The 57,155-nt window shown below is 72.1% G+C and carries 52 protein-coding genes and 1 pseudogene (1 of these 53 running past the window's edge); 25 read left to right on the top strand and 28 right to left on the bottom strand.

Going from position 1 to position 57,155, the window contains the following annotated elements; genetic code table 11:
* Positions 1 to 655 carry the 5' portion of an aldo/keto reductase gene (locus ACFY2Q_RS22840; protein WP_387133389.1) on the bottom strand. 242 nt of this gene lie to the left of the window's left edge, so only the first 655 of its 897 coding nucleotides appear in the window; it begins with the start codon at positions 653 to 655; its stop codon lies beyond the left edge, outside the window.
* A 73-nt stretch (positions 656 to 728) separates the two neighbouring features.
* On the bottom strand, positions 729 to 1,982 hold the full coding sequence (locus ACFY2Q_RS22845) for an MFS transporter (protein ID WP_387133390.1): 1,254 nt from the start codon (positions 1,980 to 1,982) through the stop codon (positions 729 to 731).
* 159 nt (positions 1,983 to 2,141) lie between these two features.
* On the opposite strand from ACFY2Q_RS22845, the gene ACFY2Q_RS22850 reads away from it, so the two are divergent.
* Positions 2,142 to 3,131, top strand: a complete 990-nt coding sequence (locus ACFY2Q_RS22850; protein WP_387133392.1) for a LacI family DNA-binding transcriptional regulator — start codon at positions 2,142 to 2,144, stop codon at positions 3,129 to 3,131.
* 29 nt (positions 3,132 to 3,160) lie between these two features.
* On the opposite strand, the gene ACFY2Q_RS22855 is transcribed toward ACFY2Q_RS22850, so the two are convergent.
* The gene (locus ACFY2Q_RS22855; RefSeq protein ID WP_387133477.1) at positions 3,161 to 3,577 is read right to left on the bottom strand and encodes an NUDIX domain-containing protein; all 417 of its coding nucleotides are present in this window, start codon (positions 3,575 to 3,577) and stop codon (positions 3,161 to 3,163) included.
* 201 nt (positions 3,578 to 3,778) lie between these two features.
* On the opposite strand from ACFY2Q_RS22855, the gene ACFY2Q_RS22860 reads away from it, so the two are divergent.
* The 15 genes from ACFY2Q_RS22860 to ACFY2Q_RS22930 all read left to right on the top strand — a co-directional run bounded on the left by ACFY2Q_RS22860 (position 3,779) and on the right by ACFY2Q_RS22930 (position 18,547).
* Positions 3,779 to 4,579 (top strand): LppM family (lipo)protein, encoded by an 801-nt coding sequence (locus ACFY2Q_RS22860; protein ID WP_387133393.1) that lies wholly within the window; start codon positions 3,779 to 3,781, stop codon positions 4,577 to 4,579.
* A gap of 152 nt (positions 4,580 to 4,731) precedes the next feature.
* Positions 4,732 to 5,076: a hypothetical protein gene (locus ACFY2Q_RS22865; protein ID WP_387133395.1), complete on the top strand. Its 345-nt coding sequence runs from the start codon at positions 4,732 to 4,734 to the stop codon at positions 5,074 to 5,076.
* 12 nt (positions 5,077 to 5,088) lie between these two features.
* Positions 5,089 to 5,697 (top strand): glycine zipper family protein, encoded by a 609-nt coding sequence (locus ACFY2Q_RS22870; RefSeq protein ID WP_387133396.1) that lies wholly within the window; start codon positions 5,089 to 5,091, stop codon positions 5,695 to 5,697.
* Positions 5,694 to 6,392 carry a carboxypeptidase-like regulatory domain-containing protein gene (locus ACFY2Q_RS22875; protein WP_387133398.1) on the top strand — a complete coding sequence of 233 codons (699 nt, stop codon included), beginning with the start codon at positions 5,694 to 5,696 and terminating at the stop codon, positions 6,390 to 6,392. Before ACFY2Q_RS22870 ends, ACFY2Q_RS22875 begins: the two co-directional genes overlap by 4 nt.
* Positions 6,393 to 6,415: 23 nt before the next feature.
* Positions 6,416 to 7,705 carry a phage tail sheath subtilisin-like domain-containing protein gene (locus ACFY2Q_RS22880; protein WP_053659852.1) on the top strand — a complete coding sequence of 430 codons (1,290 nt, stop codon included), beginning with the start codon at positions 6,416 to 6,418 and terminating at the stop codon, positions 7,703 to 7,705.
* 3 nt (positions 7,706 to 7,708) lie between these two features.
* Positions 7,709 to 8,191, top strand: a complete 483-nt coding sequence (locus tag ACFY2Q_RS22885) for a phage tail protein (RefSeq protein ID WP_167943963.1) — start codon at positions 7,709 to 7,711, stop codon at positions 8,189 to 8,191.
* A 1,770-nt stretch (positions 8,192 to 9,961) separates the two neighbouring features.
* On the top strand, positions 9,962 to 10,855 hold the full coding sequence (locus ACFY2Q_RS22890) for a hypothetical protein (protein ID WP_387133399.1): 894 nt from the start codon (positions 9,962 to 9,964) through the stop codon (positions 10,853 to 10,855).
* On the top strand, positions 10,852 to 12,447 hold the full coding sequence (locus tag ACFY2Q_RS22895; protein ID WP_387133401.1) for a phage baseplate assembly protein V: 1,596 nt from the start codon (positions 10,852 to 10,854) through the stop codon (positions 12,445 to 12,447). The genes ACFY2Q_RS22890 and ACFY2Q_RS22895 overlap by 4 nt, the downstream gene beginning before the upstream one ends.
* Positions 12,447 to 12,785 (top strand): hypothetical protein, encoded by a 339-nt coding sequence (locus tag ACFY2Q_RS22900; RefSeq protein ID WP_387133402.1) that lies wholly within the window; start codon positions 12,447 to 12,449, stop codon positions 12,783 to 12,785. The genes ACFY2Q_RS22895 and ACFY2Q_RS22900 overlap by 1 nt, the downstream gene beginning before the upstream one ends.
* On the top strand, positions 12,782 to 13,210 hold the full coding sequence (locus ACFY2Q_RS22905) for a GPW/gp25 family protein (protein ID WP_387133404.1): 429 nt from the start codon (positions 12,782 to 12,784) through the stop codon (positions 13,208 to 13,210). Before ACFY2Q_RS22900 ends, ACFY2Q_RS22905 begins: the two co-directional genes overlap by 4 nt.
* Positions 13,207 to 15,846, top strand: a complete 2,640-nt coding sequence (locus ACFY2Q_RS22910) for a putative baseplate assembly protein (RefSeq protein WP_387133405.1) — start codon at positions 13,207 to 13,209, stop codon at positions 15,844 to 15,846. The genes ACFY2Q_RS22905 and ACFY2Q_RS22910 overlap by 4 nt, the downstream gene beginning before the upstream one ends.
* Positions 15,827 to 16,342 carry a phage tail protein gene (locus ACFY2Q_RS22915; protein ID WP_387133407.1) on the top strand — a complete coding sequence of 172 codons (516 nt, stop codon included), beginning with the start codon at positions 15,827 to 15,829 and terminating at the stop codon, positions 16,340 to 16,342. Before ACFY2Q_RS22910 ends, ACFY2Q_RS22915 begins: the two co-directional genes overlap by 20 nt.
* Positions 16,339 to 17,268 carry a hypothetical protein gene (locus ACFY2Q_RS22920; protein ID WP_387133409.1) on the top strand — a complete coding sequence of 310 codons (930 nt, stop codon included), beginning with the start codon at positions 16,339 to 16,341 and terminating at the stop codon, positions 17,266 to 17,268. Before ACFY2Q_RS22915 ends, ACFY2Q_RS22920 begins: the two co-directional genes overlap by 4 nt.
* Complete coding sequence (locus ACFY2Q_RS22925; protein WP_387133410.1) at positions 17,265 to 17,726, top strand: hypothetical protein; 462 nt, start codon at positions 17,265 to 17,267, stop codon at positions 17,724 to 17,726. Before ACFY2Q_RS22920 ends, ACFY2Q_RS22925 begins: the two co-directional genes overlap by 4 nt.
* Positions 17,727 to 17,770: 44 nt before the next feature.
* Positions 17,771 to 18,547, top strand: a complete 777-nt coding sequence (locus ACFY2Q_RS22930) for a hypothetical protein (RefSeq protein ID WP_387133412.1) — start codon at positions 17,771 to 17,773, stop codon at positions 18,545 to 18,547.
* A 50-nt stretch (positions 18,548 to 18,597) separates the two neighbouring features.
* Here the strand turns inward: ACFY2Q_RS22930 and ACFY2Q_RS22935 are convergent, their stop codons facing one another.
* The 6 genes and pseudogenes from ACFY2Q_RS22935 to ACFY2Q_RS22960 form a co-directional block, all read right to left on the bottom strand.
* Entirely contained in the window at positions 18,598 to 19,473 is an 876-nt protein-coding gene (locus tag ACFY2Q_RS22935) for a PmoA family protein (RefSeq protein ID WP_387133413.1), read from the bottom strand.
* On the bottom strand, positions 19,470 to 20,093 hold the full coding sequence (locus tag ACFY2Q_RS22940) for a hypothetical protein (RefSeq protein ID WP_387133415.1): 624 nt from the start codon (positions 20,091 to 20,093) through the stop codon (positions 19,470 to 19,472). The genes ACFY2Q_RS22935 and ACFY2Q_RS22940 overlap by 4 nt, the downstream gene beginning before the upstream one ends.
* Entirely contained in the window at positions 20,077 to 20,961 is an 885-nt protein-coding gene (locus ACFY2Q_RS22945) for a carbohydrate ABC transporter permease (RefSeq protein ID WP_387133416.1), read from the bottom strand. Before ACFY2Q_RS22945 ends, ACFY2Q_RS22940 begins: the two co-directional genes overlap by 17 nt.
* A complete protein-coding gene (locus tag ACFY2Q_RS22950) occupies positions 20,961 to 21,944 on the bottom strand; it encodes a carbohydrate ABC transporter permease (RefSeq protein WP_387133418.1) in 984 nt (327 codons plus the stop codon). The genes ACFY2Q_RS22945 and ACFY2Q_RS22950 overlap by 1 nt, the downstream gene beginning before the upstream one ends.
* 31 nt (positions 21,945 to 21,975) lie before the next feature.
* Positions 21,976 to 23,321 (bottom strand): annotated as a pseudogene (locus tag ACFY2Q_RS22955) (ABC transporter substrate-binding protein).
* Between the two features lie 19 nt (positions 23,322 to 23,340).
* Positions 23,341 to 24,471 (bottom strand): LacI family DNA-binding transcriptional regulator, encoded by a 1,131-nt coding sequence (locus ACFY2Q_RS22960; protein ID WP_387133420.1) that lies wholly within the window; start codon positions 24,469 to 24,471, stop codon positions 23,341 to 23,343.
* 238 nt (positions 24,472 to 24,709) lie between these two features.
* On the opposite strand from ACFY2Q_RS22960, the gene ACFY2Q_RS22965 reads away from it, so the two are divergent.
* The 8 genes from ACFY2Q_RS22965 to ACFY2Q_RS23000 all read left to right on the top strand — a co-directional run bounded on the left by ACFY2Q_RS22965 (position 24,710) and on the right by ACFY2Q_RS23000 (position 35,375).
* Positions 24,710 to 26,038: a Gfo/Idh/MocA family protein gene (locus tag ACFY2Q_RS22965; protein ID WP_387133422.1), complete on the top strand. Its 1,329-nt coding sequence runs from the start codon at positions 24,710 to 24,712 to the stop codon at positions 26,036 to 26,038.
* 24 nt (positions 26,039 to 26,062) lie between these two features.
* Positions 26,063 to 27,496: a glucuronate isomerase gene (uxaC, locus tag ACFY2Q_RS22970; protein WP_387133424.1), complete on the top strand. Its 1,434-nt coding sequence runs from the start codon at positions 26,063 to 26,065 to the stop codon at positions 27,494 to 27,496.
* 55 nt (positions 27,497 to 27,551) lie between these two features.
* Complete coding sequence (locus tag ACFY2Q_RS22975) at positions 27,552 to 28,856, top strand: enolase C-terminal domain-like protein (RefSeq protein ID WP_387133426.1); 1,305 nt, start codon at positions 27,552 to 27,554, stop codon at positions 28,854 to 28,856.
* Positions 28,847 to 30,340: a mannitol dehydrogenase family protein gene (locus tag ACFY2Q_RS22980; protein ID WP_387133428.1), complete on the top strand. Its 1,494-nt coding sequence runs from the start codon at positions 28,847 to 28,849 to the stop codon at positions 30,338 to 30,340. The genes ACFY2Q_RS22975 and ACFY2Q_RS22980 overlap by 10 nt, the downstream gene beginning before the upstream one ends.
* Positions 30,337 to 31,515 (top strand): Gfo/Idh/MocA family protein, encoded by a 1,179-nt coding sequence (locus tag ACFY2Q_RS22985; protein ID WP_387133430.1) that lies wholly within the window; start codon positions 30,337 to 30,339, stop codon positions 31,513 to 31,515. The genes ACFY2Q_RS22980 and ACFY2Q_RS22985 overlap by 4 nt, the downstream gene beginning before the upstream one ends.
* Positions 31,516 to 31,598: 83 nt before the next feature.
* Entirely contained in the window at positions 31,599 to 32,957 is a 1,359-nt protein-coding gene (locus ACFY2Q_RS22990) for a polysaccharide lyase family 1 protein (RefSeq protein ID WP_387133432.1), read from the top strand.
* Positions 32,958 to 33,012: 55 nt separating this feature from the next.
* The gene (locus tag ACFY2Q_RS22995; protein WP_387133434.1) at positions 33,013 to 33,741 is read left to right on the top strand and encodes an HD domain-containing protein; all 729 of its coding nucleotides are present in this window, start codon (positions 33,013 to 33,015) and stop codon (positions 33,739 to 33,741) included.
* A 146-nt stretch (positions 33,742 to 33,887) separates the two neighbouring features.
* A complete protein-coding gene (locus ACFY2Q_RS23000; RefSeq protein WP_387133435.1) occupies positions 33,888 to 35,375 on the top strand; it encodes an FAD-binding oxidoreductase in 1,488 nt (495 codons plus the stop codon).
* A gap of 168 nt (positions 35,376 to 35,543) precedes the next feature.
* Here ACFY2Q_RS23000 and ACFY2Q_RS23005 read toward each other — a convergent pair whose 3' ends face one another.
* The 17 genes from ACFY2Q_RS23005 to ACFY2Q_RS23085 all read right to left on the bottom strand — a co-directional run bounded on the left by ACFY2Q_RS23005 (position 35,544) and on the right by ACFY2Q_RS23085 (position 54,282).
* A complete protein-coding gene (locus tag ACFY2Q_RS23005; RefSeq protein WP_387133437.1) occupies positions 35,544 to 36,317 on the bottom strand; it encodes a BTAD domain-containing putative transcriptional regulator in 774 nt (257 codons plus the stop codon).
* A gap of 137 nt (positions 36,318 to 36,454) precedes the next feature.
* Complete coding sequence (locus ACFY2Q_RS23010) at positions 36,455 to 37,582, bottom strand: hypothetical protein (protein WP_387133439.1); 1,128 nt, start codon at positions 37,580 to 37,582, stop codon at positions 36,455 to 36,457.
* A 13-nt stretch (positions 37,583 to 37,595) separates the two neighbouring features.
* Positions 37,596 to 39,941 carry a hypothetical protein gene (locus ACFY2Q_RS23015; protein WP_387133440.1) on the bottom strand — a complete coding sequence of 782 codons (2,346 nt, stop codon included), beginning with the start codon at positions 39,939 to 39,941 and terminating at the stop codon, positions 37,596 to 37,598.
* Positions 39,942 to 39,952: 11 nt separating this feature from the next.
* Positions 39,953 to 41,389, bottom strand: coding sequence for a baseplate J/gp47 family protein (locus tag ACFY2Q_RS23020; RefSeq protein WP_387133441.1), 1,437 nt, complete (start codon positions 41,387 to 41,389; stop codon positions 39,953 to 39,955).
* Positions 41,382 to 41,885: a hypothetical protein gene (locus ACFY2Q_RS23025; protein ID WP_053659795.1), complete on the bottom strand. Its 504-nt coding sequence runs from the start codon at positions 41,883 to 41,885 to the stop codon at positions 41,382 to 41,384. The genes ACFY2Q_RS23020 and ACFY2Q_RS23025 overlap by 8 nt, the downstream gene beginning before the upstream one ends.
* A 1-nt stretch (position 41,886) precedes the next feature.
* On the bottom strand, positions 41,887 to 42,210 hold the full coding sequence (locus ACFY2Q_RS23030; RefSeq protein ID WP_387133443.1) for a hypothetical protein: 324 nt from the start codon (positions 42,208 to 42,210) through the stop codon (positions 41,887 to 41,889).
* A gap of 10 nt (positions 42,211 to 42,220) precedes the next feature.
* Complete coding sequence (locus ACFY2Q_RS23035; protein WP_387133444.1) at positions 42,221 to 44,245, bottom strand: hypothetical protein; 2,025 nt, start codon at positions 44,243 to 44,245, stop codon at positions 42,221 to 42,223.
* Positions 44,242 to 44,880, bottom strand: a complete 639-nt coding sequence (locus ACFY2Q_RS23040) for a hypothetical protein (protein ID WP_387133445.1) — start codon at positions 44,878 to 44,880, stop codon at positions 44,242 to 44,244. The genes ACFY2Q_RS23035 and ACFY2Q_RS23040 overlap by 4 nt, the downstream gene beginning before the upstream one ends.
* Complete coding sequence (locus tag ACFY2Q_RS23045; protein WP_053659787.1) at positions 44,880 to 45,380, bottom strand: hypothetical protein; 501 nt, start codon at positions 45,378 to 45,380, stop codon at positions 44,880 to 44,882. The genes ACFY2Q_RS23040 and ACFY2Q_RS23045 overlap by 1 nt, the downstream gene beginning before the upstream one ends.
* Positions 45,381 to 45,382: 2 nt before the next feature.
* Entirely contained in the window at positions 45,383 to 46,852 is a 1,470-nt protein-coding gene (locus tag ACFY2Q_RS23050; protein ID WP_387133447.1) for a hypothetical protein, read from the bottom strand.
* A complete protein-coding gene (locus ACFY2Q_RS23055) occupies positions 46,849 to 50,094 on the bottom strand; it encodes a hypothetical protein (protein WP_387133448.1) in 3,246 nt (1,081 codons plus the stop codon). Before ACFY2Q_RS23055 ends, ACFY2Q_RS23050 begins: the two co-directional genes overlap by 4 nt.
* Positions 50,095 to 50,096: 2 nt before the next feature.
* Positions 50,097 to 50,351: a hypothetical protein gene (locus ACFY2Q_RS23060; protein ID WP_387133450.1), complete on the bottom strand. Its 255-nt coding sequence runs from the start codon at positions 50,349 to 50,351 to the stop codon at positions 50,097 to 50,099.
* 56 nt (positions 50,352 to 50,407) lie between these two features.
* Positions 50,408 to 50,836: a hypothetical protein gene (locus ACFY2Q_RS23065; RefSeq protein WP_334549664.1), complete on the bottom strand. Its 429-nt coding sequence runs from the start codon at positions 50,834 to 50,836 to the stop codon at positions 50,408 to 50,410.
* A gap of 16 nt (positions 50,837 to 50,852) precedes the next feature.
* Positions 50,853 to 52,022 (bottom strand): hypothetical protein, encoded by a 1,170-nt coding sequence (locus ACFY2Q_RS23070; RefSeq protein WP_387133452.1) that lies wholly within the window; start codon positions 52,020 to 52,022, stop codon positions 50,853 to 50,855.
* A gap of 46 nt (positions 52,023 to 52,068) precedes the next feature.
* Complete coding sequence (locus ACFY2Q_RS23075) at positions 52,069 to 53,088, bottom strand: hypothetical protein (protein ID WP_387133453.1); 1,020 nt, start codon at positions 53,086 to 53,088, stop codon at positions 52,069 to 52,071.
* 311 nt (positions 53,089 to 53,399) lie between these two features.
* The gene (locus ACFY2Q_RS23080; protein ID WP_387133455.1) at positions 53,400 to 53,765 is read right to left on the bottom strand and encodes a barstar family protein; all 366 of its coding nucleotides are present in this window, start codon (positions 53,763 to 53,765) and stop codon (positions 53,400 to 53,402) included.
* 67 nt (positions 53,766 to 53,832) lie between these two features.
* Positions 53,833 to 54,282, bottom strand: a complete 450-nt coding sequence (locus ACFY2Q_RS23085) for a ribonuclease domain-containing protein (protein WP_387133457.1) — start codon at positions 54,280 to 54,282, stop codon at positions 53,833 to 53,835.
* A 165-nt stretch (positions 54,283 to 54,447) separates the two neighbouring features.
* On the opposite strand from ACFY2Q_RS23085, the gene ACFY2Q_RS23090 reads away from it, so the two are divergent.
* The gene (locus tag ACFY2Q_RS23090) at positions 54,448 to 55,221 is read left to right on the top strand and encodes a hypothetical protein (protein ID WP_387133459.1); all 774 of its coding nucleotides are present in this window, start codon (positions 54,448 to 54,450) and stop codon (positions 55,219 to 55,221) included.
* Here ACFY2Q_RS23090 and ACFY2Q_RS23095 read toward each other — a convergent pair whose 3' ends face one another.
* Both ACFY2Q_RS23095 and ACFY2Q_RS23100 read right to left on the bottom strand, forming a co-directional pair.
* Complete coding sequence (locus ACFY2Q_RS23095) at positions 55,222 to 56,154, bottom strand: HNH endonuclease (protein WP_387133461.1); 933 nt, start codon at positions 56,152 to 56,154, stop codon at positions 55,222 to 55,224.
* A gap of 277 nt (positions 56,155 to 56,431) precedes the next feature.
* Positions 56,432 to 56,884: a PH domain-containing protein gene (locus ACFY2Q_RS23100; protein WP_387133463.1), complete on the bottom strand. Its 453-nt coding sequence runs from the start codon at positions 56,882 to 56,884 to the stop codon at positions 56,432 to 56,434.
* Positions 56,885 to 57,155 lie beyond the last annotated feature (271 nt).

The raw sequence follows: 57,155 nt of genomic DNA on the forward strand, positions 1-57,155 counted from the left end.
GCACGTAGGCGATCCCCCGCTCACCGCAGAGCCGCACGAACGCGTCCTGCTCCCGGTAGGCGTCGACCCCGTAGTTGTTCTGTACGCAGACCACCGGCGCGATGCCCGCCACCTCGTCCAGATGCTCGGGCCGGGCGTTGGAGAGGCCGAGGTGCCGGATCAGCCCCGCGGCTCGCAACTCGGCAAGCGCGCCGAAACGGTCGGCAAGCGGCACCGGCCCCGGCCCTCGGCCGAGCCGCAGGTTGACCACGTCCAGCTGGTCGCGGCCGAGCCGGCGCAGGTTCTCCTCGACCTGGGCACACAACTGCGCAGGGGTGTACGCCTCGGTGAAGCCGGTCTCCGGGTCGTACCCGAAGCCGACCTTGGTGGCGATCACCAGATCCTCCGGGTACGGGGTGAGCGCCGCGCGGATCAGCTCGGTGGCGTACCGGGTCGGCCCGGTGCCCACCCGCAGCGTTCCGCCGGGCGAGACGTAGAAGGCGGCGGTGTCGATGTGGTTGACGCCCAGCTCCACGGCGCGGCGCAGCAGGGCGACGGCCCGGTCCCGGTCGGGGTTCGCGGTGATCCGCATGGAGCCGAAGCCCATCCGGTGCACCGTGCGGTCGCCGAGGGTCCAACTGCCCGCCGCGGCGGCACTGATCTCGTCGGTTGGCATCGGGCGAGATTAGCCAGCGCGGGCACGCGGCGCAGTCGGCCGCGTACCCGATACCGCTGAACTGCGATATGAACTAGTTTTGGTGTGCTGGGGCGGCCTGTGGCGGGCGCAACACCGACACCAACGCCAGCGTCGGCACCAGCAGCAGCGGCACCACAAGCAGGGCTCGCAGGGTGCCGACCCGGTCGCCGAGCAACCCCAGCAACGGCGGCCCGCCCAGGAACGCCGTGTAGCCGATCACCGCGACCACGCTGACGCGGACGGGCGCGTGGGCCTCCTCGTCGGCCGCCGCGCTCATCCCGACCGGGAAGCCCAGCGACGCGCCGAGCCCCCAGAGCGCGACGCCGATGACGGCCACCGGCCCCGAACCGGCCAGCACGGCCAGGCTCGCGCCCACCACGGCGAGCCCGATGGTGCCGGTGAGCACCCGCACCCGGCCCCACCGGTCCAGCGCGATCGTGCCCACGGTGCGCCCGATTGTCATGCCGACGACGAAGACACCGAAGACCGCCGCGCCGGCCGCCTCGCTCAGCTCCCGGCCGTCCACGAAGGCGACCGCCAGCCAGTCGTTGGCGCTGCCCTCGGTGAACGCCATCACCAGCACGAACAGCCCGATCAGCAGGGTGCGCGGCTCCCGCCAGGCAGCCAGTTGTGCACGACGCCGGGCGGCCGGGCTGGCCTCCGCCGACTGGTCGGCCTGGTCGGCGGCCGGCTGCGGCAGGAACGCCCGCGAGCCGAAGTGGGTGCCGACAAGCACCACCACCGCCACCGCGGCGAGGTGCGCGCCGACCGATACGTCGAAGCGGGCCGTCCCGGCGCCGAGCGCCGCGCCGGCCACCGACCCGAGGCTCCACGCCGCGTGAAAGCGAGGCAGGATCGTACGCCCCAGCCGCCGCTCCACAACCGTGCCCTCGACGTTCATCGCGACGTCGCAGGCACCGGAGCCGTAGCCGAAGGCGACAAGCCCCACCGCGACGACGACTGCCGAGCCGGCCACTGTGGCGCCCAGCCCCGCCACTGTCACGCCGACCGCGACAAGCACCGTCGCCAGCCGCACGGTGCGGGCCGTGCCGAGGCGCTGGGCGAGCAGGCCGGAGGTGGGCATGGCGAGCAGCGCGCCGACGCTCATCGCCAGCAGGAGCAGCCCGAGGCGGCCGGCGGAGAGGTCCAACGACTCGCGGACCGCCGGCACCCGGGAGAACCAACTGCCGACGGCCAGCCCGTTGAGGGTGAAGACGACGGCGACGCCGTTACGGGCGAGCCGCACGGCCTGTGACGCTGCCGCCGCGTCGTCCGAAGAGACGGATGGGCTGGTGGGGGCGCTCACGAGGGCTTGTCCTCTTTCTTCGGATGATTTCCTGGCACGATCGCACACCTGAGAGCGCTACCACCACAACCGGCGACCGCCCCTTACCGACGACGATCTGGTCGGGGGATGATTCCGGCAGGTGTTCGTCCGCCCGGACGGTGACCGGAGGAGGGGACGATGACGACAGCGGCACACCGGCCGGCCACCCTGGAGGACGTCGCACGTATCGCCGGGGTGTCCCGGTCCACGGCCTCTCGGGTGATCGCCGGGACCGGGTTCGCCTCGCCGGCCGCCCGGGAACGGGTGGCGGTGGCCGTCGACCAGCTCGGCTACACGCCCAACCCGGCCGCCCGCGCACTGGTTCGGGGCGGCGGCGTACGGCTTGTGGTGGCGGTCTCGGGAACCAGCGCGGCGGTGCTGGACGACCCGTACGTCCACCGGGTGGTCGGCTCGGCCGCCCAGGTGTGCGCGCCGAACGGCATCGGCGTGGCGCTGCACTGGTTGCCGCTCGGCGAGCCGGAGTCCCTCGACCAGCTCGCCAGGGACCGCAGCGTGTGCGGCGTGATGCTCGTCAACACCACCGAGGATCTGCTGGCCGTTGTGCCCCGATCGCTGCGCGGCCGGGTGGTGTCGATCGGCATCGGCTCGGCCACCGTCCCGTCGTTCGACGTCGACAACACCACAGGTGCCGGCGACGTGCTGCGCCACCTGTACGCCACGGGCCGCCGCCGGATCGCCATGGTGACGGGCCCCCAATGGCTGCCGTGCTCCCAGCGCCCGGTGACGGCGTACCGCCGGTTGATGCAGCAGGCCGGCCTGCCGGAGCGGGTGCTGCCCGGTGACTTCACCGCAGCGAGTGGCCGGGTGGCGGCCGACGAGGCGTTGCGCCGCTGGCCCGACGTCGACGCGATCTACGCGATAAGCGACGAGACGGCCCTCGGTGTGATCGCGGCGCTGCGCGACGGCGGGGTACGGGTGCCCGGCGACGTCGCGGTGGCCGGCTTCGACGACATCCCGTTGGCAAGCCTCACCACACCGGCGCTGACCACCGCGAGTCACCCGGTGGGGCGGATCGCCACCGCCGCGGCCACCGCCGTGCTGGACAGCCGCCCGGCCGCACCGCTCACCGTCTTCCCGTCCGCCCTGGTGGCCCGCGCCAGCGCCTGATGCCGAGTGACGGGACGCGCGGCGTTGGTTCAGTCGGCGCGGGTTGTGCCCGCGTACTCGGGTGAGGCGAGGAACCGGGTCAGCACCTCGACGGTGCCCGGCGTGTAGGGCCGGCCGTCGAGCACCTGCTCGCCGGGCACGAAGACCATCGCCGCGCCCTCGCCGAGCACCACGTCCTCCTGCCGGGCGTCTGTGCTGCCGACGAAGTAGTGCACCTCCAGGCCCAACTCGGACATCGACTGCACGGCGAGCGGGCGCAGCGGACCGTCGGCGCGCAGGCCGGTCTCCTCCCACAGCTCCCGCTCGGCGGCCTGCTGCGGGGTCTCCCCCGCCTCGCCGTAGCCGCCGGGCAGACCCCAGACGTTCGGGTAGAAGGCGGCGTTGCCGTCGCGCAGTTGCAGTAACAGCCGCCCGTCGGGATCCACAAGGAGCACGCACGCGTTCATGACCACCCGGGCAGCGTATGCCAGCAGGGGCCCGAGGTCATGAACGGCGGCATAAATCGGCGTTGGGCCCAACGCTCCAGAATATCCATTCGTGCAGGTACCGACCCCACCCTAATGTGACAGCCCAGCGGTAAGATCAGCGACTGCGTTGTGACCGATCGCTGACTGCTCGTGGTGAAAGCGATCACACACACTGACTCCATGAACAGCAGAGTCAACCGCGGCAAGGCACTCCGCGTCGCGGTGTGTCTCCTTCTTCTCGCCGCGCTGAGCGGCTGCATGCGACTCAACATCGGGCTCACCGTCAACGCCGACGACACCGTCGACGGGCAGTTGTTGCTGGCCGCCCCGAAGAACCTGTTGAGGATCCAGAACAGGAACATCCCGGCGGCGTTCGCGCAGCTTCGGCAGAACATCCCGGCGCTGCCGCCCGGCGAGGAGACCCCCTATGAGGACAGCGAACTCTTCGGCACCCAGATCAATTACCGCAGGGCGCCACTGGCGGGCTTCGACAGCGAAAGCGTCAAGCTGGTCCGGGATGACAATTTCTACCGCTTCACGTTGTCGCTCGACCCCAAGAAATACGGCGGAAAGATAGCCCAGCAGGATCCGAAACAGCAGGAGGAATTCCTCCGGTTGATGTCATTCGAGATCTCGGTGACATTTCCCGGTTCGGTGATCGACACCAACGGCACTGTCAACGGCCGGTCGGTCACCTGGAAGGTGGACTCCAACCAGGGCAAGCCCGGCGAGTTGCAGGCCGTCGCCGAGGCACCGCCACGCCCGTCGGTCACACCGGTCGCCGCCGCCGAGAAAGGCGGGCTCCCCTGGCTGCTGATCGTCGGCGGGCTGCTCCTGGTGCTGGTGCTCGCCGCGGTGGGCGTACTCCTGCTGCGACGGCGACGCCCGACGGCGCTGGCACCCGCCGGGCCGCAACCGACGCCGCTGGCACCGGCCGGGCCTGAACCGACGGCGCCAGGGGCGCCCGCCAGCACACCCTAGGCCGGTTGATCCACTCGGTGGCTGGCCCTGCCGGCCGCGCCCGGCCCGGCCGCCCTCGCCGACGGCGACCGGCGTCGGTGCTCCCACTCGGGCGCACCGACCCTCACCACCACCACATCCCGGTCGCACCATCGCAGAGAAGGGGGATCGTCGTGAACGATCTCTACACCTGGGCCGCCCTGGGCAGCCTGGCCGGCGCGAGCGCCGCCACCCTGCTGGCCACGAACGTCATCGGCGGGCTGATCGGCCCGAGCGGCGACAAGCTCCGCAAGTGGATCGCCATCGCCGTCGCGCTGCTGCTGTCCTACGTGACGGCGGCGTTCGCCGACGACGCCAGCGGCGAGAAGTGGATCATCGCGTTCTTCAACGCGCTTGTCATCTTCTCCGCCGCGCTCGGCGTCAACCAGTTCCCGCCCGGCAACCGGCAGGCGACCCAGCCGTCGCCGACGCAGGTCGCGCAGGGTCGTGAGCCCCGTGTCTTCCGCTCGTGGGTCTGAGGGGATGTCGTCATGATCTTCGGAATTCTCAGCGCGGCTGTTCTGGTCGGCGTCAGCGCCGTCTTCGGCCTCCTGGTCGGCGGCCCGGTCGGCCTGCTCATCGGCGCCGTCGTGGGCCTGCTCGTCGGTGCGGTGTTCGGCTGGGCGGTCGCCTCCGCCGGGGTGTACGCGCCCGACGCCCGCGGCATCTTCCTCTTCGTCGTCGACCACACGTGGAGCCTGCCCAACACGGTCGTCGGGGCCATCTACCTGGCCGTACACCTGATCTTCGGGCACTCGCTGGACCGGCCCATTTCGTCCGGAAGCGGCCGGGTCAGCGTGGTCGAGGGGGTCTCGCCCCGCTACGCCACCACCATCGGCACGGTCTGCGCCGGCTCCAGCTCCGGCATCCAACGACACGAGGACGTGCACATCTTCCAGGGTCGCCTGCTCGGCCCGCTCTACATCCCGCTGGTGCTGGCGAACTACGTGCTGTTCACCATCGCCCCGATCTGGCTGCTCTACCACGACCACACCAACGCGCCGATCAACCGCTTCACCCGCTACTTCGAGATCGGCGTCTACCCGCACGTGTGGAACGAGGCCATCGCGTACCGGATCCAGGGGACGCCGCCGCGATGAGCACCGACGGGCGCGGACCGATCGAGACGGCCACCGCCGAGTTGGCCGACTGGCTGACCAACGCGGCGGGGGAACCCGTCCCGGTCGGCCCGCCCCGCGCCGACGGCGACGCCGCCGGGCTCACCCTCTGGCCCCTCGACCTGCGCCCGGCCCGGCAGACCCGCTCCAGCGGCGCGGTCCGTGAGCCGTACCGGTTCACGATCCGCTACCTGCTCTGCGTGAGCGGGCCGGCCGGGCTGCCCCGACTGGACCGGGTGCTCACCGCCGCGACCAGCGACGGCAGGTATCAGGTCGTGCTGGAGGCCGGCGACGCTCCTGTGTGGAGCGCGTTCGGCGCCGCGCCCCGCCCGGCGCTGCTCATCGACGTACCGGCACAGGTGGACCACCCGACGCCCGCCGCGCCGCCGGTGCTGCAACCGCTGCGGCTGCGCCAACTGGAGGTCCGCACGCTCACCGGGCGGGTGGTCGGCCCCGAGGACCAACCCCTCGCCGCGATGCGCGTCGAACTGCCCGCCACGGCGTCCGCCGCCCGGACCGGCCCCGACGGCCGGTTCCGCATCGCCGGGGTTCCGCACGACCCCGACAACCCCACGCCGGTACGGCTGCGACTCAGCGGACGTGGGCTCGTGCTCACCGCCGACGTCGACGCGGACGAGCACGACATCGTCATCGTCTGCGCGCCACCGACCCACTGACGCCCACCCGCACAGGAGGACCGATGCCCAGCTACTTCTCCCCCGGCATCTATGTCGAGGAGGTCCCCAGCGGCGCCCGACCGATCGGACCGGCGAGCACAAGCATCGCCGCGTTCGTCGGCGTCGCCCCGAACCGCACCGCCCAACTGGGCAGGGCGGTGCCCGTCAACAACTGGACCGAATTCCTGCGACTCTTCGCCGACGGCGACCAGACCGAGAGCACCCCGCTGGCCCGAGCCGTCTTCGGCTTCCTGGACAACGGCGGCGCCCGCTGCTGGGTCGTGAACGTCGGCGAGGGCGGCGCCATCACCGGCACCGGCCAGCGCCGCGCCGGCCTGCAACTGCTGGAGGCGGTCGACGAGATCTCCATCATCGCCGCGCCCGGCTTCCACGACGTGGTGTCCCACGAGGCCCTGCTCAGCATGGCCGAGCGGACCCGCACCATGGTGGCGATCTGCGACCCGGCACCGGACATCGACGACATCGCCGCGCTGACAAAGGTCGCCACGCCGTCGTCCGGCAAACCCCCGAAACCCGCCGAGGGTACGGGCGGCGGCGCTGGCTCGGCTGGCGCTGGCTCGGGCGGTGGCGCTGGCGGCGGCTCCGGCTCGGGCGGCGGCGCTGGCTCCGGTGGGCCTGAGGGTGCTGCGTACCGGCCCCGGCAGTCCGAGTTCGGCGCCTTCTACTACCCCTGGCTGCGGGTGCGCGACCCGATCAGCGGGGAGCTGGAACTCACCCCGCCGAGCGGGCACCTCGCCGGCATCTGGGCCCGCACCGACGCCCTGCGCGGCGTCCACAAGGCACCCGCCAACGAACCCGTCCGCGGTGCCGTCGACCTGGGCTACCTCGTGACCCGACCCGAACACGACGTGCTCAACCCCAAGGGCGTCAACGTGATCCGCTACTTCGCCGGCGAGGGCATCCGCGTCTGGGGCGCGCGTACGCTCGCCGCCGAGGCAAGCGAGTGGCGCTACCTCAACGTACGCCGGCTCAGCATCGCCATCGAGCAGGCCATCGCCAACGGCACCCGCTGGATGGTCTTCGAGCCGAACGACTTCACGCTCTGGCGCTCGATCCGACGCGACATCGGGGCGTTCCTCACCCGGGTGTGGCGTGACGGCGCGCTGCTCGGACGCAGCCCCGAGGAGGCGTTCTTCGTCAAGTGCGACGAGGAGACCAACCCGCCGGACGTACGCGACGCGGGCATGGTCATCGCCCACATCGGCATCGCTGTCGTCAAGCCCGCCGAGTTCGTGGTGTTCAAGCTGAGCCAGTGGGCCGGCGGCACCGAGACCGAGACGATCGGAGGCTGACACATGCCCACCACAGCCACCCCGCAGCCCGGCGCCCCTGTCGACCCGTACCGGGCGTACAACTTCCGGCTGCTCATCAACGGCGTCACCAACGGCCACTTCACCGAGATGAGCGGGCTGGAGGTGAACATCCCCGGGCAGCCGTACCGCGAGCACGGCCTCGGCCGGATGCGGATGGTGCCCGGTCAGGCCGAGTACGAGCCGGTGACGCTGCACTTCGGCCTCACCGCGTCCCGCGAGCTGTGGGACTGGGTGAACGCCACAGCCCAGGGCACCCTCAACCGCCGCAACGTGTCGGTAGTGCTGCTGGACTCCGTGGGCACCGCCGAGGTGCTGCGCTGGAACCTGATCGACGCGTGGCCCACCCGGTGGCGCGGCGCGCACCTCAACACCCTCAGCCACGAGATCGCCATCGCGTCGCTGACGCTTCGCTATGAGGGCCTCGAGTTGGAGTCCGGCAGTGCCACCGCGCCGACCCCCGCGTAGCTGGCTGGCCGGCCAGTTGCGCTCGGCCGCCGGGGCGACCCTGCGCCTCGCCCGTCAGGTCGAGGACACCGGCGCACCACGCCGGCCGTCGGATGAAAGGCCCTCGGACCAGCGGTCGTCGGACCAGCGGTCGTCGGAGCAACGGCCGTCGGAGCAACGGCCGTCGGAGCAGCGGTCGTCGGAGCAGCGGTCGGTGGATGGACCGGCGTCGGTTGGCGAAGCGGCGCCGCGTCGGTTCGGGGAGCCGCCTCGGCACTGGCTGGACCTCGTCGCCGCCCACGCTCCCGGGCTGCTGCGCGAGCTGGATCTCGACGGGACTGCGGCAGGCCGACCCGACGCTCGGGACGTACCCGATTCGGCCGGATGGGCCGGCGACGGCACGGGTCCGGGGCAACCGGTCCCTGCCGACCCAGCGGTCCACGGTGCGGCGACGGGCCACTGGCCGCAGGCAGGTACCGCAGGCTCGGTGGGTGCGGCCGGCGCCGCTCGCTCGTCCGGTACAGCTGGCACCTCCGGTGCGCAGGGTCCGATGGGTGCTGGGGGTTCGTTCGGTGCAGGCCGTTCGTTCGGTGCAGGCGGGTCGTTCGGTGCGCTCGGCTGGGTTATTGGTGGTGCACCTGACGGGCTCGGGGGGCCGGGTGACACGGCGAGCGGCGGAGAGCCGGACCAAGGGCGGCGTGGCGCGGGCAGGCCATCCGGGCATCGCACCGGACCGCATCGTTCCGACACCTCAGCCGAAGGATCCACCGGAAGAACCCGACCGCTAATCCGCCCAGCGGCCCCCCACCAAGCCTCCCCCACAACCAAAACCGAGATCTTGGAAGATTTCGGCCTCTCCAGGGGCGGTTTCCTTCCAAGATCTGCGGCGACTCCGACGCGCGCTCGGCGGTCGGGCTTTTGGGGGTGGTTTCGGGACGGTTCGCGGGGGCTCGATCCGCGCGGGCGGGGAGTTGACCAGCGCAGCGTTTTGGACGGCCAACTCATGGTCGGCGGCGATTGGCGCGGAGCCCGGGATGGCCAGCGCGGCGTCGAGGGTGGCCGGTTCGCGCCGGGTGGTCCCGGCGCTGGTGGTCGTTTCGGAAGCTCGGCTGTGGACGGTCGATCGTCTCCATGGGGATCGAGCGATGCCTTCTGGTCCGATGGCGCTCCATCTGCACCCGCTGGTCGTCGGCCTACCCCGAAGTCCGGAGCGGCAAGCGCCGAACTGCCAGCAAGAGCCGGGGCGACGACAGGCACCGCGTTGACGACGGGCGCTGGGTCGACGACGGGTGCCGGGCTGCCGACGGGCGCGCGGACGGCAGCAGCCGGGTTCACGTCGGGCACCGCACCGAACGGGGCGACGGCGAGGGCCGAGTTCGCGGCCGGGGCGGGGTTCGTCGCCGGAGGCGGGTTGGCGGCGAGGGCCGGGGCGACGGCGGGAGTGGCCGGAGGGGATGCGGGCTCGCGTACTCGAATTGGAGCAGGTGACAGCGACGTAGCCGAGGCGGATGCCGGAGGCGGGGCTCGCGGCCGACCGATCGAGGTGGGTCGCTGCGCCGGCAGCGGGCCCTGGCCGGCGCTTCCGGACGACACAGCGTGGCCCGGGCAGCGGGCCGTGGCGACGGGATGGACCGGTGGGTCGGGGAACGGCCCCCGCGACGACAGATGGGCGTCCAGGACCGTCGACCCGTGGCCGGCGCTGCCGGATGACCGACCGCTGTGGACTGTGCCCGGCGAGGCGCTGGGCGCCTCTCAGGTGGACCGGCTGGACCGGGAACAGGCGGGCGGCTGATGGAACGCGTCGCCTTTCTCATCGACTCGTCCGGGGAGCGGGTGGACTGCCTGCTCAACCCGGAGACCGTGCAGGTGACCCGGCTCGCCGGCGTACGCCATCGGGGTGCCGCCGGCGGTCAGCTCACCGGGGCCGGCCTGGCGGACGACCCGCTGGTCTTCACCGGCGGTGGTCGTACCGAGTTGGTGCTCGATCTGCTCTTTGACGTCGACTTCGTGGAGGCGCAGGTCCGGCCGCCCGACGTGCGGGTGCTCACGCGTCCACTATGGATGCTCGCGGAGAACTCAAGCGCCGAGCACGGGTGGCTGCGGCCGCCGCTGGTCCGGCTGGTCTGGGGCAAGACCTGGAACGTGCCGGGTGTGATCATCGCGGTGGCGGAGCGGTTCGACGCGTTCACCGGCACCGGCTCGCCCCGGCGTTCCTGGCTGCGGCTGAAGCTGGTCCGGGCCGCCGAGACAGCCGACCAGGCGGAGGCTGGCTTCGCCGAGGAGTTGGCAGCCGCGAGCACCCCGACCGCCGCCCCCGGCAGCGCGGTGGTCGCCGCCGGTGACGGTGCGGCCGACGCGGGCAGCACGGGGGTGCGCTTCGACCTGCTGGCCAACGACGCGCTCGGGTCGCCGCTGCGGTGGCGGTTGCTTGCCGAACACAACCGGATCACCGACCCCCTTGCGGTGCCGGCGGGCACCACGCTTGCCGTCCCGCCGCCGGCCAGCACACCGAGTGGCGCCACGGGCGGCGGCAGCACGAGCACCGACGGCGGCGGAGCGGCCCTGGCCGGGATCGCACGCGCCGTGGCAGGTGCGGTCGGCTCCGGCGCGTCGTTCGTGGGCACGTCGATCGCCACCACCGCCGCCAGCTGGTCCCCCACCACCAACCCGGGGGGTACGCCGTGACGAGCGTCGCGCCCCGTGCCTTGACCGTCCTGCTGGACGGCGTCGAGCTGAGTGCCCCGGCCCGCCAGCGGGTCCGTTCACTGCGGGTGTCGGCGCGACTCGACATGCCCACCCAGGCCGAGCTGGTGCTCGCCACCGGCGCCGGGATCGGCGCGTTCGACCCGCCGGTGCGGCCGGGCACGACCCTCGGCGTGCGGCTGGCCGACCACGCCGACGCGCTGTTCGCCGGGGAGGTCACCTGCGTGGAGGTGGAGTACGCCGCCGACGGCGCGGCGGTGCTGCGGCTGCGGGCGTACGACGCGTTGCACCGGCTGCGCAAGCGGCAGGGGTTGCGGGTCTTCACGTCGGTGACGGCGGCCGAGCTGGCCGCTGAGTTGTGCGGCGAGGTGGGGTTGGGTGTGACCGCCGACAGCGACGGGCCACGGTTGGAGCGGCTGGTGCAGCACCGACACAGCGACCTGGAGCTGCTGTGCGAGGTGACCGACCGGGCCGGGCTGCACCTGGCCGCCGACGGCAACGGGGTACGCCTGATCACCCTGGCCGGCTACGGCGAGCCTGTCGCGTTGACGCTCGGCGTGGACGTGCGCACCCTGCGGCTGGCCACGAACGCCGACCAGGCAAGCGGTGCCAGCGCCGCGTTGGGGTGGCATCCGCAGCGGGCCGAGCCGATCAGTCAGCAGGTCGACGAGGCGCGCTGCGGGCGGCCGGCCCGGGACCGGCCGGATCCGGCCGACGTGGGCGCCGACGGGGTCCGCACGGCTGTCGACCAGCCCGGCCGCAGCGACGACGAGTTGGCGGCGCTGGCGCAGGGCCGGCTGGACACCCGTGCCGCCGCGCTTGTCACCGCCGAGGGGGTGGCCGAGGGTGATCCGGCGCTGCGGCCGGGCCGGCGGATCACGCTGGCCGGCGTGCCCGACCCGGTCGCCGGGGCGTACGTGCTGACCGAGGTGGTGCACACGGTCGACGGCAACGGGCACCTGACCCGGTTCTCCACAGTGCCGCCGGCCGCACCATCGCCGCCGACAGGTGCCGGCGCGGTGGTCACCCTCGGCACCGTCACCGATGTCGCCGACCCGGACGGGCTGGGCCGGGTACGGCTGACGCTGCCGGCGTACGGGGACCTGGACGCCGGTTGGCTCGGCGTGCTCTGCCCGGGGGCGGGGCGCGGCAAGGGGCTGGTGGCGCTTCCCGACCCGGACGACACAGTGCTCGTGGTGCTGCCCGGCGGCGAGCCGGCCTCGGGCATCGTGTTGGGCTCGCTGTTCGGCGCGGTCGAGCCATACGACGCGGGCATCGACGACGGGCGGGCCCGCCGCTGGACGCTGCGCACCGCCGGTGGGCAGTCGATAGTCGTGGACGACGTGCGGCGCAGTCTGCGGCTGGGGACCGAGGGCGGGAGCTTCCTGGAGCTGGCGCCCGATCTGGCGACCCTGCACGCGGCGACCGACCTGGTGATCTCCGCGCCCGGGCAGGCCATTGTGGTGCGCGCCCGCAGCGTGGACTTCCTGCACGCCGAGTCGCCCGAGGACCCGACCACAGCGGCGCGGCAGGCGGCTTCGCTGGCCCGCGCACACCATGAGGGAGGCGGCTGATGCGCTGGATCCACCGCGACTCGGTGATCACCTGCGATCACGACGGCCGGGTCGAGAACCAGCCGTCGCAGGAGTGGGTGACAGTCACCGCAGTGCCGGTGCTTGTGGACGACGACCCGGAGGGCCGGAAAATCGTCGCCTGCCCGAACTACGGCCCGACCATCAAGCCGTGCACGACGACGCTTACCGTCCGGGTCGGCTACAGCGACTGGCTGCGCGTCGACGGGCATCGGGTGGTGCTGTCACACCTGGAGGGGTTCACCAACGGCACCCCGCCGGGGCTTGTCAAGCACACGGTGCGCGACCCGCGCCAGACGTTCCTGGGGGCGGACCGGTGAGGGCGTTCCGGTTCGTCGGCGCCGGCTTCGACGCCGGCCGTACCGGCGGGTTGGCGCTCACCGCCGCGGGCGGCCTGGCGATGACCGACGGCGACGAGAGCGTACGACAGGCGTTGTGTCTGCTGTTGTCGACGACTCCGGGCGAGCGGTTGATGCGGCCCGGGTACGGGTCACGGCTGCACCGGCTGATCTTCGCGCCGAACGACGACACCACGGCCGGACTGGCCATCCACTACGTCCGGCAGGCCATCGCCCGGTGGGAGCCCCGGGTCGAGGTGATCGACGTCGACGCCGGGCCGGACCTGGACGACGCGTGGCGGCTGGTGATCCGGCTGGACTACCGGGTGCGGGCCAGCCTGACGCCCGGGCAGTTGGTGTTCTCCGTGGATCTGCTTCCCGCCGACGAACCGGAAGGACAGTCATGACGCTGCCCGTGCCGCACCTGGACGACCGTGGGTTCCTCGACCTGGTCACCGAGGCCCGTGAGCGGATCCGCCAGTCCTGCCCGGCCTGGACCGACCTGTCGGCGCACGACCCGGGCATGGCGCTTGTGGAGGCCTTCGCGCACCTGACCGAGGTGATGATCTACCGGCTGAACCAGTTGCCCGAGAAGGCGTACGTCTCGTTTCTGAACCTCCTCGGGGTGGCCCGGCACGCACCCACGGCGGCCTGGGCGGACGTCAGCTTCACCCGCAGCGGCACCGACCGGGGCGCGGTGCGGATCCCCGCCGGCCAGCGGGTCGCGGCGGCGCGCGGCGCGGACCCCCGGCCAGTCGTGTTCGTCACCACCGAACCGGCGCTGCTGCCGGCCGGCGAGACGTCGGTGACGGTCCGGATGCACCACTGCGAACCCGTGGAGGCGGAGCTGCTGGGTGTCGGCACCGGCCAACCGGGCCAGGTGCTGCGGGCGGCCCACGCCCCGCTGGCGCACACCGCCGAGCCGCTGGACCTGCTGCTCGGGGTGGAGGTGCCGGCCGGCTCGGTGGAGCTGGGGACGGCGGCCCGCGAGCACGGCGGCCGCACGTTCGAGATCTGGCGGCCGGTGGACAGCTTCGCCGGGCTCGGCCCGCAGGCCAAGGCGTACCTGGTGGACCGCTGCTCGGGCACGATCACCTTCGCTCCCGCCCTCGACCTGCGCCCGCCCGGCGAGCCCGCGCCCGCGGGCCCGACTGTCGTCACGGTGGCGGCGGTGCCGCCGGCCGGGCGGCAGGTCCGACTCTGGTACCGGGCCGGCGGTGGGCCCACCGGCAACGTTGCGGCGGGCACGCTTACCAGCCTGCGCGACCCACTGCCCGGGGTACGCGTCGACAACCCCGCGCCGGCCGCCGGTGGGCGGGAGATGGAGGCGCTGGAGTCGGTGCTGCTGCGCGGCCCCTACGAGTTCTTCGCCCAGCAGCGCGCGGTAACCGCCCGCGACTTCGAGGTGCTGGCCACCAGCTCCGGCGCGGTGGCGAGGGCAAGGGCGTTCACCCGCGCCGCGGTGTACAGCTTCGCCCGGCCGGGTGAGGTGGAGGTGGTGCTGGTGCCGTACGTCCCGCCGGAGGCCCGCCCGGGCGGCCGGCTGTCGGTGGCGGTGCTGCGCGAGCACGAGGTGCCCGAGGCCCGGCACCGCGTGGAGGCCGACCTGGAGCAACGTCGGATGGTGGGCATCCGGTCCCGGGCGACGTGGGCCCGGTTCAAGGCGGTGTCGGTGCGCGCCCGGGTGGTGGTGCGGCGCGAGGAGGATGTGGACGCGGTTCGTCGCCGCATCCACGACCGGCTGCACCAGACGTTGAGCCCGCTGCCCACCGCGCTCAACCCGACGGGCTGGCCGTTCGGCGAGCCGCTGCGGGCGTCGAACGTGTATCGGCTTTTGGAGCACGCCGAGCCGGGTGTGCGCTACGTCGAGTCGGTGCGGTTCGTCGTCGACGAGGCGCCCGACGCGGAGGTACGCGCTCTCGCCGTCGACCAGTACCAGCCTCGCACCTGGTACGCCGGGCGCGGGCCGGTGCTGTTCCGCTCCAGCAACGCCGGTGCGGGCTGGGAACCGACGGGCCGGTTCGACGACGAGACGGTGCTGCGGGTGGCGCCCGCGCCCGCGCCGGTACGGCCGGGCATCGTGCCGCGTCCCGGTTCGGTGGCCGTGGTGACGCTGCGCGCGTCAGGTGGCTCCCGGGTGTATCTGAGCACCGACCTGGGTGAGACGTGGTCGCTGCTGACCGACCTGGACGCGCGCATCTCCGACGTGGCGTGGCTGGACCGCGACGGCGCGGGCGCACTGCTGGTGGCGACCGACACCGGCCTGTACGAGGTGTCGCTGCTGCCCGGCGCGGTGCCGTTGCAGATCCTCGTCGACCCGTCCGACGCCGACCGGGGCTTCTACGCGGTGCGGACGTTCGTCTCCGAGCGGGGCGCGCCAGGTGTGGCGGTGGCGGCGCAGGCCAGCTTCGGGGTGTACCTGTCGACGGCCGGCGGCCGGCCCGGCAGCTTCGCGCACGTGGGTCTCGCCAATGTGGACAACCGGGTGCTGTCGGTGCAGTACGACGGCCCGGCCACGCTGTTGTGGAGCGGGGCCGGTGAGCCGGACCCGAAGAAACCCGGGCAGGGCTGCCACCGCACCCGGCTGTTCGAGTCGGACGTGAAGTGGCAGTCGGTGCAGGCCGGGTGGATCGGCGGCACCTGCCGGGACCTCGCGTTCGCCGGCCCGTTGGCGCTGGCGGCCACGCAGAGCGGCGGGGTGTTGCGGCTGGACACCCTGGCCGCGCAGCCGCAGTGGCAACCGGTGTCGGTCAACTGCGGGCTGCCGCTGCGCGACCGGACCCGGTTCGTGCCTGTGGACGCCATCGCCGTCAGCGGCCCGACGGCCGGCACGGCGACGAGCGGCACCGGCAGCCCCGCGGCGGAACGGCTGATCCTGGCCGGCGGTGAACGCGGCGTCCACCGCAGCACCGGGGCCGTCGACTGGACACCCAGCGCCAACCAGGCCACCGCCGACGTAGTGACCGTCCCGGACACGTGGCTGCTCTGCTCCGGCGAGCACGACATCGAGGTGGTGCGCCAGGATGCGACGCTCGGCGATTGAGCGGCTGCTGCCCGCCGCGTACCAGCGGGCATGCGTGCCGGGCAGCGTGCTCTGGGCGCTGCTGGACGTGATGGAGGGGCTGCACGCCCCGGACGAGGCGATCCTCGCCGAGGTGGACGCCCTGTTCGACCCGTACCGGGCACCGGACCACCTGGTCGTGCGGCTGACCCGCTGGGTGGCGATGGACCACGTGGTGGCCGCACCCCGACCGGAGGCCGCGCTGCCGCTGCCGGTGGGCCGACTGCGTGACCTGGTGGCCAACGGCGCGCTGCTGGCCCGGTGGCGGGGCACCCCGTACGGGATGCGCCGGGCCCTTGAGCTGGCCACCGGCGTGCCGGGCTTCGCCATCGACGAGCCCGCCGAGCAGCCCTTTCACGTAGTGGTGCGGGTGCCGGCCGCCGCCGCCGGCCAGCTCGCCGTGATCACCCGCATCGTCGAGGCGGAGAAACCCGCGTCCGCCACCGCCGAGATCGTCCTGGAAGAGGAGTCGTCATGACCACCGAGTGGGCAGTCGCCGCCGCCGCTGAGCAGTTCACCCTCGACCCGCGCAACAGCGGCGAGCTGACCTTCACCGTCTTCAACCCGGGCAACGCGCCGGACACGGTGGTGTTCGACGTGGCACCGGGTGACGGTTCCCAGCGGGCGTGGATCACCGTCGTCGAGCCGCAGCGGGTGGTCCCCGGGCAGGGCTCGGTGTCGTTCCTGGTCAAGCTCACGGTGCCAGCGGGCACCCCGCCCCGGCGCTACGACATGACCGGGTTCGCGTACTCGGCGAACACCGCACCGGAGGAGAGTTCCCGCTCCAGCGGACGGGTGACGTACGAGGTGCGTGCGGTCGCGCCGCCACGGCGTACCCCATGGTTGTGGATCGCCGCCGCTGCGGCGATGGTGCTTGTGGTGGTCACCGTCGGGGTGGTGTTGTTGACCCGCGACGGCGAGCCGGCCCCCGCCGCGCCGAGGGTGGTCACCATCGAGGCGGAGAGCCTTGTGGACGCTGCGGTGGTGGAGTCGCCACGCAAGAGCGGGGCGGTCGTGGTGGCGCAGCCCAACTGCTGCGCGGTGACCTGGTCCGGCGACAAGCAGCTCTTCTTCCAGGGGCTGGCCGTCGGCGACCAGGTGACCGTGACGGTGCAGATCCCGGCCGACGGCACGTGGCGGTTCGCCGCGGTACGCACCACCTCGTTCGACTACGCCAACACCGTGTTCGTCATCGACGGCAACCAGGTCGGCGGGGCGTTCCTCGGCTTCACCCCGAAGGTGCAGAAGACGGAGTTCCAGGACGTCGGCACGGTGCGGCTGACCAAGGGCCCGCACCAGGTCACCCTGCTGGTGGTGGGCAAGACGCAGGGCACCAACCGCTACTTCGCGGGCGTCGACGAGATCCGGTTCACCGAGAACGTGGCGCAGGCCGTGCGGCGATGAGCGGCAGGCAGAAGGTGCTGCTGGGGCTGCTCGCCGTCGCGCTCGTGGCGCTGTTCGTGGTCGCGGTCGGCGCGGGCCGCGACGACAACGGTGATCCGGGTGCCCGGTACGGGTTCGTCGACCGGTTGGGGGCGCTGGGCGGCGAGCGCGCCACCGTGGACCCGGCGACGGTAAGCGCGGACTGCGCCGACAAGACGGGTCGGCTGGTGTTCTCCGGCGTCTGCGTGGTGCGGGTCGCCGACCCCGGTGGGCTGCGCACCCTTGTGCTGCGCAGCGCGGCACGGTTCGCGGTCGCCGCGCCCGCGCCCGGCGACGCCGACCTCACCATCCGCGACGAGGTCGAGCCGGCGTCGGACGGCACGGGCGCGGTGGCGAAGGTCGCCGTCGACAAGGCCACCGAGGTGGGCCTGAGCTGCCCCGGCCTCGGTGGCTGCACGGTCGTCGTGGCCACGACCTGACCCGATCGTCGTGGCACGACCTGGATTGAGAGGAAGGTGCCGCCGTGGGTGACCTGCGCAAGCCGTTCCTGCTGCTGGCCATGCTCGCCATCGTCCTGGCGATCGGGGTGGAGCTGGGTGCCGGGCTGCTGCTCGGCGGCGCCGACGCCGGGGCGGCGCTTGCCGACAGCGCCGGTGCGCTGGATGTGGAGATCGACGACGTGTCCGGGGTCAGCGAGCCGTCCGGTCGTGGGACGGGCTATCTGGCGTTGATCGACGCGGTGGCGGTCTGGAGCACCCTGCTGTTCTGCCTGGGCCTGCTGCTGCCCGAGCGGGTCCAGGGCCGGGTGCAGGGCGTCGCCGGCCTGATCTTCTCGATCATCCTGATCATCGTCGGGCTGATCGCGCTTGTCATCGCGTTCGTCGAGCTGATGATCATGGTTTCGTTGTTCCTGGCCGTGCCGTTCGGCACCCTTGCGTACCTGGCACTGTGGGGCTTCTTCCCGGTCGGCGAGGCGTCGGTGCTGCTGGGGTTGGCGCTGCTGCTCAAGCTGCTCTGGGCGGGTCTGCTGGTGGTGGCCCAGCCGCGTTTCCTGCAGAACAAGGGCCTCGTGCTGCTGATCCTCACCACGCTGCTGTGCACTGTCGTGCTGGAGTTCCTGCACAACCTGGTGCCGGTGATCCTGGTCAGCATCGTCGACGACGTGGCGGCGCTGATCTTCGCGGTGATCGCGATCATCTGGGGGCTGGTGCTGCTGATCGGCTCAATCCCGGCGATCGTCAAGGCCGTCCGCGTCACCGCCGCCCTGCCCGCCCGGATCGGCGGCGGCGCTTCCAGTTGATCATGAAGTTGTTGCCGCCCGCACAGCGTGTCGTGGCAACAACTTCATGGTCAACGGGCGCAGGTGGAGGCGGCGGCTGCGGCCGTGGCGCGGTCGAGCGCGCCGTCGGCTATCACCACCCGGTGGCGGCCCCGCCGCTTCGCGCCTGCCGCGATGGTCACCGGATGGTCGAACGCGAAGGCCACCCCCACCCCCGGATACATCGCGGTCCGCGTGAACCACCGGTCGCCGTCGCCGAGACCCGTGAAGACCAGGGTGTACGCCCTGCCGTCCGGCCCAGTGCCGCGCAGCGCGACCCACGTCTCGGCGGAGCCGTTCACCGCCTCCTCCCCCGTCGCCGAGGCGGTGAACACCGTCGCCGGTTCGGCCGAGACCGCTCGCCAGAAGAACCCGCCGTACCCGGCACCGCCGGGGCGACCGTTGGTGGCCGGACTGCCCAGCCGCACGTCCCGCCCGTACGGGGCGCTCAGCGTGTAGTCCACCTCCAGCCACCACGCCGACACCCCGCCAGCCGGCCCGTCGGCCGTCAACGGGGCGGCGGTGAGCTGGCGGCGCTCGGTGAGCAGCACCGCCCCGTGCGGGTCGCGCCACTCCAACAGGTGTTCCAGCCGGTCGGCGGCCCGCTCGGTCCAGCCGGTGTGGGCGATGACGCCGTGGTCGTCGCGCCACGTGTAGCCGACGTCGCGGACGTAGGTGCGCCCGCCCCACAGGTTGGTGCCGTCGACGTCCTGCACGGCGAGGGAGGCGCCGAGGTGCCACACGTGGTCGGCGGGCAGCGCGTCGGTGACGACAGTGCCGCCGAGGGTGCGTACCGGGTGCAGGTAGGGGCGGGGCCCGTGCCGCGCGTCAAGCGCCGGGTCGACCACGTACCGGGCCACCTCCGTCCCGTCGACAAGCAGCCGCGCCGGCTCCTGCCCGGTGCTCACGGCAGCTCCGCACGGGCGAGGGCCGGACGGCGACGGGCGACGGCGTGCAGGGCGGCCACCGTGTAGCCGGCGAGGATCGGCACCGCCACAGGGGTGACCAGCACGGCGAGCAGCCCGGCCAGTGCGGTCACCCCGCTCACCGCGGCCCAGCGGGTGGGTGCGTCCAGGCAGGCGCGGGCGCCGCGGCGGGCAGCGGTCCGCCACCGCCGGCAGCCGCCCACCTCGACGACGACAAGCCCGGCGTACCCGGTGAGGCCGGCAGTGACAAGCGCGGTCACCGCCAGCGCCGCCACCCCGCCCGGCACCCGCCCGGTCGCCAGGGCCGCCAGGTCGGCGGCGAGCAGCCCGGCCACGGCGAGCGCGAGCAGGCTTACCGGCACGCCGGGCAGCACCGACCGGCCGAACCGGCGCACTGTGGTGCGCGCCGACGGCCAACTGCCGGTACGCGTCCAGTCGTGCACGGCCGCGCTGGCCGTGCCCGCCGCGGCGGCGGCGGTGACCAGGGGCGCCGCCGCGAGCGTCAGCAGGATGCCGAGCAGCGCCAGGTCGGCGGCATCTCGGGCGACGTCGCGCCAATCCCGCCGCCCGCCGACGTCGGCAGGTTCAGCCCTTGATGCCACTTGTGTTGATCCCCTCGACGAGCATCCGCTGGAACGCGACGAAGAACAGGAAGACCGGCAGCAGCGACAGCACCGACATGGCGAACATCGGCCCGACCGCGCTCTGGCTTGTCGAGTCGATGAACAGGGTCAGCGCGACAGGCACCGTGTAGTCCTCCAGTTGGGACAGGAAGACCAACTGCCGGAAGAAGTCGTTCCAGGTCCAGATGAATGAGAAGATCGCGGTGGTGACCAGCGCGGGACGGCTCAGCGGCAGGATGACGTACCGGAAGATGCCGTACGGGCCGGCGCCGTCGATCCGGGCCGCCTCGTCCAGCTCGCGGGGAACGCCCCGCATGAACTGCACCATGAGGAACACGAAGAACGCCTCGGTGGCGAGGAACTGCGGGATGAGCAGCGGCAGGTACGGCCAGTCGCCGCCGACCAGCCCGAGCGTGCGGAACAGGATGTACTGCGGCACGATCAGCACGTGGCCGGGCAGCAGCAGCGTGCCGATCATGACGGCGAACCACACGCCGCGCAGCCGGAACTTCAGCCGGGCGAAGGCGTACGCGGCCAGCAGGCAGGACAGCCCGTTGCCGACGACGGTGAGCAGGCTGACCATCGCGCTGTTGAGGAAGAACCGGCCGAAGCTGACGTCGAAGTTGGACCACCCGGCGGTGTAGTTGCCAGGGGTGAACCGCTCGGGCAGGAGCCCGATATTGTTGACGATCTCCTCCTGGGATTTCACCGAGGTGCCCACCATCCAGATCAGCGGATAGAGCACCACGGCGACGATCGCCACAAGGATCAGCAGACGCAGCACGGGCCGTCCGCCGGGCCGCCGGCGCGCGTTCGGTGCCGCTGCGGTCGGGGTCACCGCCACCATCACCGGTCCTCCCCGTCGGAGTAGTGCACCCAGAACCGCCCGGTGCTGAAGAAGATCGCGGTGATCACCGCAATGGCGAGCAGGAACACCCAGGCCATCGCCGAGGCGTAGCCCATTTCGAGGTCGGTGAAGCCTGTGATGTAGAGGTTCAGCGTGTACATGAGCGTGGAGTCGACGGGGCCGCCGGTGCCATTGCTGAGCACGAACGCGGCGGTGAAGCCCTGGAACCCGTTGATCGTCTCCAGCACCAGGTTGAAGAAGATCACCGGCGAGAGCATCGGCAGGGTGATGTTGCGGAACTGGCTGAACCGGCCGGCACCGTCGACGGACGCGGCCTCGTACAGCTCGGTGGGCACCTGCTTGAGCCCGGCCAGGAAGATCACCATCGGGGCGCCGAACTGCCAGATGGCCAGCACCATAAGCGTCTGCAACGCCCAGTCCGGGTCGTTGACCCAGGGTTTGCCCTCGATGCCGACCAGGCTCAGCAGCGAGTTGAACGCGCCGTCGCGGTTGAACATGTTGACCCAGACGATGGCCAGCGCGACGCTGCCGCCGAGCAGCGACGGCAGGTAGAACAGGCCACGGAACAACCCGACGCCGCGCCAGGCGCGGTTGAGCAGCAGCGCCACGCCGAGGGCCGCGGCCAGCTTCAGGGGTACGGCGATCAGCGCGAAGGTAAGGGTGACCCGCACCGAGTGCCAGTACGACGGGTCGGCGGTGAACATCCGCTCGTAGTTGGCAAGCCCCACCCACTCCACCTCGGAGAAGGGGGTGAGGATGTCGTAGTTGGTGAAGCTCAGGTAGAGCGACAGCAGCATGGGGACCGCCGTGATGCCCATCAGGCCGATGAGCCACGGCGACAGGAAGACGTACCCCGCCAGACCTTCGCTGTGCCGGATACGTCCGGGCCCACGCCTCTCGGCGTGGGCCCGGCCGGTTCCGGGGCCGCGTCGGGTCGGGTCGGGCGCCGTGGTCAACGCCACGAACGGCTCCTCTCCTCGCCTCGTGGGGCGGTCAGGCGATGGCGGCCTTGCACGCCTCGACGAACTGGGCGGCGGCCTGGGCGGGGGTGGCGCGACCGTACTGGGCGTTCTCGGCGGCCTTGATCAGCTCGGACTTGACCTTGCTGTGGCCCTTGATCGGCACCTGCGGGGACTCGCCGACTTCTGGGTCAGCTCCGCCTCGACGGCGATGGACTGCTTCATCGCCGGATCGGTGGTGTCGTCGCTGACCACCCGGCGCAGGTCCAGGTTGGACGGCAGGCCCCGGTCGGTGCCGAGCAGCTTGACCGCCTCCGTGTCGTTGTTCAGAAAGTTGATCACGTCGACCGCGACGTCCTTGTGCTTGCTGCCCTTGAACACCGACCAGTACATGGAGGCCCGCGCCCACTGCGCGCTCGGGTCACCGGGGTAGGCGATCACGCCCAGCTCGTCCTTCGTGTTCTTCTTCAGGTCCGGCATCTGGTTGGCCCAGACCCAGGAGGTCGCCGACTTGCCGGTGACCACCAACTGCTTGCTGATGTCGCTGGAGTTGCCCTCGTGGATGACGTCGGGGGTCGGGGTGGCCTTGCGGTCCCGCGCGCCCTTCCACAGGTCGAACCAGGCGGTCACGTCCTCGGCGGTGAAGCCCAACTCCTTGCCCTTGTAGAGGTCCTTGCCCTGCTGCCGCAGCCAGACCCAGAACGCCTTGTAGTCGGCGCTCGGGTCCTGCGTGCCGGGCACGCCGGTCTTCTTCGTCACCTCCTCGGCCCAGGCGATGTGCTGCTCCCAGGTCATCCCGGTGGTGGGCTCCGGCAGGTTGTTCTTGGTCAGCAGCGTCTTGTTGTAGACCAGACCCTGGGTGTTCTCCCCGGCGGCCAGGCCGGCGAGCTTGCCGTCGACCACGCCGTACTGCCAGAGGCTCTTGGGGAACTTGGAGGTGTCCAGCTTGCCGGACTCCTGGTACGGCGTCAGGTCGAGCGTGGTGTTGCGGGACGCGTACTCGGAAAGGTAGTTGTCGTCGATCTGGAACAGGTCCGGCGGGTTGCCGCCGGCGGTGAGCGTGGCCAGCTTGTCGAAGTAGCCCTGGTTGGCCTGCCAGGTCTTCTCGAACGTCACGTTCGGGTTTTTCCTGGTGTAGAGGGCGAGGGCGTCCTCGGTCAGCTTGGCCCGGGCGTCGGCGCCCCACCAGAAAATGGAGAGCTTGACCGGGGCGTTCGGGTCGGCTGCGGATTCGTCGTCTCCGCAGGCGGCGGCACCGAACATCAGCGGTGCGGCGACAGTCACGGCGAGCAGGCCGCGCAGCAGTCGCCGCCGAAGCAGCGGGGTACGGTGAGTGCGCCCGACGGGCGCGTCAGTGGTGGGGGGCGTTGCGGGGTGCATGTGCGCTCACTCCTCGGCATTAGGAGGCGACGGCGTCACCGTTGGCCGCGGTCGGGATGCCCGGGCCCGCAGGGCAATGCGGGTCCGGGCCTCGCGGCGTGGCCAGGGGACGTGACGGTCGGGCGTACGGGCCCGGGCCGGTCGAGTCGCGGATGACCAGTTCGGTCTGCAGCATTACCTGTGCGGTGGTGCGACGGACGCCGAGTGCCGAGCCGGCACCGGACCCCCGCGCGGCGCGCGGTGACTCGGTGTCCTGTTGCAGCAGCATGTCGACGGCCGTCCGGCCGGCGGCCCCGGTGGGTGTGGCCACCGTCGTCAGTTTGGGTCGGGTGAGCCGGCTCAGGGCGATGTCGTCGACCCCGACGACGCTCACCTCCTGCGGCACCCGAACCCCTAGCGCGTCCAGCCCCTCGATGAGGCCGATCGCCATCAGGTCGTTGTAGGCGAGCACCGCCGACACGCCGCTGCGCCGCACCTGCTCGGCCACCGCGGAGCCACCTGTCTCGGTGGGCGCGTTGGGGCCGAGCACTGTCAGCTCCGCGCCGCCGGCCCGGGCGGCAGCGGCGGCGGCCCGGCGCATCTCGCGGTTGGTCCACGAGCTGCGCGGGCCGCCGAGCAGCGCGATGCCCCGGTGACCCAGGCCGATCAGGTGCTCGATCGCGGCGCGGGCGCCCTGCCCGACGTCCATCAGGACGCAGGGCAGGCCTGTCACCTGACGGTTCACCACGACAAGCGGCACCTCGCGGCTGAGCTGTTCGATAAGGCTGTTGCTCATCCGCGGGCTGCACAGCAGCACCCCGTCGACCTGCTTGGCGAGCGCGTGGACCAGCTCCTCCTCGGCGGCCGGGTCCTCATTGGTGTCGGCCACGAAGACGTGGTAGTCGCGGTGCCGGGCCTGGCTCTCCGCCGCCTTGATCAGCGGTGGGAAGAACGGGTTCGCGATGTCCGCGATGATCAGGCCGATGTTGTGTGTCCGCCCGGTGATCAGGGCTCGGGCGGCTCGATTGGGCCGGTAGCCGAGGTCCTCGGCGCAGGCCAGCACCCGGACCCGGGTCTCGGGGTTGACCAGGTGCGGTGCCGAGAAGGTGCGGGACACGGTGGAGATGTGCACGCCGGAGGCGCGGGCGACGTCCCGGATGGTGACTGGCACGGCGGCCCCTTCGTCCGATGTGGCGGCGGTCACGTGGGTGTGGCCCATTAATGCAAACGGTTGCTCCAGTGTCAACGGTGAATGATTGCGGTTCTGTTGCGCCAACGTCCCCTGTGGGGACATCCAACCCCGCAAATGCTGACATTTGACGCCGGTTGTGCCGCCGTCGTTGACGACGTCGGATCGATCGTGATTACTTCACTGCAAACCTTTGCAGGATCCCCGGGGAGGCGACCGAATGTCACCGAGATCCGACGGGCGGGTCCGGTACGCCGTCGTGGGCACCGGCGCGCGAGCCGAGATGTTCGTCCGCGCCCTGGTGCTCGACCACGCCGAGACGACCGAACTCGTCGCCTTCGCCGACGTCAACCGGGCCCGGATGGACGCGCACAACAGGTGGCTCACCGAGCTGGGCCACCGCCCGGTGCCGACCTATCCGGCCGCCGACTTCGCCGCGATGCTGGACAAGGAGCGCGTCGACGTCGCGCTCGTCACCAGCGTGGACGTCACCCACGACGAGTACGTGGTGGCAGCCCTGCGCGCAGGCCGGGACGTCGTCACCGAGAAGCCGATGACAGTGGACGCGCCCCGCTGCCGGCGCATCCTGGACGCGGTGGCCGAGACCGGCGGGCGGGTGACGGTCGCCTTCAACTACCGCTACAACCCGCTGCACGAGCAGGTACGCCGGCTGCTCGCCGACGGTGCGGTCGGCGAGATCGGCTCGGTGCACTTCGAGTGGCTGCTGGACGTGCGGCACGGCGCCGACTACTTCCGCCGCTGGCACCGCGACAAGGCCACCTCCGGCGGGCTCATGGTGCACAAGGCCAGCCACCACTTCGACCTGGTCAACTGGTGGCTGGCGGCCACACCCGTCGAGGTGTACGCGGCCGGTCGGCTGTTCTTCTACGGCGAGGACGGCCGCCGACACGGCTACGCCCGCGACTACGACCGGGCGTACGGCTCCCCCGCCGCCGCCGACGACCCGTTCGCCTTGCGGCTCGACGCGCACCCCCGGCTACGCGAGTTGTATCTCGACGCCGAGGCCGAGGACGGCTACCAGCGCGACCGCAACGTCTTCGCCCCCGGCGTGACGATCGAGGACGACATGGCGGTGCTGGCCCGCTACTCCACCGGCGCGACGATGACCTACCACCTCACCGCGTACGCGCCGTGGGAGGGCTACCGGGTGATGGTCAACGGCAGCCGGGGGCGGCTGGAGCTGGAGGTCACCGAGAACGACTTCGTCGACAGGGGCACCGCCGGCGCGGTGAAGGGCGCCGCCCTGCACGGCGTCGAGGCGGCACCCGAGGGAGGCTGCGCGACGCTCACAGTGCGCCCGTTCTGGGCACCGCCCCGGCAGATCCCGGTCGAGGGTCGCACCCGACACGGGCACGGCGGCGCCGACGCCCGGATGACAGGGGTGCTGCTCGGCGGCCAACCCGACCCGCTGGACCGCGCCGCGACCGCCGAGGACGGCGCGCTGGCCCTGCTCACCGGCCTGGCCGCCAACAGGTCCTTCGAGACCGGGCAGCCGGTCCGGGTGGCCGACCTGCTCACCCCCCGCTGACCAGGAGACGAGGAGTCCATCTCCGTGCCGACGTTCGACCACACCGACCTGCTCCTGCCCGCGGAACCCGGCCAGCGCGCGCTGGCCCGGGAGCTGTACGCCCTCGCGGCGCAGCAGCCCATCATCTCGCCGCACGGGCACGTCGACCCGGCCCTGCTCGCGCAGGACGAGCCGTTCGGAGATCCGGCCCGGCTGCTCATCGTGCCCGACCACTACCTGACCCGGATGCTGCTCAGTCAGGGCGTACCCCCGGCGCAGTTGGGTGTGCCCACCCGCGACGGCAGCCCGACGGAGACCGACGGCCGGGCGATCTGGCGGCGCTTCGCCGCGCACTGGCATCTGTTCCGGGGCACCCCCTCGCGGCTCTGGCTGGAGCAGACGTTGCGCACCGTGTTCGGTGTGGACACCCCGCTCGGGCCGGCCACCGCCGACACCCTCTATGACGAGTTGGCGGCGCGGCTCGCCGAACCTGACTTCCGGCCCCGGGCGCTCTTCGAGCGGTTCCACATCGAGGTGCTGGCCACCACCGAGTCACCGCTTGACGACCTCGGGCAACACGCCAAGCTCGCCGCCGACGGCTGGGGCGGGCCGGGCGGCCGGGTCGTCACCACCTTCCGCCCCGACGACGTGGTGGACATGGAGTTCGAGGGCTGGTCGACGAACGTGCAGCGGCTCGGCGCGCTGGCCGGCGAGGACACCGGCACGTACCCCGGCTATCTGGCCGCGCTGCGCGCCCGCCGGGCCGCGTTCATCGCCGCCGGGGCGACCTCGTCGGACCACGGGCACCCCACCGCGCGGACGCTCGACCTGGCTCCGGAGGAAGCCGCGCGACTGTACGACAGGGGCCTGCGCGGCACGGCCGACGCGGCCGACGCGGAGGCGTTCCGGGCGCACATGCTCGTGGAGTTCGCCCGGATGTCGCTCGACGACGGCCTGGTCATGCAACTGCACCCCGGCGCGGTCCGCAACCACAACCGCTGGCTGCACGCCCGGCACGGCCGCGACGTCGGCGGCGACATCCCGCAGGCCACCGAGTACGTGCACGCGCTCGCGCCACTGCTGGAGCGCTACGGCAACGACAGCCGGCTGCGGGTGGTGCTCTACACCCTCGACGAGGACACCTTCACCCGTGAGCTGGCCCCCCTCGCCGGCGGCTACGCCGCGCTGCTCCTCGGCGCGCCCTGGTGGTTCCTGGACTCCCCCGAGGTGCTGCGCCGGTTCCGCGAGACGGTCACCGAGACCGCCGGCTTCTACAACACCACCGGGTTCGTCGACGACACCCGGGCGTTCTGCTCCATCCCGGTACGCCACGACGTGGCCCGCCGCGTCGACGCCGGCTTCCTGGCCCGGCTGGTCGCCGAGCACCGGCTGCCGATGGACGAGGCAGCCGAGACCATCGTCGACCTGGCGTACCGGCTGCCCAAGCGGGTCTTCAACTTCGGGCGGGACAACCGGTGAGCGCGAGGAGTGCAGCGCAGCGGAGCCCCGCAGTCGCGAACGAAAGGCAGGCCCAGTGAGTGTCACCATCACCTCCGTCGAGGTGCACGACGTGCGGTTCCCGACCGCGGCGCGGGGCGACGGCTCCGACGCGATCAACAGGGGCGACTACTCGGCGACGTACGTGGAGTTGGGCACCGACGCCCGGCCGGTCGGCGCGGGGTTCACCTTCACCAACGGCCGGGGCAACGAGATCACCTGCGCTGCCGTTCGCGCGCTGGCCCACCACGTGCGCGGGCGCACTGTCGAGGAGATCGCGGCCGAGCCTGTGGCGTTCTGGCGCTCGCTCAGCGCCGACGTGCAACTGCGCTGGCTGGGGCCGGAGAAGGGCGTCATCCACATGGCGACCGGGGCGCTTGTCAACGCCGTCTGGGACCTGCGGGCCACCCTGGCCGGCAAGCCGATGTGGCGGTTCCTCGCCGAGTTGCCGACCGACGAACTGGTCGCCAGCGTCGACTTCAAACACATCACCGACGCGCTGACCCCTGACGAGGCGACAGCCATCCTCGACAAGGGACGCGACGGGCTGGCCGACCGGTTGGCGACGCTTGAGCGGGACGGCTTCCCCTCGTACACCACGTCGGTCGGCTGGCTCGGCTACCCCGACGACAAGGTGCGGGCGCTGACCCGGCAGGCATACGACGAGGGCTGGCGGGCGATGAAGATGAAGGTCGGCGGCCCGCTCGCCGACGACCTGCGCCGGGCTCGGATCATTCGCGAGGAGATCGGCCCGGACGCGCTGCTGATGATGGACGCCAACCAGGTCTGGGACGTCGACGAGGCCATCGCGGCGATGACAGTGCTGGCCGAAGTCGACCCGTACTGGATCGAGGAGCCCACCCACGCCGACGACATCCTCGGGCACGCGCGGATCGCCCGCGCGGTGACCGAGCTGACCGGCGGCCGGTGCCGGGTGGCCACCGGCGAGGTGGCCGCCAACCGGGTGATCTTCAAGCAGCTGCTCCAGGCCGAGGCGATAGGTGTGATGCAGATCGACGCGTGCCGGGTCGGCGGCGTCAACGAGGTCCTTGCCGAGTTGCTGCTGGCGGCGAAGTTCGGGGTGCCGGTCTGCCCGCACGCCGGCGGTGTCGGCCTCTGCGAGTACGTCCAGCACCTGGCGGTCTTCGACTACCTGCGGGTCGGCACCGCGCTGGACGGCCGGATGGTCGAGTACGTCGACCACCTGCACGAGCACTTCGTCGACCCGGTCCGCACCCGCGACGGCCGCTACCTGCTGCCCGAGCGGCCCGGCTACAGCGCCACGATGAAGCAGGCGTCGATCGCCGAGTTCCGGTTCCCGGACGGCCCGGCATGGCGGTGACCGTCGGCGCGTCCCGGCTCGGCCTGGGTGTGCTGCGCCGGCTGCCCGTCGAGGCCCGACCGCTGGTCCGGCCGGGCACCGTGCCGACCGGCGTCGTCCACCTCGGGCTGGGCGCGTTCCATCGGGCGCACCAGGCCGTCTACACCGAGGCGGCGATCGGGGCGGCCGGCGGCGACTGGGGCATCGTGGCCGTCGCCCCGCGCAGCACCGCCCTGGTCGAGGCGCTCACCGCGCAGGACAACCTGTTCAGCGTCAGCACCCTGTCGGCCGCCGGCAGCGCCACCCGCGTGGTGGGCGCGCTGAGCGGGGTACGGCACGCCGCCAGCGACCCGGACGCCGTGGTGGCGCTGCTCGCCGACCCGGCGGTACGCGTGGTGACGCTCACCGTCACCGAGAAGGCGTACCAACTCGACCCGGTGACCGGCCGGTTGTGCCCGGACGCGGCGCTCGCCGCGGACCTGGCCGGCGGCCGCCCGCCGGGCACCGTGCCGGGGTTGCTGCTGCGCGGGCTGGCCGCCCGCGCCGCCGCCGACGCCGGGCCGATTGCCCTTGTCAGCTGCGACAACCTGCCCTCCAACGGCCGGCGGCTGCGTGGCCTTGTCGACCGGGCGGTGGGCCGGGCCGCCGGGGTGCCGGCCGGGCTTGTCGACTGGGTCGCCGCGAACGTGACGTGCCCGGGGACCATGGTGGACCGGATCGTGCCGGCCAGCACCCCGGAGACGATCGAGGCGGCCCGGCAGGCGCTCGGCGTGAGCGACCTGGCGGCGGTGGCCGCCGAGCCGTACGCCCAGTGGGTGATCGAGGACGACTTCCCCGGCGGCCGGCCCGGCTGGGAACACGCAGGAGCGATCCTCACCGGCGACGCCGGCCCGTGGGAACGCTTGAAGCTGCGCACGCTCAACGGCGTCCACTCGGCAGTGGCGTACCTGGGGGCGCTCGCCGGTCGGGAGACGATCGCCGACGCGCTGGAGATCCCGCACCTGACCGACGTGCTGCGCCGGCTCATCGCCGAGGACGTGGCGGAGAGCTTCACCCCGCCGGACGGGGTCCGGGTGGTCGACTACGGCGAGCAGGTCCTCGCCCGGTTCGCCAACCCGGCGATCCGGCACCGCACCCTCCAGGTCGCGATGGACGGCTCGCAGAAACTGCCGCAGCGCGTCCTGCACACCGTCTCCGACCTGCGCGCCGCCGGCCGGTCCGCGCGCTGGGGCGCGCTCGTCGTGGCCGCCTGGCTGCGCTTCGCGCTGGGGTACGCCGACGACGGCCGCCCGCTGCCGTTCCAGGACCCTCTCGCCGGGCCGATCCGGGCGGCGCTCGACGCCGGAGCGCAGAGCCCGGCGGGCACCGTGGACGCGGTCTTCGCGCTGCGCGAGGTCATTCCGGTCGAGGTGGCCGAGGACGACGACGTACGCGCCGAGGTGATCGCCTGGCTGACCGCGCTGGAACGACACGGCGTCGAGGCGACACTTGCCGGTGCCCGGTGAACGGGGCCACGCCGGCGCCCCGGGTGGCGGTGATCGGGGCGAACGGGCACGGTCGCTGGCACCGACGGGTGATCGCGCCGATGCACGCCGACGGCCGGCTGCGGTTGGTCGCTCTCGTCGACGTCCACCCCGTCGAGGACGAGCCGGAGGCGCCGGTGCCGCCCGGCGTGGAGGTGTTCACCGACCACCTGGCGATGCTCACCGCCACCCGGCCGGACGTGGTGGTGATCTGCACCCCGCCGCACACCCACCTGCCGATCGCCCGGGACGCCCTGGCCGCCGGCGCGGACCTGCTGCTGGAGAAGCCGCCGGTGCTGTCGATGGCCGAGCACGAGGAGTTGACCGGGGCGCTCGCGGCGACCGGCCGGGTGGCGCAGGTCGGCTTCCAGGCGCTCGGCTCGGCGGCGCTCACCGCGCTTACCGACGCGCTGTCGGCCGGCCGGCTCGGCACTGTCACAGGCATCGCGACAGTGGCGGCGTGGCAGCGACCGGACGCCTACTACACCCGCTCCCCGTGGGCCGGTCGGCGCAGCCTGAACGGCCGGCAGGTGCTGGACGGCGCGCTTGCCAACCCGCTCGCGCACGCCGTGATGCAGTGCCTTGCCGTCGCCGAGGCGCTCGGCGGCGCACCGCCGTGGCCCGTCGCGATCGAGGTGGAGCGCTACCGGGTGCGGCCGATCGAGGTGGAGGACACGGCGGTGCTGCGGGTCCGGTTCCGGGCCGGCCCGCCGGTGCTGGCAGCGGTCACCCTCGCGGCCGAGGAGTTCGTGGCGGGCGAGATCGTGGTCACCGGCGAGACCGGACAGGCGGTGCTGGAGTACCCGACGGACCGGTTGCGGCTGCCCGGCGACGTGGTGGTCCGCCGGATCCCCGGGCGGCGAGGGCTGTTGGAGAACCTGCTCGCCCACCGTGCCGACCCGGCCGGGGTGCCGTTGATCGCCCCGCTGGCCCGTACCGCGCCGTTCACAGTGCTGCTTGACGCGTTGCGCGCCGCGCCGGAGCCCCGGCTGCTCGACGGCGATCTGGTGACGGCGGTGGGCGACGGCGCGGATCGGGTGCTGCACCTGCGGGGCGTCGTCGACGTGCTGCGCCGGGCCGCCGAGCGGGGTGCGCTGCCGAGCGAACTCGCGGTGCCGTGGGCGACACCGGCGTACCGCGCCGAGTTGACGGGATAGGCGGGCGACGCGACCGGAGCGCACACCTCGCCCGAGCTTTCAGCGGACAACCCCTCCACCACAAGCGAAATGGGGAAGATTCGATGCGCAGAACCCTCACCGTCGCGACCCTTGTCGCCCTTCTGCTCGGTGCCGCACCGACCGCACCGGCCATGGCCGCCGGCCGCCCCGACTCCGTCGACCGTCTCTCCTGGGCAGCCCGTCAGCTCGGGCGGCAGGCACTGCCCGAGCGGGACGGCTGGGCGGCCGAGGGCGCCGGCACCACAGGCGGCTCGACGGCGGCACCCGAACGCACCAGGGTGGTCCGCGACCGGGCCGAACTGGTCGCCGCGCTTGGCGGCGACAACGCCAGCAACGCCACCGACGCCACCCCGAAATTGATCTACGTGGACGGCGTCGTCGACGGCTTCGAAGGACCTGGCGGCACGCCGCTTGGCTGCACCGACCTGGCCGACCCGGCGTACCGGCTGGACGCCTACCTGGCCGCGTACGACCCGGCGGTCTGGGGTCGGGTGACGCCGGCCGGGCCGCTGGAGGAGGCCCGGGTGCGCTCGGTGGCCAACCAGACCCGGCAGACCCAGATCAACGTCGGCCCGAACACCACGATCATCGGGCTGCGTGGTGCCCGGCTGACCGGTCTCACCCTGATGATCGACCGGGCGTCGAACGTCATCGTGCGCAACCTGACATTCGTCGACGCCCGGGACTGCTTTCCCGCCTGGTCACCCACCGACGGCGAGAGCGGCAACTGGAACAGCCAGTACGACCAGATCTCGGTACGCCGCAGCGAGCACGTGTGGATCGACCACAACACGTTCACCGACGGCGACAACCCTGACAGCGTGCAGCCGACCTACTTCGGGCGGCCGTACCAGGTGCACGACGGCTCGCTTGACGTCACGCACACAGCGAGCCTCGTCACCGCGTCCTGGAACCGCTTCACCGGGCGCGACAAGCTGATGCTGATCGGCTCGTCGAACACCGTCGGCCCGGACGTGGGCCGGTTGAAGGTGACCCTGCACCACAACCTCTTCGACGGCGTCCTGCAACGGCTGCCCCGGGTGCGGTTCGGCCAGGTCGACGTCTACAACAACCACTACCGGCTCGGCGGCGACGACTTCGAGTACGCGCTCGGCGTCGGCGTCCAGTCGGCGATCTACGCGCAGAACAACTTCTTCACCCTGGACGCGGCGGTCGACCCGGCCGACCTGCTCTACGACTGGGGTGGCACCGCGCTCACCGAGCGGGGCAGCTGGGTCCGCCAGGGCGCGGGTCCGGCCCGGCCGGTCGACCTCCTGGCGGCGTACAACGCGGCGCACGATCCGGACCTGGGCGCCGACGCCGGGTGGACGCCCACGCTGCGCCGCGACCCGCTCCTGCCGACGCCACTGGTCCCGCTTCTGGTGGGCCCGCTGGCGGGCGCCGATCGGCTACCGCTGTGACCGACAGCCGACGTAGGGGGTCATCGATGTGGTGAAGATCGGCTATAAGTGACGCATGGACTTCCCGCCGCACCTGGCCAGCATGCCGATGCACGCGATCACCGAGATCCACGGCGAACCGGGTCTGTTGGAGCGCTTCCGGCTGGAGGTCGCCCAGTTCGACGACGACGCCCGGGCGCGGCTGACCGCCGCACTCGACCTCGCCGCCGAGCTGCACCGGGACGACAGGCGGGTGCGCGAGCCGTACCTCAACCACCTGCTGCGGGTGGCGATCCGGCTCATGCACCACTACCAGGTGCGGGACGTGGACGTGATCGTCGCCGGTCTGCTGCACGACGCGGTGGAGGACCACCCGACCGAGCTTGCCGACGGCGGCCCGGGGGCCGACCCGACCGCTGCCGCGCTGACCGCGCTCGCGGCGCGGTTCGGGCCCCGGGTGGCCACACTTGTCGCCGCCGTCACCAACCCGGTGTACGACCCGCGGCGCGACCGCAACGAGCAGTACCGGGAGCACCTCGCGGCCAGCCTGGACCGGGAGCCCTGGGCTCGGGTGATCAAGGTGTCGGACTTCACCGACAACGGCGTCGGGGTGATCCACACGGTCGGGCCGAAGGTCGTGTCGTCGGCCCGCAAGTACCGGCCGCTGGTGCCGCTCTTCCGGGACCTGATCGGCCGGCCGGACACACCGTTGTCACTCGCGGTGAAGCGACACATCTTCGGCCAGCTCGATTTGGCCGAGGAGCGGTTCAGCGCCATCCTCGACCAGCCCGCCCACCCGAACTGACCTGCTGCCGCGTCACCCGACCGGGTTCTGCGACAAGTTCTCGGATCTTCGAGGAGTCTTCTGCACTTACGGTTGGTCTGCGCCCAATGAGAGGCAATAGGGCTTCTTGACCGATTTGGCGTATTCCGATCGAGAGGACTCTGACCATGCGTGACCTTTCTCGTCGCGATCTGCTCAAGGCGACGGCCGTTGGCGCCGGAGCGGTCGGTATCCCGGTCGTGCTGGCCGGCAGCTCGGCGATCGCGGCCGATGGCCCTGGGTCCGGCATGAAGTACCCCCCGGCGGAGTTGACCGGGCGCATCGTCCGCCCGCAGAGCCCCAACTACGCCGACGCGAGCCTCGGCTGGGACGAGCTCTTCGTGCACTATCCGCTGGTCATCGTCTTCGCCCAGGAGACCCAGGACGTGGTCAACGCCCTGACGTGGGCGCGGCAGCACAATGTCGCGCTTCGGGTACGCAGTGGTCGCCACAACCTCGAAGGCTGGTCGAACGTCGACAACGGCATCGTGATCGATGTCAGTGAGCTGAAGGACGTCCACATCGACACCGCGAGCCGTACGGCGAAGGTCGGCGCGGGGCTCACCCAGTTGGAGGCCGTGACCGCGCTCGGCGAGTACGACCTGGCGGCGACGACGGGAACAGAGGGAACCGTCGGCCTGTCCGGGGCGACCCTCGGCGGCGGGCTCGGCTTCCTCACCCGCTACCTCGGGATGGCCTGCGACAACCTGATCGGGGCGGAGATCGTCGTCGCGGCGGGCGCCGACGGCGCGAAGGTGCTCGAGGTCGACCCGTGGAACCACTCGGACCTGCTGTGGGCGCTGCGCGGAGCGGGCATCGGCAACTTCGGCATCGTCACCTCGCTGACCTACAAGGTGGCCCCTGTCAGGAGCGTCGCCTACCTCCAGGCGACCTGGCAGGGCCTCGACGACCTGCACCCGGTCTTCGACACCTGGCAGCGCACCACGCCCTTCACCGACCCCCGGCTCGGCAGCCAACTCGAGGTCCACAGGAACGAGATCCTGATGTTCGGGGTGCTCGTCGAAGGCACAGAGGAAGAGGCCAGGAGGCTGTTGGCGCCGATCCTGTCAATCGGCAACCCCGAGGTGACTGTGCAGATCGGAGGCTGGGGCGACGTCTACAACGACTTCCAGGTCCCCAGCGCGGACGACCCCGGCAAGTGGAAGTTCTACTCGCAGTTCGTCAGAGAGCCGCTCCCGAAGCAGGCGATCAACATCGTTCGCACGTTCATGGAGAGCGCCCCGACGGACGACACCAACTTCTTCTCGCAGGCGTTCGGTACGGGTGCGCACACACAGGAGCCGTTCGGCGGCTCGGCGTTCCCGCACCGCGACGTGCTCCTCTACTCCGAGCCCGGCGTCGGCTGGGGCACCCGCGGAGAGCCCGACAGCGACGACGCTCTCACCCCGATCGCCCAGACCTGGATCGCCGAGTTCAGCCTGGCACTACGGCCCTACGTGTGCGGCGCCTACGCCAACGTGCCGAACATCGGCATGGCCGAGTGGGAGACCGCCTACTGGGGACGCAACTTCCCGCGGTTGCGCAGGGTCAAGGCGAAGTACGACCCGCACAACGTCTTCCAGTACGAGCAGAGCATCCCGCCCGCGACGCACTGACCGGCGGCGGCGGGCGCGGCGGGGGCGGCGGGGGCGGCCGAGTCGCGCCCACCGCACCCACCTCCTGCCCAGCCTTTGCTCTGCTTCAACCGGCGCTACACCTACACGGCGTAAGTGTTGCGCTGGTTGAAGCAGAGCAAAGGACGTGAGGGCAAGGTGGTCTGGCGGTCACGGCAACGGGACCGTGGCACCCGCCCTGCTGGCCCGCACCAGGTGTTCCAGCCACGGGGTCGGGGCGACGCCCAGCTCCCGGCCCAGGTCGGCGCGGAACAGCTCCAACCGGCGTACCGCCTCGTTGATGTTGCGTTCGGCCAGGTGCACGGTTATCAGCACGCGGGTGGCGCTCTCCCGCAGCGGCTCCAACTGCACGGCCGTCAACGCCACCTGCACCGCCTCACCGAACCGGCCCTGGGCGGTGAGTAGTTCGGCGAGGGCCTCAAGTGCGTACAGCCGGGTCTGACGCAGCCGCTCCCGCTCGGTCAGCACCCAGTCGTCGTACCAGCCGGGCAGCAGCTCACCTGTCGCCAACGCCGGAACCGGAGCGCCCAACGGTGGCGCGCCGGCCAGCAACGCGGCGGCCGCCGCGGCCAGGCTCGCCACGTCGCTTGTCACGCCGACGGCCAGGGCGAGCTGGTCGTCCTCGGCCACCAGCGGCTCCGGCGTGACCCGGTGCAGACGCCACAGCATGGTGCGCAGGTTGGCGCGGGCCCGCTCCTCGTGGGAGCCGGGCCAGAGCGTGCCGGCGGCCTCCGCGCGGGCACACCGCTGGCGTACGCCGAGAAACGCGAGCAACCGGCGGGCGCCCTGCGGCACCGCGACCGTCCGGCCGTCGCGTTCCAGCCCGAACCCGCCGAGAAGGCGTAACGCGTACCTGGGTGGCTGCCGCGCATCGGTCTTCCCCGCTGCGGTCCGGAGGTCGTGCGTCACCTCTTGAACAACCATGGATGTGCCCTTCGCACCCTGTCGCCCCGTGGGAGTTCCACGCTCGGGTGTGGATGGTCGACGCGCCAGCGCAATGTCGTCACACCGACCCGGCGAACGGCGCGGATCAGCCGTTCGCCGGAGTCGGCCCCGGCCGTTCAGCGCAGCTTGCTCAGCGTCTGGGCGTACCCGGTCCACTCGGCGGCGTCGCCGACGTCGGCGCGGATCCCGGCTTCCTTCATGATGCCGAGTACCTGCTCAGGCTGCGTTTCGGCGAGCTTGCCGAGGGTGCTGATCCCGGCGCGGGCCAGCGCCGCCCGCGCCTTGGTCGGCACCCCGGCGAGCATCGCGATGTCGGCGTCCGCGACGTTTTCCAGCTCGGCTTCGATGCCCAGGGCGGCGGACACCGCCGACTGCGCGCCGACGGTGGTGCGGACGATGACGGCCTCTCGCTCGCTCACCTCGGCGAGCATCGCGTCCACGCTCTGGTAGCTGGTGTTCGCCGGCAGCACCTTGAGCACGTCGCGGATCAGTCGACCGTCGGCCATCTCGTCGTCGCCGAAGAGGCGGATGAACTCGTCGAGCTTCACCTCGCGCGGGAACCGCTGCCGGACGTCCCCGTGCTCGGCGGCGTACCGGGCGAGTTGGGCTGCCCCACGGACCTTCGGCCCGGCGATGACGTCCACGCCGAGGGTCTCCACGGCGGGCAGCACGATCGTGCCCGCCTTGGTCTGCCAGATGCTCACCTTCTTGTCCATGAACATCGTGGTGCCCATGTACTTGCCGAAGTCCAACGCGCCGATGTAGTTGGGGATCTGCTCGACAGTGAACGGGCCGGAGTTGACCTTCGTCCCGTGCACCGTCGAGTGCAGGCGGTTGATCTCCGCGCGGATCTCGTCGAGCAGACGGCGCAGGCTCACCCGCATCGCGGCCATGCACGCGAACGCCTTGGCCACGTCGGTGCCGAGGTGGTCAAGGTCGTGCTCGATCCGGTGGAACCGCTCGTTGAAGCCCTGCTCGCCGGGGGTCTGCCCGGCCTGCACCACGTCCTCGCCGTCGACCCAGTCGGTGTGCGCGAAGGTCCGCGCGAACGGCGGCGGCGCGCAGCCCGGCTCCACCGCCGGAAATGGCTCGGCGTAGCTGAACACCCGCTTGGCGGTGCCCACGTTCTCGTAGATCCAGGAGGAGACCAGCACGCTGGCGTCCGAGGGCGGGATGCCGTGCTTGGTGAACACCTCGTACAGCTCGGTGACGGTCATCCCGTCGTAGTTGATCTCGCTCGCCATTGTGGTGTCCCTCTCAGAGCTGGTCGTACACGCCGCGGTGCCGGCGCTGCTGGAAGGTGCGGAAGGTGCGGGCCACCGCGGGGCGCAGCGGCTCGGCGGTGCCGTTGCCGTCGAGGTCGACGTGGTCGCGCCGGATGCCGAACGTGTTGATCTCCACGCCGAGGGGACACACCCGCGTCAGCGCGTTCATCAGCCGCTCGTACTGCGCCAGGGTCAGCGCCACCCCGTCGGGCAGCTCCACTCGGAACTCGTACGGGTCGGTCAGGCCGGTCCGCACGTAGGAGAGCGCCACCACTGCCACCAGCCCGGTGTGGGTGGGTCGCAGGGCGGTCCGCGCGCCGACCGCCTTGATCTCCGCTGTGCCGCCGCCGAGCCCGACGGTGTACCAACGGAACCCGGTGGCCCGGCGCTCGGCCAGGTTCAGCCCGGCCTGCGGCAGACCGATCACGCTGCACACCAGCAGCACCCGGTTGCCCGTCTCGACAAGCGGCAACGCGGCGGCCAGGTGCTGATCGCGCAGCAGCCCGACGAGCCGGGCCAGCCGGACTCCGGCGGCCGGCTGACCGGCGATCAGCGCGGAGGCCAGCGCCGCCGGCAGCTCGATGGTCTCCACCAGTTCGTCGGGCAGGCGGTTGAGCGCGGCCACCACGGGCGCTGGCTCCCGTACGGCGGGGAGGCCCGCGGCGGCGAGCACCTGGTCGACCGGCTGCCCTGCCGGGCGGGTCGGCACGGCCGCCCACCGGGTGCGGGCCGCCGCGTCGGTCAGCGGCGTCCACGCCGGCTCCCCGGCGGCGGTCCAGGCCGCCCGGGCCGCGGCCAGCCCGGCCAGCAGCAGTGCGTTGCCGCCCGGATCGCCCGGCGCGTGGAACTGCGCCTCGATCGTCGTGTCGGCGCCGACCGGCGCGGTCAACGGCGCGGTCACCGCCAGCCCTCGGGTGGGCAGGTGCGACAGGTACATGGTGGCGGTGCTGATCCGGTGCGTCGTCGCCAGTCCGCACACCCGCCACAGCCACGCCAGCTCGCCGTCGGCCCCGACCGTGGGCACGCCGCGCGCGCGGGCGGCGGCGATAAGCGCCTCGGCCGTCCCGTCGGCGGTGATCGCGCGGCCGGTGTCCAGCACCCGGTTGCGCAGGTCATTGGCCTGCGCGGGGGTCGGCCAGCTCACGTCGACACCGAGCCCCAGCTCGTAGCGGCTGCCACCGGCGTCGTCCTGCGCCCGACTGACCTGCCACACGATCGACGAGCCGAGCGCCCGGCACATCCGCCCCGCCCGGTCCAGGGCCACGGCCAGCGGTGGTGCGATGCCGTGCGAGCTGCCAAAGGTGTACGACTGGCGCAGGCTGGCCCGCAGCGCCGTGACCTCGGTAAGCCGGGTCGCCGGCAACGCCCGGCCGGCGTGCGTGGTGTTGTTCGGCGGGGTGTTCGCCGGCAGGACGAGGCGGTCGCGGCGCAGTTGGGCGAGGAAGTTGGTGCGGTGCTGCGGGTCACCTGCGGCGACAAGCCGGATCGCCACCGCGAACCGGTCGTCGTCCTCGCGCAGTGTGAACCGGGCGCCGCCGGGCAGGTCCGCGAACAGCCCGGTGTTCGGGTCGGTGTCGGCTCCCGGCCCGTTGAGCAGCTGGCGCACCGCACCCGGTGTGGGCAGCAGGAAGCGTCGGTAGAGCCCGAGCCGGTGGGCGTACGCCGCGTCCGGCTCGCGGGCGGGCGGGGCCAACCGACGGGCGTACACCTCGCCGCTGGCCGGCTCGTGCACCAACTCGTCGACGAAGCGGGCCACCCCGACGTCGGCGCCGATGCGGTCCAGCGCGTCGCGCCGGGCGTGCGCGAGGGTCCGGTACGCGTGCACCTCGCGGGCCGTGCGGCGCAGCCGGTGCTTCTCGTACGACACCAGGTAGAGCAGCCGACCCAGGTTGCCCTCCAGCACGGCCAGCTCCACAAGGGCGGTGAGCGGCGCGCCGGTGACCGCGGTGGCGGCACCGCCGTCGACGACCCGCTCTGCCGTCACGGTCACGGGGAAGGCGGCGACCAGCGGCTCGTCGGCGGTGTCCGGCGCGTACACGGGGATCGACGCGCCGGCCGCCGACCAGGGCGCGAACACCACGGGCGGCAGCGCCCGTTCGTCCTCGGCGCCGGGCGCCACGGTGACCGTCACCCGGACGGTCTCCTCGACCAGGTCCCGGCGCAGCACGACGGTCAGCAGCGGGTGCCGGCTGGTCCAGTCCACGGCGGCGGTGCCGGCGGCGGCGATCGGCACGACCACCCGCCGGACGGTGCCCGGGTACGGGCCTTCCAACTGGTCGACGAGGTTACGTTCGACGGACGGGTCGGCACCGTCCACCGGCACCCGGATGTCGGTCATCGCGCCCCCGCTCAGACGATCCGAAACGGCCGGGGGGCGTCCCGGTCGACGTAGACGGGCACCTGGTTGGCGGCGAGCACCGCGTTGTCGCCGACGGGCAGCCGCTGCACCCCGTCGCCGGTGGGCGCGCTGCCGGTCACCACGACGGCCGAGTCGGCCGGGAAGCGCACCAGTCGCAGGCTCCGGACGTCGGCGACGCCCGGCTCGTTCATCAACGTCCAGATCACCTCGGCCGCCCGGACGGGTTCGCCGAAGGGCAGTTCGTCGACGTAGCGGCGCAGTCGGGCGTGCAGCCGGGCGCGCAGTTCGGTGGCGGCCGTGGAGGCGTTCACCGTCTCGGTCGAGCCGGTGGGTAGCGGCAGCCCACGGATCACCAGGTCGGCCTCGACGCCGATGCCGACCTCGTCGGCCCTGTCCACCGAGGCGAAGATGCCCACCGGCCGCAGGTCCTCGATGACCGACTCGACGGCGGCGTGCAGCCCGTCGGGGCCGTCCCAGATGGCCGCGGCGGTGGGCGCGACAAGCACCGTGACGTAGTACGGGTTTCCCAGGTCGCGCTCGGTGCTGAACACGCGCTCGATGAAGTTGAAGTTGCCGAAGATGGACTGGTTGAGGTCCAACCCGCCCCGGCCGTCGAAGACCTGCACCTGGCGTACGCCGGGGACGGTGGCCACGGCCAGGCCGATCGCCTCGGCCGTCCAGATGGAGCGGGGCGCGGCCAGCAGCAGCTGGCGGTAGCGGGCGTCGGAGACCTGCTGTTCGCCGCCGGTCAGCGCGACGGTGTGGGTGATCTCGACGAGGTCCTTGCCGGCGGCCTGCTCGGCGTCGTCCAGGTCGGCGAGCAGCGTGTCGGCCCGGTTCCACCTGTCGATCTTCTGGCTGGCCTGGGTGGGGTCGAGGTTGTGCGCGGGGCCGGGGTAGAAGGCGGCGACGGCCGGTTCCCGTTCGGCGACGGCGGCGGAGAGCACCACCGTCTCGTCGAGTGCGACGTGGTGCCCGCCGGGTGTGGACAGCCGCGCGCCCCGGGGCAGCGTGAGCTGGGTACGCCCGGTCGGCAGGGCGGCCTTGAGCTTCAGCTTCACGGTCCCCCGGGCCGGCAGGTACGGGCGGGGGATGCCGAGTTCCTCACCGAGTCGGGTCAGTGCGTCGGCGGTGGCCGACACCACGTACGAGTTGTCGTAGACCGCGCCGAGGGCAGCCCACAGTCGGGCGTCCTCCAGCGCGGCCAACTCCAGGACCTTGCGCAGGACGGCGCCGCTGGTCAGGTCGACGTCCTCGCCGAAGAGCAGGCGGGCGGTGGCGAGCTTCTCGGCGAGCAGTCGGGCGAAGGACTTGGGCACGAAGCCGGTTTCGACGATGCCGAAGCCGGTCGAGCCGGTGGCCCGCAGGGCGGCGGCGTCGACGGCCAGGACGTCGGCCAGCTCGGCCGGCATTGTCGGATCAGACACTGGGCAGCTCCCCGAGATGCACCGAGAGCCGGTCGTCGGTGATGGTTTCGAACTGGACCTGCACCTGGAGGGTGCGGGAGGCACGCAGCGCGGCGTGGGCGGCGTCGTCGGTGCCGGTGGCGCCGAGTCGACCGTCGTCGAGGTTCACGTCGACGATCTTGCGGACGCGGGGGTCGCGGTCGAGCAGCGTGATGATGCCGATGCGCACCTGCTCGCGGATGAGGCTCGGCTCGATCTGCTCGGCGAGGGCGTTGAGCCCGTCGAAGCCGAAGGTGGCGTCGAAGACGTTCGAGCCGCGCAGCGTGGTGAGCGCCACCGAGAGGCTCTGCGCCACGTTCTGGGTGCCGGCGACAAGCGCCAGCACCCGGCCGTCGGGGCCGTCGTCGAAGACGATGTCGCGGGCCAGGTCGACGCCGGGCATCGTGGGTTCGAAGGCGAGGCCCCAGCCGAGGTAGCGGCGCTGGGCGGCCTGCCGTTCCCGCTCGGTCCGGTCCACCTCAGACCGCCTTCAGCTTGCTCTGCCCGGCGCTTGCGGAGAGGCCGGGCGTGCTGCCGTTGGTGGCGCCGCTGAGGGTGTCGAGCGCTACACCGACGTTGCCGACAAGCAGCTTGCCGGCGGCGCCGGTCGCCGAGACGACACTCTTGCACTGCACGGTGGAGCTGCTGTCGGTGATCGTGCAGCCGGTCACCGACTTACCAGTGATGCCGTCGAGGCGGGTCACCTCGGCGCCGGCCACGATCAGCTTCGCCTGCCCGGCCGGGGAGACCTTCCCCTGGCTGGGGCAGTGCACGTCACTCGACGTGGTGAGCACGAATGCCATGTCGCTCTCCTCAGTGGACGTTCATCGCGTTGCTGACCTGGACGTCGACGTCGTCGGCGGCGATGGTGACGGTGCCGCCGCTGATGTTCACCGGCCCGTCGCCGGCGTCCAGGTCGATCTGCTTGGCGGTGATGGTGATCGAGCCGTCCTGTTTCATGACGATCGACGAGCCACCGGCGTGCTCGATGGTGATGCTGTCGGCGTCGGCGGCGCGCGCCGGACGCTGGCCCCGGCCGCGCAGCTGGTCCCGGCCCACCCGCACGGTCAGCTCGCCCAGCTCGATGACCCGGTTGCCGTCGCCGTCGGTGAGGTCGTGCGTCACCTTGCCGTTGTGGTCGGCGGGCACCACCGTGTCGCCTATCGACGAGCGGCTGTTGGTGTCGACCCCGACCGGCAGGGACAACCACCAGTCCCCCGGCTGCGACACCGGGGCGTGGCCGGTGGGCCAGAGCGCGCCCACCTCCACCGGGTCGTCCGGTGCGCCGTTGCGGTAGGCGAGCGCCACCCGGGTGCCCGGGTAGCGGGGCAGGATGAGCCCGCAGCCACCCCACGCGAACGGGGTCAGGTAGGTCACCCCGGGCAGCGGCGCGGGTTGTTCACGACGTACCGGAAGGCGGCGGGCGGCATTGGGACGGCCGTCGGGGCGGACCAGCCCCTCCCAGACCGTCTCGGTCTGCGCGGGCGGCTCGACGGCGCCGCTGGCGTTGGTGGCCGCCGCGCGTACCTCGCCGATCTCCAGGCCGCGCGTCTCGCCGCGGGCCGCGCGGGCGGTCCGGCGCACCGCCTCGGCGGCGGCCACCCCGGGCGACGACGCCGGGCCGGCGGGCTCGGCGACGCCCACGCCGGAGGCGTCGCTCCAGCTGTCCCAGGCCTGCGCGGGCGAGGAGACCTCCACGCCCTGCACGACGGTGACGAACCCGGCGGTACGCGACAGGGTGTGCCGGGTCGCGCTGAGGTAGAGCAGTTTCGCTCCCGCGCCCAGCTCGCCTGTCGACGGGGCGAACGGTGCGGCGAACGAGCCGAGCAGCGCCGCGCCGACACTGCCCAGCGTGGTGGCCTCGTCCACCGCGGGCGGGTCGAAGAGCACCAGGTCGCCGGGCTTCAGGTCGGGGCGACCCTTGAGCGTCAGCGTCCATGCCCGGCGGCGCGGCGACGCCGTGCCCCCGGCCTCGGTGGCCGCGTACGGGTCGCTGTCCTGGCTGCCGTTCTCGGTGCACTCCAGCAGCCCGGTGGCGAGGGTGAGCGGTTTCGGCTCGCCCTCCGGGTACGGGATGGGGCGCTTGCCGACGTGCACGGTGCCGTCGCGGATCAGCAGCATCCCCCGCCCGTACGCGTTGAGCGACTGCTGCAACGCGCCGCCGAGCCGGTCCAGCGCGGCACGGTAGAGCAGCCCTGCGCCGAAGGCGACGCGCTCGTCGCCGGCCGCCTCGCTGGCGCCTCGGGTCATCGTGCCGTCCGGGTTGGCACCCCAGGTGGTGATGTCCACCCGGGTCCGCTCGGCGATGGCCCGGACGGCGGCGGTGAAGTTCGCCGCCTCGAACCGTTCGGTGACCCGCTGCCCGAGCCGGGCGTACGCCTGCTCGACGAGGGTCAGCTCGGTGTCGTACGTCCGCTCGCCGGTGAGCCGGCGCACCTTCGTCACCCGCAGGACGGCGACGAGCGCCTGGGTCAGCTCGGCCGCCGACGGGCCGGCGTTGACGCCGACCAGGTTGGTGAAGAACGCGCCGACGGAGGTGTTGGCGTCGCGCCAGTACAGGTGCAGTTTCGCCACCAGCGGCGGCTGCCCCTCGGCGGTGCGCAGCGCCGCGAAGTGCTCGTCGATCAGACCCTGCACGGTGATCGTGTACGCGCCGGAGCCCAGCCCGTCGGGCAGCGCCGCGTCGATGGCCGCGTAGTAGTCGGCGCTGGACACTGTGAGCGTGGCGTCCTGGCTGAGCCCGGTCGGGGTCTCCCGATGGAAGGTCAGGGTCCAGCCGGCGTCGTTGCCGACCGCCCCCTGGCGTACCTGGCCGGTCTGGAACGGCGTGAGTGTCATCGCAGGACCCTCCGCATCTTCTTGTCGAGCAGGTAGCGGTAGCGCAGCTTGCCGGGGCCGAGTTCGGATTCGACCCGCTGCGCGGGTGGGCGGCGACGCCAGACGAACTCGTTTATCGGCGGCGGTCCGAACTGGTCCACGGCCCGGTCTGCGGGCCGCCAGGCCAGGGTCAGCGTCGAGCCGTAGTCGCCGGAGCCGCGTACCGTCCCGGCGTGCAGCAGCCAGGCCAGCACAAGCAGCTCCACGGCGGTCGACGGGCCGGTGGACGGGCCGGCGTCGGGGCAGACCCGGCGCAGGCCGGTGGCCAGTGGCACCGAGCCGAGGATCCGGGTGCCCTGGCGGACGACAAGGCGCAGCGGCACCCGACCGACAAGCGCCGGGGCCCGGGGTGTGGCCGGCGGCGCGGGCCGGGGTGCCAGGTCGTCGGCGGAGCTGCTGACCACCGCCAGGGGGTCAGTGTTCAGCCATTGCCGGGCCAGGCCGGTGGGCAGGATCAGCACCGCGTGGACGCCCGCGCCGAGTTCGACGCGGTGCGGCAGGCCGGCGGTGAGGCTCTGCCGCACCTCGGTGAACCCGTCGGGCACCTCGACTGGTGTCTCCGGCAGCAGGTAACTGTCGATCGGGAACGGTGGCATCAGTTTCCCAACCCGTCGGCGAGCGCGCCGACTCCGATGCTTGCCACGTCGAGCAGCTTGCCGAGCAGGCTGGGACGGGGCACGTGGACGAGGGTGATTGTGGTGTCCAGGACGTCGCGGCGGGCGGCCGACGCGTTGAAGGTCAGCGACTGCACCTGCATGTCGGTGCGGATCGTCATGGACGTGACGAGGATGAGCCCGCCGAACTTCCCGCCGGAGTACGCAGCGAGGGCGGTGCCGCGTTTGCTCGCCTCGGCCATCGTCTCCAGCGCGAACTTCCAGGCGTACCGTTCCGCGCCGACGAGCACGCCGGTGAGGGTGATGGTGTCGTCGTGGGTGGCCACGATCGCCTTGTGCGCGGTGGAGCCGATCGGCGGCAGGTGGTACGTCTGCGCGAGGGAGATCGCGGTGACCGCCCACAGCGGGATCGGCAGGACCCCGTCGCTGATGATCGCCGACGGCACCGTGCCGTACCGCATGAAGCTGCTGGTGATGGCCATGCTCAGCGCCCTCCGATCGGTGGCAGCGGCACCGGCGTACCGGTGCGTTCGACGGCGAGGCCCAGGTCGCGCAGCGCCTGGCTGATCTCGCGGACCTCGCCGGCGGCGCTGGTGACCCGCAGCCGCAGCCGGCGCTCCGCCAGCGCCGCGCTGATCCGCGCCGGCCGGGTCGCCGCCGAGCCGCGCCGGTTGATCCGGTCGATCTCGGCGGCGGCGTCCTCCATCCGCAAGATCGCGTCGAGGATCCGCGGGTCCGGGGTGAAGCCTGGGTCGCCGCGTTGCAGCCGTGCGATGCCGTCGCGGAAGTCGGCCGCGTCACGGCGCAGGTTGGTGGCCAGGTTCTCGGTGAGCGCGCTGACTCCACTGACGCTCGTCGACCGGTGCGACTTGTCGTCGATCAGCCACGCCCAGCCGTCATGGCCGATGCCGACCAGGTCGGTGCCGGCGACCTTGACGTTGGCGTCCGGCCCCTTGAGGAACAACTCGATGCTGCTCAGCGAGAACGCCGCGCTGTACTCGCCGAGCACGCCCCGGCCGTAGGTGACCATGTCGTGGCGCAGGTAGGAGCGGAAACCGGGGCCGTCGTCGGCGCGTCCGCCCCGGTCCCGGAAGCGCTGCCACAGGGTGGCCAGGGCCTCCGGGTTGTGCGCGGCGAGCTGCTGGGTGAGCCACACGTCGCCACTGGCCACCACCGCCCGCAGGTCCGGGTCGGCGATGCGGGCCAGGATCTCGGCGAGGCGTGCCTCGCTCATCTGCAGGCCACGCGAGCGGGACCGACCGAGGTCGTCGACGGCGGTCCGCAGCCGAGCCAGCTCGTCGGGTGTGAGCCGGCCACCGAGCCGGGTCTCCAGGTCCGCGACGGCGGCCCGCTTACCGCCCTCGGTCTCGCTGGCCACCGCCCGCCACAGCGCCTGCGGCTCCAGCTCGGCGGCACGGCGCACGGCGGCCTTCCGGTTTGCCGGCATGGCCCGGAACGCGTCGTCGACCACGGCGGCCGGCTCAACGTGCCGGCCGCCGCCGGCCTCGAAATCCCGCAGCAACGACTCGGCGTACGCGGCGGCGTCGTCGGCCAGGCGCAGCGGCGCGTCACCCACGATCCCGTCGCGCGGTCGGCTCAGGTCGCGCATCTCCGTTCTGAGCTGGTCGAAGTACTCCCCCAACGCCGCCACCTGCGTCCCTTCGGGCAGGGGGCGGCCGTCGAGCACGTGGTCGAGGATCGAGGCGATGTTCTCCCGCAGCACGGCGATCCGCTCCAGCCTGCTCACCGCGTTGCCCAGGTGCAGGTCACCGACGTCGTCGACGATGCGGCGGATGAGGTGCTCCAGCAGCCGGCGGGACCGCACCTCGCCGGCCTCGCTGTGCCCGGCAACCGTACGCATGAACCGGCGCAGCCGCGGGTTGGCGTCGGCCGCTGCGTGTACCGCCGCGGAGTCCAGGAAGCGGCCCGCGCGGAACCGGCGGGGCGGGGTCACGGCCGCACCACCGGGACGCGGGGACCGGCGGCTGTGGGCTGGGAGTCGAGCACCATGAGGAGGAACCGGGCGCCCTCCGGGCCGCCGACAGCGCTGCGCAGCATCGCCTCCCGCTCCACGTACGCGAGGATCGGCTCCATGAGCTTCTGCACGACGCGCTCCAACACCTCGTTGAGGAGGATCTCGGTGACGAACGCCTGCAGCAGGTCCCGGGAAGCCGCCTCGATCACCTGCCGGGCGACCCGGCGCGCCACGTACCGACCACCGGACCGCAGTCCGGCACGCAGCCCGTACCGCAGGGCGACCCGGCCGCCGCGCACGGCCGCGCCGCCGATGGTGCCGACCTCCGGGATCAAAGACAGCGCCAGACCGAGGTACGCGGCGAAGAGCTCCACCTCCACCTCGGCGCGGGTGAGCACCAACTCCGGGTCGATCAACGCGCCGTACAGCCGCTCGCGCTGGTGCGCGTGCACCACGTCGCCCACCGCGACGGCCACCCCGACCGCGAAGCCCAGCGGTGGGCAGAGCACCGACAGGGCGATGATGCCGACGGTCAGCGCGAACGCGGACAACGCCTGCCTGCCCAGCTCACTGCTGAACAGGTCGTCGACGCCGAGCGTGTAGAAGCTGCTGCCGCCGAAGAACTCACCGATCTGCTGGTGGGTGACGAGGTGGATGCCCTGGAGGGCGTACCGGCCACCCGGGATGGTGGCCGACGGGATGTGTTCGCTGATCCGGCTGGCCCGGAACGCGAACCCGGCGTCTCCCCGGGCGCGGTCGAGCATCTCGACGTTGTTGCGCCGCATGTCCTGGAGCACCCGCCACAGCTCGTCGCGGATGGCACTGCGGTCACCGGCGAAGCGAGCCAGCACGTCGGGCAGGTCGGTGATTTGCTTGACGAGCGGGTCGATGCCCTCGGCCTCGCCACGCTGGATGACCATCGCCTGTTCGATGTCGGCGACGGTCCAGAGCACCCCGTGGGAGTCCCGGATCCGGGTCACCCCGTCCCGTTCGACGATCTCGCCGGCCGCGCCGGGACTGGCGGTGGCGGCCTCGGCGGCGAGGAACGCGCCGGCGAGCGAGTGCGCCGCGCCGTACCAGGCGGTGGACGGGTTCGCCATGCTCGCGGTGGCGAGCGCCTCTCCCCCGGTGCTTGTGGCGTTCAGGAGGGTCCGGGCCGTCTCGTGCCGGCGCAGCCGGTCCCGCAGGCCCTGCAACTCGACGTAGTCGGTGAGCTGGGAGACGATCAGCCGCTCGAAGATCGGCGCGTACGCGGAAAAGTTGGTGATCCGCGCCTGGATGCCCTGCCGGGAGCTGAGCAGCAACTGCACGAGCATGGCCTTGTTGCCGATCACGAAGATCGTGCCGACAGCGTCCTTCACGGCCGGTGTGAACTCGTGCAGGAAGTGCAGGTTCCAGGAGGCCGGGTGCTCGAACGAGGCGCTGCGGATCCGGGACCAGTGCTCCGGCTTGCGGTAGACGGCCATGATCCGCTGGGCGAGGTGGTCCAGCCCCGGCACCACACCGGCGAGGTGACGCAGGAACTGGATGGCAGGCGAGGCGACCGGCCGGAAGTCCAGTGGTCCGAGCCCACCGGTGCCCTCCGGGACGGGCCGGCTGAATCCCTCCCGCTCCGCCGAGCCGACCATCACGCCGATCGCGGCGGCGCGGGCGCGCAGCACCGCGGCGGCCTGCAGACAGAAGGTCGCCGGGTAGCGGCAGGGCTGGTTCATCTGGAGCCGGAACGCGATGTCGTCCATCAGGCGACGCAGACCGTCGGCGTCCGCGCCCAGCGCGTCGAGGTCGAGTTCACCGTTGAGCGATCCGCACGCCGGTATCTCCGCCCGCTCACCGGTGACAAGCGGAAACCGGCTCGCGGTGGTGCTCGGCGGCGCGCTCGGGGCGCTCGGGTCGAAGACGAACCCGCCTCGTGCCGTATCGCCGGCTCCGGCGCCGGTGCCGCCCCCGTCACCGGTGCCGGCTCCGGCGCCGGTGCCGGTGCCGGTGCCGGTGCCGTCACCCGTGCCGGTTCCCGTGGCTGTGCCGTCGCCCGCGCCGGCCCCGGTGCCCGTGCCGCCGTCGGTACCGGAGTCGGTGCCGCCGTCGGTGCCGCCGCCCGCGTCGGTGCCGGCACCGGGCGGGGCGTTGGGGTCGACCGGTCTGGTCGGGCGCTTTGCGACGGTGATCGGCAGCAGGTTGGCCCGTCCGGTCCAGTGCAGCGTCTTGTCGGTGTCCTCGGTGCCGATCAGCAGCAATGACGTGCCACCCACCTGGACGATGACCAGGCTGGTCGGTGTCGCGCCGCCCAGCGAATCGAGGATCCCTTGGACGCGCCGGTTCACCTCCACCTCGACGGCCCGCTCGATCTGCGCCGCGTACTCCTCGGCGGTGGTGGTGCCACCGCGCGGCTGCGCGGTGCGCAGGCGGGTCCGGATGTCGGCGCCGAGCTCCTCGTCCACCATGGACACCAGCGCGGCCCGTTCGGCGACGAGCCGACGGTCCACCGTTCCCGGTTGCGGGCTTGGCGTACGCGGCACGATCTCGAAGTGCGGTCGGGGGGTGGCCCGGAAGACAGTCTCGCCGAACCGGTCGAAGGTCAGGTAGGACAGCGGGGTGGTGGCGACGATGACCAGCCACACCCGCCGTCCATCCGGGCCGGTAACCCGGGCGATGACGCCAGCCGGGCTGCCCGACGAGAGGGCCCCGTGCTGCCGGACCGCCTCGCGGGCCAGTTCGTCAAAGTGACCGATGAGGTAGGTGACTGGGCGTAACCGCCACTCGTAGCGCATCGGCGGCGGTTCGTCGCCGTCCACCGGCACCTCGGCGGCGTCGCCGGCATCGTCGTAGGACGGCACCCGGTAGACCGCAAGCAGGCTGCGCAGCCGCTGCGGGTCGAACAGCTCGACCGCCGGCCGGCTCAGCGGCGCCGCCACACCGGCCGGCAGCCCCGGATCCAGCCGGGCGGCAGCGACCACCTCGTCGATGCGCTGGCGCAGCCGGGCCTCGAAGGCACGCCTGTCGTCCGGGGACACCCTCTCGCCGCCCGCGCCGGTCCAGCGGAACTCCGGCGCCGAAGGGCGTACCTCCAGGTAACCGCCCCGGGGCGCGACCACCTCGCGACGGGAGCGTTCCAGAGCCCGCGCCAGGGCCGCGCCGAGCGCGTCGGTCACCGCCTCCGGCCGCTCGGTCACCGACCGGGCGTCCAGCCGGATCCGCACCGGCACGTGCACCGAGATCGCCACCGTCAGGACCGCCCGTCCAGGTGCTCGGCTAGCCGGGCCAGCGCGAGGTCGGCGAGGGCGTCGACGTCGACCGCGCCGCCGGCCGAGACCACCTCGATCTCCACCGGGAAGTGGTACGCGATGACGGCGCGATCGTCCTCAGCGACCTGCGCGGCCTCGGCCTCGCTACCGGCCGCCGGCAGCACCAGCTCACCCGCGTGCACCAGGGCCAGCCCGGTACGGGTGACCCGGGCGGCACGGCCAGCACCGGTCGCCATCTGCTACCTCCGGTTGATCGTGGGCGGGTTGTCGTCGACTGTCGGTCGGTCGCGCGTCAGGGCAGCACGGACTGGTCGCCGGTCTTCGGGTCGACGGTGGCGGCCAGGCTGAAGCCGCTGAACGTCGCCGCCGGTGCGCCGGAGATCGTGGCGGTCGTCGGCGTCGCACTGGTGATCAGGCAGTCCTGCAACACGAAGGACGAGAACGCCCAGTCGTCGCCGGTGTGCTCCAGCAGCGCGATGTCGAACAGGTCGCCGTCGAGGGCCAGTTTGGTGAGCCGGCCGGCGACGTCCCCGATCGCCTTGACTGTCATCGTGAAGTTCATCGACACCGGCGCGTGGATGACGCCCAGGTGGGTCACCTCGCACGAGTGCAGCGCCTCGACGTTGAGCGAGAAGGACGGGCTGAACGAGTCGATCGGGCTGATCAGCACCGTCTCGGTGCCCTTTGTGTACTGCACCGCGAGGCGGGTCTTCCACTCCATGGTCTGGTTCCTCCGGTCAGAACTTGGCCACGAGCGTGACCAGCAGGCGGCTCACGGCTGGGCCGTACGTGACGGTGACGACCAGGTCGACAGTGCGGTCGGCCCGGGCGGCGGTGACGATCGAGGTGTCGGTGGCGGTACGGGCGACCTCCGGGATGCTGAGGATGTCCAGCACCGGGATCTCGATGCGGTAGTCGTCGATCACCGCCTGCCGCTTGAGGGGTCCGAGGATGCCGTCGACCTGGGTCTTCAAAAGCGTCATCCCCGGCTTGGTGATCCGCGCGTCGCCCACCAGACCGATCAGGCCCGCGCGGAGCATGAACTCGATCTGGTCGAGGGTGCGGACCAGGTCGACGTGCAGCAGGTTCGCGTCGCTTGTGAACAGTCGCCCGTCGGCGAAGTGCAGGCTCTCCCCGGTGATCAGGGTCGGGTCGATGATCGGCGTGAGGTTCGCCTCGGACAGGCCCTTGATCTCGGCGGGGCTGTACTGCTTGGCCACCGGGATGGCCACCCCGCGGATCTTCTTCAGCACGATGCTGTGGTGCACCGGCAGCCCGGCCACGGCCGCCATCGCGGCGGTGGCCGCGTCGCCGTCGGCGCCCCGGGCCGCGATCATCATCATCCGGCTGGTGCTGCTCTTGAGCGGGTTCGCGGCCGTGGTGATGTCGGCGACGTAGGTGGGCACCTTCTCGGTGGCCGGATTGACCATGGCGAAGCCGATCCGCCGCTGGCCCGCCGCCGACATCGTCTCCACGTGCGCCTTGAGGGCGTGCAGGCCGGTGGGTGCCCCCGCACCGGCCGGGTTGCCGACACTCGTCTCGTTGGCCAGCGACACCATCGTCACGTCGTCGGCGGCCTCCAGCGCGCCGAGGGCCGCCGCGTAGTCGTCGCCGGACACCTTGACCCCGTACACCTTGGCCGGGCGCGGGTCCTGGAGGAACGCCAACTCCAACGAGTTGTAGAGGGCGTTGCGGACGACGTTGCCGGCCTGCCGGCGGGCGAAGTTGGTGACCGCGTCGTCGAGGGTCTCGATCCGGACCGGCGTGTTCGCCGGCGCCGAGCCACCGTCGGCCGTGGACGGCGCCTTGCCGACCACGGCGATGACACCCGGTGAGCGCTGGGCCAGTGGTGCCGGAGGCGGAACGATCCGGACCTCGATGAACGGGAATGCTGCTGTCGGTGCCACGGGTCCTCCCGGACGGAGTTGCTGCTGTGGTCGGTGGGCGGGAGTTTCAGGTCGCCACGGCGGCGAGCCCGATGCCGCTGCGGGCCAGCCACTGGCCGGCGCGGGCGAACCGGGCGGCGCGCTTCTGCGCGTCGGTGCCGGTGTCGCCGCCGGGCCAGCCGTCGTCGTCGAACGTCTCGATGGGCACCACCCAGACGGCGACCACCCGGTGCCGGCGTCGGACGTCGTCCGGTGCCGGCACGTCCAGCCCCAGATCCTCAGCGCGGGCCCGCACGAGTCGGGTTTCGACGAGCAGGTCGGCCAGGGAGAAACCCCGGTCGCGGATCAGCACGGCGGCGGCGAACGGCAGGTGACGCGGGGTGGGCGGTGCGGCCGGCGGGTCCGCGTACCGCAGCTTCACTGTGGCACCGGCGGCCTGCCCGCGCATCCGTGTCACCAGGTCGCCGGCCGTCGCGGCTCCCACACCGGCGAGCAGCCGGTCCAGGTGCGCGTCGGTGAACGCGGCCGGCTGGTGCAGGCCGGCCCGCAGCCGGGCCACCAGCCGGGTCCGGCGCTCGGTCTCCAGCGCCGCCGGATCGGTTGGCAGCGCGCCCAGGTCGGCGACGATCTGCGGGTCGACGTCGAAGGCGGGCACCGCCACGTCAAGGTCCTCGACCCGGTCCCGGGCCACGCTGGTACGCACCACGAGGCTGCCCCGCCACAGCGCGTCGATGCGCAGCGCCGACCCGCCGAGGCCGTGCAGCCGTACGCGCAATTCGGTACGCGCGGTGCCGCCGGAGCCCAGCCATTCTCCCTCGGCCAGGGTCACCGGCGCGGCCGCGAAACCGAGTGTCAGCTCGTCGAACACCGCCGAGTACGGAGGCGCGACAGGCATCGCCTCGGTGTCGTACGCGGCCTCGACCAGGTGGGCCAGCGACTCGTCGTCGAAGACGGCGGCGCGGGTGCCCGGATCGGCCAGCCGCACCAGCACACCGTCGACGAAGTCCACCGCACCGTTCTCCCCACTACCCGTGCCGTGGCGCACCGCCCGGCTCGGCACGACAATCGCGAAGCGGCCGTCACCCAACCGTCACCAACACCGTCACCGCACCCGCGGGCGGCCCCGACTGTCGGGAACTGAGCACCCGCACAGCGACAGCGCCCCGCGCCCAGGCCACCGGAGCGGCCACCGCGGCGCGCGGTACACGGCCCACGGCCAACACGGCGCACGCCCAACGCGCGGTCGGGCGGCATGTCTCTGTTGAGCCTGATGCCACAGCGGCATCTTGATGCCACAGCGGCATCACGCTCGTCAGGGCATGTGCGCCCCGCCACCGTCACGCTCGGTGAGACGCCACCCGAGGTGACTCACGGTGGGCGGATCTGCGTCGGCAGCGCTCAGGAGGGTGAGGCGTCGTGCAGGACGACGCGCAGCGGGTGCGGGGCGGTGGCCGCCAAGTCGCCCAACACGGCGAGCAGGAGTGCGTACTGGCCGGCGGGTTCGTCGGCGAGCAGTTGGCCGGCGTCGTCGACGATCAGGGTGAGCGGGCCGGCGTCCAGCCGGTCGCGAAGCACGTCGGCGAGGGCGTCCCAGGTGCTACCCAGGTGGGCCGGCAGGGACAACGCCGCGGCCAGTGCGGCGAAGAGCGCCGGTCGGGTCCGGGTCGTCGCGCCGGCAAGCACCGACGCGGAGGGCACCTCCGGCATCCCGGTCCGGCACACGGTCAGCCACTCGGGCGGCTCGCCACCGCTCGGGTCGACCATCGCGTACCCCCTGATCTGGCTCGGCCACCGGTGCCGGCCGGGTGGGGACGGCCGGCACCGGGGGCGGTCAGAGCCGGTAGAAGTCGGTGTAGTGGTTCGGCGAGAACCAGGTGACGCCGGTGCTGCGGTTCACGACGATCCGGTACGCGTCCCGGGCGGCGCCCTGGGTGCGCGGGTACACGTCGTACTCGTAGTAGGTGGCGTTTGTGGGCAGTTGACCCTCGTAGTTGTAGAACCGGCCGCCGGCGAAGTTGGACTTGCCGCCACTCCAGGAATACCAGCCGCGGCTGGTCGGGAAACCCTTGGCCGACCATCCGGAGCGGGCGGTGCGGGCGTCCGCGCAGCGACTCATGGTGCAGGAGCTGTAGACCGCCGCCGAGGCGGAGTCGGCCAAGCGGGGGGCCACCACGGACGGGCCGACAAGCGCGGCGGCGACCATGGCGAGGAGCAGGGCGAGGGTGGTGGTACGCCGGCGGATCGCGCCGAGCGTGGCCAGCGGGGACACGAGGGTGGACACAGGCTGCCTCCAGACCATCCGATGCATCGATCCGTGTCGTTGTCGGATCGACACCAGTCTCACCGCTGCCGGCCGATGGCGATACCCCTTCGACGGCGTGGCTACGGGCATATCGGTCACGGGTTGTTAGCGTGAAATGCGGATCCGCGACCGTGGAGGGGTGCCATGACGGACGCTCCCGACGGGAGGCCGCGGCCCGCAGACCAGTGGCGGCAGCGCGGCATCCGTGGGCTGACCATCACCCGGAACGTGAGCGTCGGCGCGTGGCGCTTGTGGGCGCGAACCTGGGACCGGCTGGTCGCCGCGCTTCAGGACGAGGCGCCCGTCGGGGCCAGTGCCGGCCCGTCGCCGTCCGGCCCGCTCGTCGAACAGCGCGACGCGCCCCGGCTGATCGCGGTGCCCGCCCAGGGTTACGTGTACTCGTTCTACATCCGCGCCACGTTCGCCTGGTCGTCGCCGGCGAGCCTGCGCGCCGAGGTGCTGAGCTGGTACGTGCAGTATTTCCAGCCGAACGCCATCCAACGGTTGACCCGGCTCGCCTCCGACGCCGCCCGGGACCTGCCGCCGCACCGGGCGGCGGACCTGGAGGTGGCGTTGCAACGGGCCCTCGCCGACGACCCCGAGTGGTCCTACCGGCGTGGTGACGTGCTGATCACCTGCCGACCCGACGCCGCCGTCCGCCTCGACGAGCGCATCATGCCGGCGCTCCAGCCGCACGTCGACCGGATGGTGAAGCTGGAGTACCAGTTCGACGAGCAACTCCGCAAGGCGACGTACGCCGAGGAGCTGAGCCGCAGGTGGGTGACGATCCTCAGCGAACACCCCGACATGGACGCCGACGAGGAAGTGGCCGACGCCCGCCAGCACATGCTCGCCGCACAGAAGGAGGCCGCCCGCTGGGTAAGCGAACTCGTCCACCGCCGAGACGCCAAATCCTGATCAGGCAGCCTTGTAGACGGTGTCGAGGTGCCACTCGAGAAACTCCGCGCGCGGCCGATCAGCCCGTCGCTCCGGGAGCGCTATCTGCTCTCCCGCCTTGGCGTAGAACTGGTCGCCGTTGCCGAACTCGGTCCGGAGCCGTGGGCTGACCATCAATCGATGCTTCGGATCGACGCCCAGATAACCCCGGTCGAAGAGGATGTGCACGTCAGATTTGAGCAGCAGGCCATTGTCAAGCCGATGCTCGCCGCCCTTCGGAAGCGGCCGGATGTGTGCGGCCTGCAAGACAGGCCGAACCTTGTTTCCCGTGATGGCGCAGCGTCGGCCGTAGGCACCCAGGACGACCGCCTTGAATGACTGCTGTCCGAGGCGCTGGGGCACCAGGCGGGGATCGCCGTACACCGGACCCGGTCGGTGCCAGGGCCCGTCGAGGTCCACCTCGGCGGTCGTCCCGATCAACCGGTGGATCAGCAGATCGAAGTACGCCGCCGACTCAGCGTCGGCCAGGTCGTAGGTCTTGCCCTGCACCACGTTCGACGCGAATTGCGGCGGCGGGTCGACTGTCGACGCCGCGTGGAAGAAGGTGACGTCACGGACGAATATGCAGCCGATGACCGGATCCTCACCGGGGCCAATCGCCTGCTTACGGTAGCGCCCGACACTGAGGCGCATCTCGTCGATGCTCGCAGCGCCATTGGCCTCGCCGAAAAGCTCCCATGCTTCCGAGATCCGGAGCTGCGTGAAGCCGCTGAAGAAACCCCCGCCCACCACCCGGTTCAGCGGGAAGTGCGCCTTGAACAGGAACGGCTCACCCGGAACGAGAGCACGGAACCCTCCGCCGGACGGCCGCCAGAAGTTGACCTCATTCAGCTCGGGTCGCTCCGCCAGGAAGCGATACCACCTCTCGTCCGTCACACCCACGAAGGCCTTCACAGCGGACAGGTTGCCGGAGGATTGATCTCAACACCACCACCCAAGCGGTCAAACCCGCATCCTGGATGCGCTCCCCGCGAAGGTGCTGGCACCGCCGGATATCAGCATGGTCCGAGTTGCCTGGGGCTGGCGGCCACGGCGGCGATTCTTACGGCGTGTCGCTCGACGCGGCCACCCCATGCGGCGCACCGTGGCCAGCGCGCTGCATGGGCGGGTGGCGGCGAAAGCCCGAGCGGCTTCCGGATCCGCTGGTCGGGTGCCCGCCTCTGCATCCCGGTCAGGAACGCGCGGCGCTGGCCTTGAGGCTCCGCAGCTGTTCGACCTTGCGCTCGGCATCCTGCCGTGAGTACGAGCCGAGCGCCGAGAGAGGCATGGCGTCGGCGTCGTCAGCGAGGCGGAGGACGGGACCGTAGAGCGGCAAGCCTCCCCGTACGTCGATCTGCACGCAGTCGACCGACCGGATAGCGCTCCACGGTGTGACCTGGTCACGGCTGTCAAAGCCGCGGACACGGACGCCCTCTCCGCCGATTACCACGCCGAGTCGAAGAGCCCGCCAGATCCCGGCAATGCCGCTCGTGACGAGTAGGCATCCCAGCACAATGCCGAACCAGTCGCGCTCGGCCAGTACGTCCCCGGAGGTGAAGTACGTGACGCCCAGCAGGGTCCATACAGCGAAGATCACGACTAGGACCGGAATCTGGATGCGTGGCCTGATGACGATGCGGCGCATGGCGGAACATGCTACGGAGGGGCCCGTCCGGCCAACGGCGTAGTCCAGTCCGACTGCGGCGTTGGGCCGTCGGACCAACGGACCGCCGTCAAGATCGAGGCGCACGGATCTAGCCGCGAGCCGCGCGTAACGCAACGTGACGCGGCACCGCTGGGCTGCCGCTCGAAACTGTCGATGAGCGGTCATGTGCTCAGTCCTCGTCCCGCCAGAGGCGGAAAACGGCTGGTCCGCCCGCCGTGTCGTAGAGTGCCCGTACACGGCGGCAGCCCAA

It is taken from the genome of Micromonospora sp. NPDC000316, assembly GCF_042898885.1.
GTDB lineage: Bacteria > Actinomycetota > Actinomycetes > Mycobacteriales > Micromonosporaceae > Micromonospora.

Excerpts from the sequence above, each read along its gene's own strand:
- ACFY2Q_RS22890 (WP_387133399.1), top strand. The coding sequence starts at position 9,962 with ATGGAACGCGTCGCCTTTCTCATCGACTCGTCCGGGGAGCGGGTGGAC.
- ACFY2Q_RS22900 (WP_387133402.1), top strand. The coding sequence starts at position 12,447 with ATGCGCTGGATCCACCGCGACTCGGTGATCACCTGCGATCACGACGGC.
- ACFY2Q_RS22850 (WP_387133392.1), top strand. The coding sequence starts at position 2,142 with ATGACGACAGCGGCACACCGGCCGGCCACCCTGGAGGACGTCGCACGT.
- ACFY2Q_RS23015 (WP_387133440.1), bottom strand. The coding sequence starts at position 39,941 with ATGACCGACATCCGGGTGCCGGTGGACGGTGCCGACCCGTCCGTCGAA.
- ACFY2Q_RS23035 (WP_387133444.1), bottom strand. The coding sequence starts at position 44,245 with ATGACACTCACGCCGTTCCAGACCGGCCAGGTACGCCAGGGGGCGGTC.
- ACFY2Q_RS22925 (WP_387133410.1), top strand. The coding sequence starts at position 17,265 with ATGAGCGGCAGGCAGAAGGTGCTGCTGGGGCTGCTCGCCGTCGCGCTC.
- ACFY2Q_RS22870 (WP_387133396.1), top strand. The coding sequence starts at position 5,089 with ATGATCTTCGGAATTCTCAGCGCGGCTGTTCTGGTCGGCGTCAGCGCC.
- ACFY2Q_RS22880 (WP_053659852.1), top strand. The coding sequence starts at position 6,416 with ATGCCCAGCTACTTCTCCCCCGGCATCTATGTCGAGGAGGTCCCCAGC.
- ACFY2Q_RS22965 (WP_387133422.1), top strand. The coding sequence starts at position 24,710 with ATGTCACCGAGATCCGACGGGCGGGTCCGGTACGCCGTCGTGGGCACC.
- ACFY2Q_RS23065 (WP_334549664.1), bottom strand. The coding sequence starts at position 50,836 with ATGGAGTGGAAGACCCGCCTCGCGGTGCAGTACACAAAGGGCACCGAG.
- ACFY2Q_RS23030 (WP_387133443.1), bottom strand. The coding sequence starts at position 42,210 with ATGGCATTCGTGCTCACCACGTCGAGTGACGTGCACTGCCCCAGCCAG.
- ACFY2Q_RS22990 (WP_387133432.1), top strand. The coding sequence starts at position 31,599 with ATGCGCAGAACCCTCACCGTCGCGACCCTTGTCGCCCTTCTGCTCGGT.
- ACFY2Q_RS23100 (WP_387133463.1), bottom strand. The coding sequence starts at position 56,884 with ATGCGCCGCATCGTCATCAGGCCACGCATCCAGATTCCGGTCCTAGTC.
- ACFY2Q_RS23045 (WP_053659787.1), bottom strand. The coding sequence starts at position 45,380 with ATGGCCATCACCAGCAGCTTCATGCGGTACGGCACGGTGCCGTCGGCG.
- ACFY2Q_RS22885 (WP_167943963.1), top strand. The coding sequence starts at position 7,709 with ATGCCCACCACAGCCACCCCGCAGCCCGGCGCCCCTGTCGACCCGTAC.
- ACFY2Q_RS23090 (WP_387133459.1), top strand. The coding sequence starts at position 54,448 with ATGACGGACGCTCCCGACGGGAGGCCGCGGCCCGCAGACCAGTGGCGG.
- ACFY2Q_RS22945 (WP_387133416.1), bottom strand. The coding sequence starts at position 20,961 with ATGGTGGCGGTGACCCCGACCGCAGCGGCACCGAACGCGCGCCGGCGG.
- ACFY2Q_RS22980 (WP_387133428.1), top strand. The coding sequence starts at position 28,847 with ATGGCGGTGACCGTCGGCGCGTCCCGGCTCGGCCTGGGTGTGCTGCGC.
- ACFY2Q_RS22915 (WP_387133407.1), top strand. The coding sequence starts at position 15,827 with ATGCGACGCTCGGCGATTGAGCGGCTGCTGCCCGCCGCGTACCAGCGG.
- ACFY2Q_RS22910 (WP_387133405.1), top strand. The coding sequence starts at position 13,207 with ATGACGCTGCCCGTGCCGCACCTGGACGACCGTGGGTTCCTCGACCTG.
- ACFY2Q_RS22875 (WP_387133398.1), top strand. The coding sequence starts at position 5,694 with ATGAGCACCGACGGGCGCGGACCGATCGAGACGGCCACCGCCGAGTTG.
- ACFY2Q_RS22855 (WP_387133477.1), bottom strand. The coding sequence starts at position 3,577 with ATGAACGCGTGCGTGCTCCTTGTGGATCCCGACGGGCGGCTGTTACTG.
- ACFY2Q_RS23060 (WP_387133450.1), bottom strand. The coding sequence starts at position 50,351 with ATGGCGACCGGTGCTGGCCGTGCCGCCCGGGTCACCCGTACCGGGCTG.
- ACFY2Q_RS23010 (WP_387133439.1), bottom strand. The coding sequence starts at position 37,582 with ATGGCGAGCGAGATCAACTACGACGGGATGACCGTCACCGAGCTGTAC.
- ACFY2Q_RS22920 (WP_387133409.1), top strand. The coding sequence starts at position 16,339 with ATGACCACCGAGTGGGCAGTCGCCGCCGCCGCTGAGCAGTTCACCCTC.
- ACFY2Q_RS23040 (WP_387133445.1), bottom strand. The coding sequence starts at position 44,880 with ATGCCACCGTTCCCGATCGACAGTTACCTGCTGCCGGAGACACCAGTC.
- ACFY2Q_RS22995 (WP_387133434.1), top strand. The coding sequence starts at position 33,013 with ATGGACTTCCCGCCGCACCTGGCCAGCATGCCGATGCACGCGATCACC.
- ACFY2Q_RS22860 (WP_387133393.1), top strand. The coding sequence starts at position 3,779 with ATGAACAGCAGAGTCAACCGCGGCAAGGCACTCCGCGTCGCGGTGTGT.
- ACFY2Q_RS23000 (WP_387133435.1), top strand. The coding sequence starts at position 33,888 with ATGCGTGACCTTTCTCGTCGCGATCTGCTCAAGGCGACGGCCGTTGGC.
- ACFY2Q_RS23080 (WP_387133455.1), bottom strand. The coding sequence starts at position 53,765 with ATGGTCGACCCGAGCGGTGGCGAGCCGCCCGAGTGGCTGACCGTGTGC.
- ACFY2Q_RS23005 (WP_387133437.1), bottom strand. The coding sequence starts at position 36,317 with ATGGTTGTTCAAGAGGTGACGCACGACCTCCGGACCGCAGCGGGGAAG.